The 57671-nt window shown below is 27.6% G+C and carries 46 protein-coding genes and 1 pseudogene (1 of these 47 running past the window's edge); 35 read left to right on the forward strand and 12 right to left on the reverse strand.

The annotated features are described in order from the left end of the window. The 6 genes from NSA50_RS07640 to NSA50_RS07665 all read left to right on the forward strand — a co-directional run. The coding region (locus NSA50_RS07640; protein WP_257444213.1) for a hypothetical protein at positions 1 to 489 on the forward strand (489 nt) is incomplete at its 5' end. 314 nt (positions 490 to 803) lie between these two features. Then, the gene (locus NSA50_RS07645; RefSeq protein ID WP_257444215.1) at positions 804 to 4061 is read left to right on the forward strand and encodes an AAA domain-containing protein; all 3258 of its coding nucleotides are present in this window, start codon (positions 804 to 806) and stop codon (positions 4059 to 4061) included. Then, on the forward strand, positions 4058 to 5335 hold the full coding sequence (locus NSA50_RS07650; RefSeq protein WP_257444217.1) for a hypothetical protein: 1278 nt from the start codon (positions 4058 to 4060) through the stop codon (positions 5333 to 5335). The genes NSA50_RS07645 and NSA50_RS07650 overlap by 4 nt, the downstream gene beginning before the upstream one ends. Positions 5336 to 6051: 716 nt before the next feature. After that, entirely contained in the window at positions 6052 to 7467 is a 1416-nt protein-coding gene (locus NSA50_RS07655; RefSeq protein WP_257444219.1) for an NAD(P)/FAD-dependent oxidoreductase, read from the forward strand. A 136-nt stretch (positions 7468 to 7603) separates the two neighbouring features. After that, positions 7604 to 8746, forward strand: a complete 1143-nt coding sequence (locus tag NSA50_RS07660; RefSeq protein ID WP_195429670.1) for a Card1-like endonuclease domain-containing protein — start codon at positions 7604 to 7606, stop codon at positions 8744 to 8746. A gap of 100 nt (positions 8747 to 8846) precedes the next feature. Beyond that, positions 8847 to 10211 carry a 6-phospho-beta-glucosidase gene (locus tag NSA50_RS07665; protein WP_195263942.1) on the forward strand — a complete coding sequence of 455 codons (1365 nt, stop codon included), beginning with the start codon at positions 8847 to 8849 and terminating at the stop codon, positions 10209 to 10211. Between the two features lie 165 nt (positions 10212 to 10376). Here the strand turns inward: NSA50_RS07665 and NSA50_RS07670 are convergent, their stop codons facing one another. Both NSA50_RS07670 and NSA50_RS07675 read right to left on the reverse strand, forming a co-directional pair. Continuing rightward, positions 10377 to 11180, reverse strand: a complete 804-nt coding sequence (locus NSA50_RS07670) for a MurR/RpiR family transcriptional regulator (protein ID WP_195263941.1) — start codon at positions 11178 to 11180, stop codon at positions 10377 to 10379. A gap of 121 nt (positions 11181 to 11301) precedes the next feature. Next, positions 11302 to 12189, reverse strand: a complete 888-nt coding sequence (locus NSA50_RS07675) for a phosphatidylserine decarboxylase (protein ID WP_257444222.1) — start codon at positions 12187 to 12189, stop codon at positions 11302 to 11304. 142 nt (positions 12190 to 12331) lie between these two features. Here NSA50_RS07675 and NSA50_RS07680 point away from each other — a divergent pair, with 142 nt between their 5' ends. The 5 genes from NSA50_RS07680 to NSA50_RS07700 all read left to right on the forward strand — a co-directional run bounded on the left by NSA50_RS07680 (position 12332) and on the right by NSA50_RS07700 (position 17716). Next, positions 12332 to 12655 (forward strand): DUF1622 domain-containing protein, encoded by a 324-nt coding sequence (locus tag NSA50_RS07680; protein WP_195263939.1) that lies wholly within the window; start codon positions 12332 to 12334, stop codon positions 12653 to 12655. 263 nt (positions 12656 to 12918) lie between these two features. Further along, on the forward strand, positions 12919 to 14646 hold the full coding sequence (locus NSA50_RS07685) for a ferredoxin hydrogenase (RefSeq protein ID WP_195263938.1): 1728 nt from the start codon (positions 12919 to 12921) through the stop codon (positions 14644 to 14646). A 245-nt stretch (positions 14647 to 14891) separates the two neighbouring features. Continuing rightward, positions 14892 to 15680 carry an HAD family hydrolase gene (locus NSA50_RS07690; protein ID WP_257444225.1) on the forward strand — a complete coding sequence of 263 codons (789 nt, stop codon included), beginning with the start codon at positions 14892 to 14894 and terminating at the stop codon, positions 15678 to 15680. 219 nt (positions 15681 to 15899) lie between these two features. Beyond that, positions 15900 to 17231 (forward strand): MATE family efflux transporter, encoded by a 1332-nt coding sequence (locus NSA50_RS07695; RefSeq protein ID WP_257444227.1) that lies wholly within the window; start codon positions 15900 to 15902, stop codon positions 17229 to 17231. 26 nt (positions 17232 to 17257) lie between these two features. Continuing rightward, positions 17258 to 17716: a GNAT family N-acetyltransferase gene (locus NSA50_RS07700; RefSeq protein ID WP_257444229.1), complete on the forward strand. Its 459-nt coding sequence runs from the start codon at positions 17258 to 17260 to the stop codon at positions 17714 to 17716. A 46-nt stretch (positions 17717 to 17762) separates the two neighbouring features. On the opposite strand, the gene NSA50_RS07705 is transcribed toward NSA50_RS07700, so the two are convergent. Next, positions 17763 to 19373: an ABC-F family ATP-binding cassette domain-containing protein gene (locus tag NSA50_RS07705; protein ID WP_195263934.1), complete on the reverse strand. Its 1611-nt coding sequence runs from the start codon at positions 19371 to 19373 to the stop codon at positions 17763 to 17765. Positions 19374 to 19852: 479 nt separating this feature from the next. On the opposite strand from NSA50_RS07705, the gene NSA50_RS07710 reads away from it, so the two are divergent. From NSA50_RS07710 to NSA50_RS07725, 4 genes are all read left to right on the forward strand, one after another. Then, positions 19853 to 21163, forward strand: a complete 1311-nt coding sequence (locus tag NSA50_RS07710; RefSeq protein ID WP_257444232.1) for a sodium-dependent transporter — start codon at positions 19853 to 19855, stop codon at positions 21161 to 21163. 217 nt (positions 21164 to 21380) lie between these two features. Continuing rightward, positions 21381 to 21743 carry a GntR family transcriptional regulator gene (locus NSA50_RS07715; RefSeq protein ID WP_257444234.1) on the forward strand — a complete coding sequence of 121 codons (363 nt, stop codon included), beginning with the start codon at positions 21381 to 21383 and terminating at the stop codon, positions 21741 to 21743. Positions 21744 to 21746: 3 nt separating this feature from the next. After that, positions 21747 to 22622, forward strand: coding sequence for an ATP-binding cassette domain-containing protein (locus NSA50_RS07720; protein ID WP_257444236.1), 876 nt, complete (start codon positions 21747 to 21749; stop codon positions 22620 to 22622). Then, complete coding sequence (locus tag NSA50_RS07725; RefSeq protein ID WP_257444238.1) at positions 22622 to 23386, forward strand: hypothetical protein; 765 nt, start codon at positions 22622 to 22624, stop codon at positions 23384 to 23386. Before NSA50_RS07720 ends, NSA50_RS07725 begins: the two co-directional genes overlap by 1 nt. A gap of 48 nt (positions 23387 to 23434) precedes the next feature. Here NSA50_RS07725 and trhA read toward each other — a convergent pair whose 3' ends face one another. Beyond that, positions 23435 to 24082, reverse strand: a complete 648-nt coding sequence (gene trhA, locus NSA50_RS07730; RefSeq protein WP_257444240.1) for a PAQR family membrane homeostasis protein TrhA — start codon at positions 24080 to 24082, stop codon at positions 23435 to 23437. Between the two features lie 210 nt (positions 24083 to 24292). On the opposite strand from trhA, the gene NSA50_RS07735 reads away from it, so the two are divergent. The 5 genes from NSA50_RS07735 to NSA50_RS07755 all read left to right on the forward strand — a co-directional run bounded on the left by NSA50_RS07735 (position 24293) and on the right by NSA50_RS07755 (position 29521). Next, positions 24293 to 24877 (forward strand): DUF1836 domain-containing protein, encoded by a 585-nt coding sequence (locus tag NSA50_RS07735; protein WP_257444242.1) that lies wholly within the window; start codon positions 24293 to 24295, stop codon positions 24875 to 24877. 10 nt (positions 24878 to 24887) lie between these two features. After that, positions 24888 to 26588, forward strand: coding sequence for an ABC-ATPase domain-containing protein (locus tag NSA50_RS07740; protein WP_257444244.1), 1701 nt, complete (start codon positions 24888 to 24890; stop codon positions 26586 to 26588). Between the two features lie 310 nt (positions 26589 to 26898). After that, positions 26899 to 27663 carry a hypothetical protein gene (locus NSA50_RS07745; protein WP_257444246.1) on the forward strand — a complete coding sequence of 255 codons (765 nt, stop codon included), beginning with the start codon at positions 26899 to 26901 and terminating at the stop codon, positions 27661 to 27663. Between the two features lie 22 nt (positions 27664 to 27685). After that, the gene (locus NSA50_RS07750; RefSeq protein ID WP_195263925.1) at positions 27686 to 28228 is read left to right on the forward strand and encodes a sigma-70 family RNA polymerase sigma factor; all 543 of its coding nucleotides are present in this window, start codon (positions 27686 to 27688) and stop codon (positions 28226 to 28228) included. Positions 28229 to 28348: 120 nt separating this feature from the next. Then, entirely contained in the window at positions 28349 to 29521 is a 1173-nt protein-coding gene (locus NSA50_RS07755) for a serine hydrolase domain-containing protein (protein WP_257444249.1), read from the forward strand. A 62-nt stretch (positions 29522 to 29583) separates the two neighbouring features. Here the strand turns inward: NSA50_RS07755 and NSA50_RS07760 are convergent, their stop codons facing one another. Both NSA50_RS07760 and NSA50_RS07765 read right to left on the reverse strand, forming a co-directional pair. Then, a complete protein-coding gene (locus NSA50_RS07760) occupies positions 29584 to 30234 on the reverse strand; it encodes a DUF305 domain-containing protein (protein ID WP_257444251.1) in 651 nt (216 codons plus the stop codon). A gap of 139 nt (positions 30235 to 30373) precedes the next feature. Next, positions 30374 to 31063 carry a YjjG family noncanonical pyrimidine nucleotidase gene (locus tag NSA50_RS07765; protein WP_257444253.1) on the reverse strand — a complete coding sequence of 230 codons (690 nt, stop codon included), beginning with the start codon at positions 31061 to 31063 and terminating at the stop codon, positions 30374 to 30376. Positions 31064 to 31291: 228 nt separating this feature from the next. Between NSA50_RS07765 and NSA50_RS07770 the strand changes: the two genes are divergently transcribed. From NSA50_RS07770 to NSA50_RS07815, 10 genes are all read left to right on the forward strand, one after another. Next, the gene (locus NSA50_RS07770; RefSeq protein WP_257444255.1) at positions 31292 to 31981 is read left to right on the forward strand and encodes a helix-turn-helix domain-containing protein; all 690 of its coding nucleotides are present in this window, start codon (positions 31292 to 31294) and stop codon (positions 31979 to 31981) included. 367 nt (positions 31982 to 32348) lie between these two features. Beyond that, on the forward strand, positions 32349 to 32936 hold the full coding sequence (locus NSA50_RS07775; protein ID WP_257444257.1) for a TetR/AcrR family transcriptional regulator: 588 nt from the start codon (positions 32349 to 32351) through the stop codon (positions 32934 to 32936). A 156-nt stretch (positions 32937 to 33092) separates the two neighbouring features. Continuing rightward, complete coding sequence (gene baiCD, locus NSA50_RS07780) at positions 33093 to 35033, forward strand: bile acid Fe-S flavoenzyme BaiCD (RefSeq protein ID WP_257444259.1); 1941 nt, start codon at positions 33093 to 33095, stop codon at positions 35031 to 35033. Between the two features lie 150 nt (positions 35034 to 35183). Further along, positions 35184 to 36638 carry a PAS domain-containing sensor histidine kinase gene (locus tag NSA50_RS07785; RefSeq protein WP_257444261.1) on the forward strand — a complete coding sequence of 485 codons (1455 nt, stop codon included), beginning with the start codon at positions 35184 to 35186 and terminating at the stop codon, positions 36636 to 36638. Between the two features lie 123 nt (positions 36639 to 36761). Next, positions 36762 to 37307: a sigma-70 family RNA polymerase sigma factor gene (locus NSA50_RS07790; protein WP_195263917.1), complete on the forward strand. Its 546-nt coding sequence runs from the start codon at positions 36762 to 36764 to the stop codon at positions 37305 to 37307. After that, positions 37300 to 38727: a DUF4179 domain-containing protein gene (locus NSA50_RS07795; protein ID WP_257444424.1), complete on the forward strand. Its 1428-nt coding sequence runs from the start codon at positions 37300 to 37302 to the stop codon at positions 38725 to 38727. The genes NSA50_RS07790 and NSA50_RS07795 overlap by 8 nt, the downstream gene beginning before the upstream one ends. Positions 38728 to 39063: 336 nt before the next feature. Further along, positions 39064 to 39267 carry a hypothetical protein gene (locus NSA50_RS07800; RefSeq protein ID WP_257444263.1) on the forward strand — a complete coding sequence of 68 codons (204 nt, stop codon included), beginning with the start codon at positions 39064 to 39066 and terminating at the stop codon, positions 39265 to 39267. A 134-nt stretch (positions 39268 to 39401) separates the two neighbouring features. Beyond that, positions 39402 to 40274 carry an ABC transporter ATP-binding protein gene (locus tag NSA50_RS07805; protein ID WP_257444265.1) on the forward strand — a complete coding sequence of 291 codons (873 nt, stop codon included), beginning with the start codon at positions 39402 to 39404 and terminating at the stop codon, positions 40272 to 40274. Then, a complete protein-coding gene (locus tag NSA50_RS07810; RefSeq protein WP_257444267.1) occupies positions 40274 to 41452 on the forward strand; it encodes an ABC transporter permease in 1179 nt (392 codons plus the stop codon). The genes NSA50_RS07805 and NSA50_RS07810 overlap by 1 nt, the downstream gene beginning before the upstream one ends. Before the next feature lie 140 nt (positions 41453 to 41592). Beyond that, entirely contained in the window at positions 41593 to 42234 is a 642-nt protein-coding gene (locus tag NSA50_RS07815; protein WP_195263912.1) for a pentapeptide repeat-containing protein, read from the forward strand. A 116-nt stretch (positions 42235 to 42350) separates the two neighbouring features. Here NSA50_RS07815 and NSA50_RS07820 read toward each other — a convergent pair whose 3' ends face one another. The 4 genes from NSA50_RS07820 to NSA50_RS07835 form a co-directional block, all read right to left on the reverse strand. Next, a complete protein-coding gene (locus NSA50_RS07820; RefSeq protein ID WP_257444270.1) occupies positions 42351 to 45002 on the reverse strand; it encodes a glycosyl hydrolase family 18 protein in 2652 nt (883 codons plus the stop codon). Positions 45003 to 45093: 91 nt separating this feature from the next. Further along, the gene (locus NSA50_RS07825) at positions 45094 to 47613 is read right to left on the reverse strand and encodes a glycosyl hydrolase family 18 protein (RefSeq protein ID WP_257444272.1); all 2520 of its coding nucleotides are present in this window, start codon (positions 47611 to 47613) and stop codon (positions 45094 to 45096) included. Positions 47614 to 47652: 39 nt separating this feature from the next. Beyond that, on the reverse strand, positions 47653 to 49146 hold the full coding sequence (locus NSA50_RS07830) for an immunoglobulin-like domain-containing protein (RefSeq protein ID WP_257444274.1): 1494 nt from the start codon (positions 49144 to 49146) through the stop codon (positions 47653 to 47655). Between the two features lie 767 nt (positions 49147 to 49913). Then, entirely contained in the window at positions 49914 to 51275 is a 1362-nt protein-coding gene (locus NSA50_RS07835) for a YjiH family protein (protein ID WP_195263908.1), read from the reverse strand. Between the two features lie 313 nt (positions 51276 to 51588). Here NSA50_RS07835 and NSA50_RS07840 point away from each other — a divergent pair. The 3 genes and pseudogenes from NSA50_RS07840 to NSA50_RS07850 all read left to right on the forward strand — a co-directional run bounded on the left by NSA50_RS07840 (position 51589) and on the right by NSA50_RS07850 (position 54898). Next, positions 51589 to 52656: pseudogene (locus NSA50_RS07840) on the forward strand (AI-2E family transporter). Positions 52657 to 52728: 72 nt separating this feature from the next. Beyond that, a complete protein-coding gene (gene proB, locus NSA50_RS07845; RefSeq protein WP_195263906.1) occupies positions 52729 to 53535 on the forward strand; it encodes a glutamate 5-kinase in 807 nt (268 codons plus the stop codon). Positions 53536 to 53653: 118 nt separating this feature from the next. Continuing rightward, positions 53654 to 54898: a glutamate-5-semialdehyde dehydrogenase gene (locus tag NSA50_RS07850; RefSeq protein WP_257444278.1), complete on the forward strand. Its 1245-nt coding sequence runs from the start codon at positions 53654 to 53656 to the stop codon at positions 54896 to 54898. Between the two features lie 170 nt (positions 54899 to 55068). Here the strand turns inward: NSA50_RS07850 and NSA50_RS07855 are convergent, their stop codons facing one another. Both NSA50_RS07855 and NSA50_RS07860 read right to left on the reverse strand, forming a co-directional pair. Beyond that, positions 55069 to 56091: a DUF4179 domain-containing protein gene (locus NSA50_RS07855; protein ID WP_257444280.1), complete on the reverse strand. Its 1023-nt coding sequence runs from the start codon at positions 56089 to 56091 to the stop codon at positions 55069 to 55071. Between the two features lie 2 nt (positions 56092 to 56093). Beyond that, positions 56094 to 56609: a sigma-70 family RNA polymerase sigma factor gene (locus NSA50_RS07860; protein WP_257444282.1), complete on the reverse strand. Its 516-nt coding sequence runs from the start codon at positions 56607 to 56609 to the stop codon at positions 56094 to 56096. Positions 56610 to 56818: 209 nt separating this feature from the next. Between NSA50_RS07860 and NSA50_RS07865 the strand changes: the two genes are divergently transcribed. Further along, complete coding sequence (locus tag NSA50_RS07865) at positions 56819 to 57289, forward strand: GNAT family N-acetyltransferase (protein WP_195263902.1); 471 nt, start codon at positions 56819 to 56821, stop codon at positions 57287 to 57289. A 54-nt stretch (positions 57290 to 57343) separates the two neighbouring features. Next, positions 57344 to 57671: the 5' portion of a SanA/YdcF family protein gene (locus tag NSA50_RS07870; protein WP_257444285.1), read on the forward strand. 326 nt of this gene lie beyond the right edge of the window; 328 of the gene's 654 nt are visible here — the first part of the coding sequence; its start codon is at positions 57344 to 57346; its stop codon lies off the right edge, out of view.

Here is a 57671-nt window from a genome sequence, read left to right on the forward strand (position 1 = left end):
AAATTAAAGTCAATGGATACTAAATATAATAAATTAGTTATTGAAAATAATAAAAATATTGAATTAGTAAAAGAGCTTACAGAAGAAAATAGAGAGTTGATTTTAAAAGTTTCAAGTAATAAAGAGAGTGAAAATATTAAATTAGCAGCTGAAAACTTTTTAAAAGGTATGTTTGAATATGATGATAAAACAGATAGAAGGGAAAGTATAAGAGCATATGCAACTAATGAATTTTATAATAAATACAATTTAAGTTCTACAGAAGCAAAAGTAAAGTATAAATCTACTTATGATAAAGCAGAGATATATGTAACTGATGTAGTAGAAGGAAAAGTATTAGCTAGGGTTTGGCATAGCTTTGAAATTAATAATACGAAAACAACAACACAAATATTATTGACCTTAGATTTAGTATGTGAAGGAGATAAATATTTAGTTGCTAACATGGAGATTCAAGGAACTATGAACGAAAAGGGTTTTTTTAATTAGTAAGTAGTTTATTGAATTTTATTAAATAAATTTTGGGCGTGAAAGGATTATTGATTGAAGAAAAGAGAGAAATAGGGTTTGTTAGTAAGGGAATATAATGATAGATAATAATTTTAAGTATATAGTAATAAAATAATATTTAATGTTAAAAAGACAGGAATAAAAGGTATTCTTTAATATATATAGGATACCTTTCTTTTTATATAAGAGTCTGTATTAATATTGCAAATAATTTTTAGTTTTTCTATAATGTAGATATATAAATTTCGTATTATTTAGAAATTTATTTAAGTTATGGTAATTGAGGTGATTAAATGATTAAAGAAAGAGAGTTTGAAGTAATTAGAAGATTAGATAGTAAAAAAAATGATATCAAAAGCTCAAGTGTTAACTTGATTAAGTATAGGGGAAATACTGAAATGATTGTAGTTAAATCGATTTCTAGAATTGATAAAAAAATTTATAATGACATATATATGAGAGAGTTAAATGCATTATATGGATTAAATAAGTGTGATAAAATTGTTAAAATTTTAGAGCATAAAACATATAAAAATAATGAAAATGGAGAAAGAGCAGGAGCTATATTTTTAGAGTATATAGAGGGGAAGAATTTATCTGAAATAAATCTTGAAGAGTTATCAATTAGAGATAAGTTTTCTATCATAAGTGAAATAATAGAAGCAATATCATTTTCTCATTCAAGAGGAATTATTCATAGAGATATTAATCCAAATCATATTATGATATATGATGAAAATAAAGTGAAATTATTAGATTTCGGATTATGTAAGATTAAAGAGCTTTTAAGTAAAGAAGAATTTAAAATCGAAAATAGAAGTATTTATTCTGCTCCTGAGGTAAAATTACATTTAGAAAATGCTACAGAACAAAGTGATTTATATTCATTAGGATGTATAATTTATTATTTGTTTACTGGAGAAAAACCAGTTAAGGCTAGTATTTTTTCAGATATAATAGATAAAACTTCAGGTATAGATAACACATTGAAGCCTATAATAAAAAAATTGACTTTTGAAAATATAGATAGTAGATATAAGACTATTTATGAAGTTGAAGATGATATTAGAAATTTACTTAATAAATTTTTGAAGAGATATAGACAAATCAATATAGAAATATCAAATGAAAATATTAAATATTTGAAAAGAAATAATTTATTAAATAAAAATATAAATAATAGAGAAATTAAATTTAAAATAGAACAAAATTTTGTGGATATATATGGGTTTAGAAATGGGGAGGAATACGAGTTTTTAGGAAATAATTATATCTTTATATGTATATTTGATGAATTATTGAATATTTTTAAAGTTAAAACTATAAAAAAAATAATGCCTATAGAAAGAGAGAAAAAGAAAAAGATATATAAGCTATTAAATGCTAATATTAAAATTGTAGATGGAAGAATTGCTCATCATGAAAGTAGAAATAATAGTTTGGAGATAAGAAATCAGATTGATGATTTTTATTTTTATTATATATCTAATAAAAATATTGATAAAGAATATAAAAAGAAATATGGAATTTGGAAAGATTTATTGGAATTAACTCGAAAGAATATAAAAAATAAGTATATAAGGTATGAATATGAAGATGTGATTTTAGAAAATGGAATATATACTTTTATTTTAAAAGCGGGTGTTATTCCTTTAGAAAAGTTTAATGAAGAACAATATTTTATATATGAAAAAATTGATAATAGAAAGAGTAACGTTAATAAGATAAGACAAAGAAATCTAGGGTATTATGAAACAGATTATATGGAAAATAATAGAGTTGTTTTAAAAATAAGAGCAACGGAAAGTTGGATTATTCCTAAGAAAGGAAAAATATGTTTAGATTATAGAAAAGAGTTAGCTAATGTTGAGAGGCAGCTAGATGCTATAGCCAATATAGAAAGAGAAAGATATTCATGTCATTTTAATTTGAAAGGTGTAATTTCAGGGGTTGAGAAAACAAAATCTAGAGAGTTTAGTAAAAATATAAAGTATGTAAATAAGTTTTTAGATTTCTCTCAAAGAACAGCAGTTAATAAAGCTTTAAATACATCAGATATAATGATGATACAAGGTCCACCAGGGACTGGCAAAAGTAATGTAATAGTTGAAATTATTTTACAAATATTAAAGAAAAATAAATTGAATTCTAATTTACCTAAAAAGAAAATATTATTAGTATCTCAATCTCATAAAGCTGTTGATAAAGTCTTGAAAGATTTTGTTTTAGATGAGTCAATAAGAAAATTTGTTGAAAGATTAGGATTGAAATATGAAATAATAAGATTAGGGAAAAATACAGATGATTTTGATCCGTTGATAAAAGATAAGTTTGGGTTAAAAGAGCTTAGAGAAAATTTATATAAAGATATTATAAAAACATGTAATGAAAAATTTATAGAATTGAGTTTAATGCTTAATATATCTGCTAATGAGATTAATGAATATTTTAATGAGTTAGAAAAAAATAAAATTTATGGAGTAAAGAAAAATGAAATAAATAATAATTTAATTTATAAGATAGGAAATTTAAATTTAAATGATAATCAAAAAAAAGCAATGAATATATTAAGAATACAGAAAAAGTGGATAGATAATTTAAAAAATAGTAGATTGTTAGAGATGTATTTAATTAAAAATGCATCTATAATATCGGGGACTTGTGTAGGCTTTTTATCAAAAGATATAAAAGAAATGGATTTTGATTATTTAATTATTGATGAAGTAGCAAAGTCTACTTTTCCAGAACTTGCTGTTTCTCTGACAAAAGGAGAAAAAATAATAATGGTTGGAGATCATAAACAATTGCCAGCTGTATTAGATAAAGATTTTATTGAAAAAAGTCAGTTTAATTATGAAAATTTTAAAATTAGTTTGTTTGAGGAATTACATGAAATGGTAGAAAAAGGGAATAAAGAGATTTTAACATGTCAATATAGAATGCATTCAACTATAGGAAATTTAATAAGTAAATTGTTTTATAACAATGATATAATTAATGGCTGTAATGATTTCGAAAGAGTTATTGATATTGAAGAATATAAAGATATATCAATAGAATGGATAGATACTTCTAAGTATTCGATAGATGAAAGAAAAGAAAAAGAAATTATTTATAATACTAAGACATATTTTAATAAACTTGAAGCTGATTTGATAAAGGATAAATTGAGATGGTTTGATAGTAAAAGTAATAGAAAGATAGAAATTGGTGTAATTACATCTTATAGAGGGCAAAAATATGAATTGCAAAATATTATTAAGCAACAAAAATATAAAAACATAGATGTTGAAATAGATACGGTAGATGCTTTTCAAGGAAGTCAAAAAGAGATTATTATTTACTCTACTGTAAAATCAAATAAAAAAAGAAAAAAGAGTATAGGATTTTTAGATGAAGAAGCTAGAATTAATGTTGCTTTTTCAAGGGCAAAATCATTATTAATGATAGTTGGAGATAAAGAATTTTTGAATGATGAAAAAATTCCTAAAAATAAATTTCCAGAGATTGTAAAATATATAGAAACAAATAGTAGGTGTAGAATAGTATGATAAAGATAATTAAAGATATAAAAAAAAATATTTCATTAAATACTGATAGACTTAATTTAAGGAAAAAAATTAAACTTTTTATACCTTATGAGGAAATATATATTGAATGTAGAGTTAAAAACAGTAGTGAGTTAAATTTGTTTTTTGAAGTAGTATTGGAATTAATAGAGAATGATGTATGTGTAATAGGAGAAATTAAAGAAATATTAGGTATAAGTATAGATTTAATGAATGAAATTATTATAGATATGTATAGAAATGAATTTATAGTTATAGTTGCAGGAGAGAAGTTAGAATTAACAGATAAAGGGATAAATGCATTAAGGAAGAAAGAAGTAATTGAATATGAAATTAAGATTTTAAATATATATATAAATTTAATAACAGGTGAAATAGTAAATAGAGAAAATATAGTGGAAGAAAATATATCTAAATATGATATATATTTAGCCGAGGAAATAAGGGTAGATAAAGAATTTTTAGAAATGAGACTGTTAGAGATTAATGATATTTACGAAAAGGATCAAAGAGATAATAAGGATAAAAATACACTTGAAGAAATAAAAGAAATTGATAAAATTATAGATATAAAAAATAGAAAAATATTATATGAGATAAAGGATTTAAACATTTATAGCAAAGATACTTATAATGATTTAGAGATAAAATTAAAAGACGATAAAAATGATAAGTTAATTAATAGCTTTTTAAAGCAAATTAAACTTGAGGTTCATCCGACTTTAGATAAATTTTTTGAATTAGATAGAGAGTTTATAAGATTAAATTCGGAGAAGGAATATGCAGATGATAAAGTATTGTTAGAAAATACAGAAAAACTAAAAAATTTTTTGAAGGGAGTTCCCAATATAATTAATAGCGATATAGATAAATTTTGTGTTAATAGATATCTTATTACAAATGATGAGTATATAAAGTATTTTCAATATTATAAGGATTTTGAGTTTGATGAAATATTGATAGAAACTAATAGAGTAGGAAGTTTTTTAACTCCTAATATATTAGAAAATATAAAAAAAATATCTAGGATAAAAAAAATAACTATAATTTATGATGAAGATGAATTTAATTCAAAGAATATGATAGAAAGATTTTTGGGAAAAGAAGTGAAAAATATAACACTTATTCATAGTAAAGATATAAAGAAAACTAAAATAAAGTTTTTGCCTAGTATAGAAATGGATATGGAGGAAATAATCGTGAAGATTTTTGGAGGCTATATTTCTTATAAAATAGGTAAAATAAAATATTATTAATAATGAGAAAAGGTGAAAGTAAAATTAACGATTTAAATAAAATAGAGTTATTTTGATTTTATTTAAAAATAAGAGTTTTATATGTTGGCAGATTTGTTGGCAAAAATAAAAAACTTAATTAAATTTAAGCAAACTTATTTAATTTATGAATATAGTAAAATAAATATGCAGAAGCTTGTTTGATTATTAAGAATTTTAAAAAAGCAATCAATGAAATAGCTACGAACCAGTTGGTCGGGGGTTCGAATCCTCTCCGCCGTACCAGAAAAGCCTTGTAAATAGCATATTTACAGGGTTTTTATTTTGCTTAAAATAAATTAAAATATGAATTTTGCCAAATGTTTTTGTCATTTAGAGCTTTTTATAAGCAAAAAAGAAGTGAGTTATTTAATATCCGCTTTATTATATAAATCATTTTTCTTTAGCATTTAGATAAATGTTATATGATTATATAGAGTAAAGAGTAGAATGAATTAGTTAAATAAGATTAATGTAGTTATTATAAAATTTAAAAAGTAACTACATTTTGTATAGTCAAGATTGTAGTTATCAGAAAAATAAGTGTAGTAACTACAATTTTTTATTTTTTTAAGAAAATTCTACTAAAAATATGAAAATTAAATATTAAAATTATAAAAAAACATTGATATTCCTATAAAATGACGTATAATTGTTTATGGATTTACAATAACGTTCGTAATATAAGGGGCTATCAAATGAATTTTATTAAAAATAAATATGATGTTGTAATTGTGGGTGCAGGACCTAGTGGTATATTTACTGCCTATGAGCTTTCAAAAATTAATCCAGAAAAGAAAATTTTAATTATTGAAAAGGGAAAATCTGTTTATAAAAGATATTGTCCAATACCAAAATTAAATAAATGTGTTAAGTGTAAGCCATATTGTAATATAACTACTGGATTTGCAGGAGCAGGAGCATTTTCTGATGCAAAGCTATCTTTATATGATAAAGATTCAGAAGAAGTTTTAGTTGGAGGAAATCTACCAGAAATAATTGGACATCAAAGTACAAAGGATTTAATTGATTATTGTGATGAGATATATTTAGAATTTGGGGGAGAAAAGAATATAGCGGGAATAGAGCATAAAGATGAAATAAAGAAGATAAAGGATAAAGCAAAAAAAGAAAATATAAATTTGGTGGATATTCCTATTAGACATTTAGGAACGGAAAAATCGAGAGAGCTTTATGGAAAATTAGAAGATTATTTATTGGAAAACGGTGTGCAAATAATATTTGGAACTATAGTTAAGGATATTATAATCGAAAATGGTGAGGCTAAAGGCGTGGTAACTGAAAATGGAGATTACTATGCTGATAAAGTAGTTATATCAGTTGGAAGAAATGGTGCTGATTTCTTATCTGCCTTATGCGATAAGCATAAGATAGATAAGGAAGTTGGAGTAGTAGACATTGGTGTAAGATTTGAAATGAAATCAGAAGGAGATATACAAAAGGTAAATGAACTCATGTATGAAGGTAAATTTATTGGAAATGTAGCTCCATTTAGAGATAAGGTTAGAACTTTCTGTCAAAATCCTGATGGATTTGTAGCAGCAGAAGTTTATGATAATGGTGTTTCATTAGCAAATGGGCACGCTTATAAGGAAAAGAAAAGTATAAATACAAACTTTGCAATACTTTCTTCACATAAATTTACTGAACCATTTAAAAAACCAATAGAATATGCAAATAAAGTTGCTGAGCTTACAAATCTACTATCCAATGGAGAAGTTGTTGTTCAAAGATTTGGAGATATATTAAATGGTAAGAGAACTTGGAAGGAAGAACTTGAAAATAATTCAGTAGAGGCAACATTAAAAACTGCAATGCCTGGAGACATAACATTGGGAATTCCATATAGAACAATGACTAATATAGTTAATTTTATATTAGAGATGGATAAAGTAGTAAAGGGATTTGCGAATCCTGATAATTTACTATATGGACCTGAAATAAAGTTTTACTCAAATTCTGTTAAACTTAATGAGAATTTAGAAACAAATATTAAAAATTTATATGCTATTGGAGATGGAGCTGGATTAACGAGAGGATTAATGATGGCATCATGTTCAGGAGTGCATTTAGCTAGACATTTATTTAGCTAACACAAAAGGAGAGGTTTCTTGATGAGCTCTCTCTTTTTGTATTGTAGGAATATAATATATATATGTTTATTTAGGATAAAATTATCCTCTTTGGATAAATTAGAAATATATAAATTAAAAAAGAAGGATTAGAGATATGAATGTAGATATATTAATAAACCAATTAGATGAGCATAATCAAGCAAATATATTAGCAACTAAAAAATTTAATCCAAAGGAAGTATTGTTTATATATGATAAAAATAACGAAATTCTAATGGATTCTGTAAAAAGGTATTATGAAAACTATATTCCAAATGTGAAATTTAATAAGGCAATTATCAATGAAGGCGAAATTGATAAATTAATTAAAATAATAAATGAAAATAAAAATAGAAATATATTAGTTAATTTAACCGGCGGTAGCAGAGTAAACTCTTTGGCATTATTGAATATAAGTAAAGATAATTTATTGAATTCAATATATGTAGATATAAAAAATAAATTTTTATATACATTTGGTAAGAGTATTGAAGTTATTAAGGAAGAATATGAAGATATGCAATTAGATAATCTTATCAAGGCATCTGGAGGAGAACTTTTAAATGATGCAAGTAGTCTTTGTGATAAAGAGGATTTAATTTATTTAACTAAAAAGATATATGAAAATTTAGGGCTATGGCATAAATATAAGCAAAAGTTATATGATTCAAATATTTTCATACATGATTATCAGGATGCTAAAAAGGTTACTATAAAAGCTGAATTTTTAGAACAAGAGGAAAAAAGCATATTAAATAAAATATTAAACAAGTTAGAGGAAATTAATGGAATAGATTATATTAAGGATTCTAATAATGAGATTCATGTTAATTTTAAAAATGAATATTTAAAATCATTTATATTTAAAAGTGGAACTTGGCTTGAGATGGCAACTAATATTATGATTAGTGAAATTAAAGAAATAGATGAAGTGAAAAGTGGAGTTATGTTCTTATGGAATGATAAGAGTAAAATTGTTAGAAATGAAGTAGATGTAGTTGCAGTAAAGGATTCAGTTCCTATTTGTATATCATGTAAGGATAGTGATAAATATAATGAAGATGCTCTAAATGAGCTAGATGTTTATAGTAAGCAAATTGGTGGAGAAAAGGTATATAAGATTTTAGTTGCAACAAAAGAACCTGTGAAAGCTGCAGTTAAAGAAAGAGCTAAAGAAATGGGGATAAATCTTATTATTTTCAATGGTAACGAAGAAAAGTTTAAAACTGAAATAAAAAATATAGTTATAAAAAATTAAAATTAAATTAGATTTTCAAATTTTGAAATTGTTTTCTGAAATGTGCAGATATAATTAAGATATAGAAAAAAGAATATTAAATGTTATGGGGGTTGGGCACATGGATAGAAAAGGCTTAAAGATAGTTACAATAGGTGGAGGATCAAGTTATACACCTGAATTAGTAGAGGGATTAATTAAGAGATATGACGAAATGCCTGTAAGTGATTATTGGCTAGTAGATATTGAAGAAGGTAAAGAAAAGTTAGAAATAGTTGGTGCACTAGCAAAGAGAATGGTAGAAAAAGCAGGAGTGCCAATGAATATTCATTTAACTTTAGATAGAAGAGAAGCTTTAAAAGATGCAGATTTTGTAACAACACAACTAAGAGTAGGGTTACTACCTGCAAGAGTTAAAGATGAAAGAATTCCACTAAGTCATGGATTTTTAGGACAAGAAACTAATGGGGCTGGTGGATTATTTAAAGCATTAAGAACGGTACCAGTAATATTAGATATAGCTAAGGATATAAGTGAATTATGTCCAGATGCATGGTTAATAAACTTTACAAATCCAGCTGGAATAGTTACTGAAGCTTTATTAAGATATGGAGTTCATAAAAAGGTAGTAGGAGTTTGTAATGTTCCTATTGGGTTACAATATTCATTTGCTGATATATTAGGTGTAAATAGTGATAGAGTAACAGTAGATTTTGCTGGATTAAACCATATGGTTTATGCAGAAAAAGTTTATTTAGATGGTAATGATGTTACAGCAGAAGTTATAAAAGAATTAACAGCACCTGATTCAAAGACACAAACAATGGCAAATATAAAGGGATTCGATTGGGATGTTGCAACAATGAAGGCATTTGGAGTAATTCCTTGTCCTTATCACAGATATTATTACAAAACAAGAGATATGATAAATAGTGAATTAGAAGAATTTAAAAAGGGAAAGACTAGAGCAGAAGTAGTAATGGAAGTAGAAAAGAAATTATTTGAAATGTATAAAGATGTTAATCTACAAGAAAAGCCAGAAGAATTAGCTAAACGTGGTGGAGCCCATTATTCAGATGTTGCATGTAACGTTATAAATGGAATATATAATGATAAAAATACTATAATTGCTGTTAATACTAGAAATAATGGAACTTTAAAGCAATTCGAAGATGAGTCAGCTGTAGAAGTAAGTTGTTATGTAGGAAAGAATGGTCCAGTCCCAGTAGAAACAGTTACTGACTTACCAATATTTGCACAAGGCTTAGTTGCACAAATAAAATCATTTGAAAGATTAGCAGCAGAAGCAGCTTATACAGGAGATTACAATACCGCATTATTAGCAATGGTAACTAATCCTTTAGTAGCTGATGATGTTAGAGGAAGAAAGTTATTAAATGAAATGTTATTAGCTCATAAAGATTATTTACCACAATTTAAAGATGTTATAGAAAAAATTGAAAAGGTAGAAAGAGCAGAGTTTTAATGCAATTTATAATGGACAATGCATAATGAATAATTAAGGAAATAACTCATCTTGATGAGTTATGTAATGAAAAAGGAACTCAATTTAAAAATTGAGTTCCTTTTTAGTTACTGAAGCTAGCCTGAAATAGATTTCCTTAAGCTTTTTACCTTTACTTTTTTACTATTAAATGTTTTTATACATGCTTCCGTATCTAACATAAATATATTCAATTAGATAGCTTAAGTCATATCTGTGACTTTGAACATATTCATTTGAATCATTTCTAGGTGGCAGATAAATTATATAATCACTTCTTTTTATATATTCAGGTTTATGTTGCTCGGTAATAACAACTACTGTAGTGGGACTTTTCTCTATCTTTTCCCAAAGTCTTTCATGATATAGAGTAAATCTACCAGTAGGAGAAATTAGAATTGCTAAGGAACTTTCATCCAAATCATCAGCTAATCTTTCCTGCTCTTGAACATCATTAGCATGATATATAAGTTTAGACAAATTAGCTAATTTACGCTGTAGGTCCTGAGCCATTAATTGTGAAAATTGTGTTCCGAATATACAAACATTATTACTATTAAAAATAAGTTCAACTACTCTATCAACAACCTTTAAATCTATAAATGATTTAAAGGTTTCTATTTCATTTATGATTTCTAAAGACATATTATTTAATATATCTTCTCTTGAAAGATCATAATACAATGCTTTAGGCTTCATAAGACCTTCATTATAATGACCTATATTTATTTTTATATTTTCTTTAAATTCTATCAAATTAGAATACCCTAATTTGTGACAAAACCTTGTAATAGCAGCTGGAGATGTAAAACAAAGATCAGCTAGCTTATTTATGGACATATCAGGAATAGAACGTATATTTCTAAGCATCGTTATTGCAATATTATAATTAATATCATTTTCTTTACTGCTATTTAAAAATAATAATAATCTATATATTAAATCCCCCATAAATACTTACTCCTATAATATATTTTATTTTATAAGAAATTTTACTTTAGTTACCTATTATAATTTATACCCTAATATTTACTTCGATAGTTCATAAGAAACTATTAAAAATACGAATATATTAGTTTCTTTTTCCTATTACTTCTCCCATTAATACTTTACATTCAAATCCAAGCTCTGTTTGATTTAGTATATCTTCATCAATTTTAACTGTATCCTTTTTAAATAGAAGAATTGTAGTTGAGCCACCAAATTTAAAATAGCCTTTTTCTTCACCTTTTAAAACCCTATTACCAGGAGTATATGTTTGGATTATTGTTCCAACACAAGTAGCGCCAACTTCAATATGAATAATATCGTTGAAGTTATCAGATTTAAATATGCTCCACTCCCTTTTGTTTTGACAATAAAGTTTAGGAATTCTTTCGAGAGCAACTGGATTAACAGAATAATAGTTACCATTTATGAAATTGCTTTGCATAGGGATTCCATTATCAATAAAATGGAATCTATGATAGTCTGTTGGACAAAGTCTTAAAACTAGACATACTCCGCCTTCATATTCTTTAGCAATATCATTATCTCCAATTAACTCAGATAAACTATAGTGAATTCCTTTAACTTGAACTAATTTATCAATAGAAATATTTTCATATGCAAATAATCTTCCATCTCCAGGAGAAATAAGAAGGTTATTATCAGATGCAATAGGTCTTGCATCTTTTTTTAATGATCTCACAAAGAAATCATTGAAATTATTAAAATCATCAATCGTACTTGAACTTATATTCATATCTATATCAAAATCTTTTATAAAATTAGATATTTTCTTCTTGCTTAATGAAGTATCGCAATAAGCTCCGTAAAGCTTTGAAAATAACTTTTTCTTAACTAAAAGCTCTGTTATGCTTTTTCCAACAGGGGAATCATAAGACCATTTTATATAATTTCCTCCTGCGACCTTTTCTACTTCATAATTGTTTGTTTTTCTATTATACACTTGTATCATATGGTACCTCAAATAAATATATTTTATAGTATTATATTAACATAAAAATGCAATAAAAATTCTAAATTTGTTTAAATTCACTTTACTTATTTTTTATTATAAAAGATAATTGGTAATAAAGACAAGTTTGGAGGGGATAGGTTTGATAGAGCATTTTGTTGAGTTGGTAACTCCATTTGCCATACATCTTTTAGAATCAATGGGAATATTGATAATAATAGTTGGTGCGGTTAAGGCTTTTTATAAATTTATACTAAATATAATCACTAGAAATAATTATCCTATAAAAGTAGAATTTGCGCAGTCATTAACACTTGCACTTGAATTTAAATTAGGGGCAGAAATATTAAAAACAGTAATTGTAAGGTCTTTAGATGAGATGTATATATTAGCGGCAATAATAATTTTAAGAGCTATACTAGCTTTTGTTATACATTGGGAAATGAAAGCAGATACGCATAGTTAAAAGTAGATACTAAACATTAATATCAAATAATATAAATTTAAGTATTTAATTTGTATTTTAATAAAAAGAACTAAAAGAATACACCTTTGGTTATAATTTTACATTGTCCATGTGCAATTTTTAGCGTAAAATCATAAGTGGGAAAGTTGAAGAAAACAATAATAATTAAAGGATAGTAATTATTGTAAATATGGTGTAAAATGAAATTGTTAATATTGTAACAAAAGAAATTTACTTACCATTCAATTATAGGGGGAATTATAATGAAAAACATAACTATTAATGGAAATAAAATTCTAGTGAGTGATGATAAAAACTTAATGAAAATAGCTAAAGAGAACGGAATAGATATTCCAGCTTTATGTTTTTTAGAGGATTGTAGCAATGTTGGACAATGTGGAGTATGTTTAGTTGAAGTTGAAGGACAAGAAGATTTAGTTAAAGCGTGTTGCCTTGTTCCAGAAGATGGAATGGTTATTAACACTAATACAGAAAGAGTTCAAGAAGAAGTTAAAAGTACAGTTTCATCATTATTAGATAAGCATGAATTCAAATGTGGACCATGCAAAAGAAGAGAAAACTGTGAATTTTTAAAATTAGTAATAAAAACTAAAGCAAGGGCTTCTAAGCCTTTTGTTGTTGCGGATAAATCTGAATATGTAGATGATAGAAGTAAATCAATAGTTTTAGATAGAACAAAGTGTGTTACATGTGGAAGATGTGTAGCTGCATGTAGAACAAAGACAGGAACTGAATCAATAAAGTTCATAGAAGTAGATGGACAAAAAATAGTTGGACCAGAAAATTTAAAGTGCTTTGATGATACTAATTGTTTATTATGTGGACAATGTGTAGCAGCATGTCCTGTAGATGCTTTATCAGAAAAATCTCATATGGATAGAGTAAAAGATGCATTAGCAGATGAGGAAAAGCATGTTATAGTAGCAATGGCACCATCAGTTAGAACTGCTATGGGAGAACTATTTAAGATGGGTTATGGGATAGATGTTACAGGTAAGGTATATACAGCTTTAAGACAGCTTGGATTTGATAAGATATTTGATATAAACTTTGGAGCAGATATGACAATAATGGAAGAAGCTACAGAGTTAATTCAAAGAATTAAAACTGGTGGGCCATTCCCTATGTTTACATCTTGTTGTCCTGCATGGGTTAGACAAGTTGAAAATTATTATCCAAACTTTATAGATCATTTATCTAGTGCTAAGTCACCACAACAAATATTTGGAACAGCTAGTAAAACTTATTACCCACAAGTTGTTGATATAGATCCAAAGAGAATATTTACAGTAACAATAATGCCTTGTACTGCTAAGAAATATGAAGCTGATAGACCTGAAATGGAAAATGACGGTATAAGAAATATAGATGCTGTAATAACAACAAGAGAATTAGCAAAGATGATTAAAGATGCAAAAATAGATTTTGCTAAACTTGAGGATAGTGAAGCAGATCCAGCAATGGGTGAATACACTGGAGCAGGTGCTATATTTGGAGCAACAGGTGGTGTTATGGAAGCTGCACTAAGAACAGCGAAAGACTTTGTTGAAGGTAAAGATTTAGAAAATATAGAATATGAGCAAGTAAGAGGCTTAGCTGGAATAAAAGAATCTACAGTTGAAATTGGTGGAGAAAATTATAATGTTGCAGTTATAAATGGAGCTTCAAGTCTATTTGATTTTATGAAGAGTGGAAAAATTAATGAGAAAAACTATCACTTTATAGAAGTAATGGCATGCCCAGGTGGATGTGTAAATGGTGGTGGACAACCTCATGTAAATGCTTCAGATAGATTAACTATGGATATCAGAAGCGTAAGAGCATCAGTATTATATAACCAAGATAAAAATGTATTAAAGAAGAGAAAATCACATGAAAATGGTGCTTTAAATAAAATGTATGAAACATTTATGGGGGAACCAGGACATGGAAAGGCTCACGAATTACTTCATATAAAATATAACAAATAAAATAAGTTAAAATAAAAAAGCAAAATAACATGATATCAGTGTTATTTTGCTTTTTATTTTAGATTTTCTTATATATAATTTGAAAATAATTATTTATATTTCACAAAGAATGGTGTAGTGAAAATAATTAATGTTAAGCATAATAAGAAAAATATAATTAAGTGCAAAATTTCATATCTTAAAAATTAAAATTAGTACTATATGTTATAATTTGAAAGTAGAAAATATTAGGGGAGTGTATATAGATGAAATACTTAGCTTGTGATTTAGATGGAACTTTAGTACAACATGATAATACTATTAAGGAAGAAGATATAAATGCTATATTAAAACTTAAAGAAGAGGGACATAAGTTCATAATATCAACTGGAAGAAGCCTAGAAGGAATACATAAAATATTTAATGAATATCCTGAAATAAAATATGATTATATAGTTGCATGCAATGGATCTATAATAATAGATAGTAATGATAATGTAATTTATGATAATTATATCGGTAATGAAGTTGCAGAAGAGGTATTTAGGGATTTTATAGGTGAGGAAGATATTTATGTTCATTTTGAACATGAAGGAAGTAATTATCTTATAGAACCAGAAGACTTTAGTGGAATAGAACATTTAATGGATTACTTCAAAGGTGTAATATCAAAGGAAGATGTATTTTCGGAAAAAAGAAATTACTCAATTATAAGCTTATTTGCAAAAAATATGAATATAAATAAAGCTGAAGAAGCAAAAGAATTATTAATAAAGAAATACGGACATGATTTAGAAGCTTTTAGAAATCAATACTTTGTTGATATAGCTCCTAAGGATTGTTCAAAAGGAAATGGACTAAAAAAATTATTAGAACTTAATAAATTAGATATAGAAAAGCTTTATGCAATTGGAGATTCATATAATGATTTATCTATGTTTAAATTAACTAAGAATAGCTTCACTTTTCATCACGTAGAAGAAGAATTAAAAGGTTATGCAAATAATCATGTTTCGAGCGTTAGTGAATGTATAGAAATGATGATTGAGAAATAGAATATTAGATAATACAAGGTATAATATTATAATTAAACTATTTTAGAATTTTTAAATATTGACAATAACAGTAAATTGTAATAATATTGTTTCAATTAAATAGTCTTGAGTAGTTATGTCGCTGGACATAATATTCGCATAGCAAGCATTAGGGATTCATGCCATTAGGCCTTTGGGTATGAACCACCTAATGCTTTTTTATTTATAGGGGGAAGAGTTATGAGAAAAGAATTAAGTAATGATATTTTAAAGGATTTTATAAAATATGTATCTTTCAATGTTATTAGTATGATAGGACTTTCATGTTATATATTAGCAGATACATTTTTTGTAGCAAATGGAGTAGGAAGCATTGGATTAACTGCATTAAACTTAGTTTTACCTGTATATAGTTTAGTTAGTGGAATTGGATTAATGATTGGAATGGGGGCAGCAACAAAATATTCTATTTATAGAGGTAGGAATAATGAGAAAAAAGCAAATAAAATTTTTACTCATGCAATTATTTTAGGCGTGTTGGTCGGATTAATTTTAACAGTTGTTGGGATACTCTTTTCATATGATATTGCTAGTATACTTGGAGCAGATGAGCTTGTTAATCCTTTAGCTGGAATGTATTTAAAAACAATCTTAATGTTTTCATGCGCGTTTATAATAAATAATATAGTAATATGCTTTGTAAGAAACGACGATAATCCAAATCTATCTATGATAGCAATGCTTCTAGGAAGTTTTAGTAATATAATTTTAGATTATATATTTATATTTCCTTTTAAACTTGGGATGTTTGGAGCTGCATTTGCAACAGGACTTGCTCCATTAATCAGTTTAATAGTGTTATCAATGCATTTTATTAAAAGGGCAAATAATTTTAAGTTTGTAAAATGCAAAATTAATATGGGTTATATAAAAAATATAGTTTCATTAGGAATTCCATCATTTATAACAGAGTTTTCGTCAGGAGTAATAATGCTAGTATTTAATTTTACAATTTTAAATATTGCTAATAATATAGGGGTAGCCGCTTATGGAATAATAGCGAATCTTGCTTTGATAGTAGTTGCAATATTTACTGGAATAGCACAAGGAATGCAACCTATAATAAGCAAGAATTATGGAGAAGGTAAAACTAAGAACATTAAAATTATATATAAGTATGCTTTAATTACAGCTACAGGTATTGGACTTCTTTGTTATCTATCAGGGATAGTATTTTCTGAGGAGATAATTAATATTTTTAACAAAGAGAGAAATCAAGAGTTGTTATCTATAGCAAATGAAGGTATTAAAATTTATTTTACTGCTTTCTTTATAATGGGATTAAATATTGTAACTACATCATTTTTTGCATCAATTAATGAAGCAAAAGAATCCTTTATAATTTCTATTATGAGAGGCTTAATTATAGTTACTCCATTGATATTATTATTACCGAGATTATTTGGAATAATAGGAGTTTGGATTACTATTCCCTTAGCAGAAGTTAGTACTTTATTAATTGGTATTGTGTTATATTTAAAATACGCACGAGGGTTTAAGGAAGAAAAATAAATATAGTATTAAGGGAGAGATTAGAGATGAATATAGAATTTAGAGAAATTGATAGAAGTAATTATAATGAATGTATAGAATTAAAAATTAGTGAAGAACAGAAAAGATTTGTTGCTTCCAATATGTATTCTTTAGTGCAAGCAGCATATGAGCCTAATTTATATCCATTAGGTATTTATAAAGATAATAATATTGTAGGCTTTATTTTATATGATTTTGATGATGAACTTAATGGATGGTCAATGAGCAGATTTATGATAGATATTAAGTATCAAAATAATGGAATAGGAAAAGTAGCAGTACAGAAATTTTTAGAGTTCTTTGTAGATAAATATGGACATCAGAATCTTTACACAAGTGCTGAGGTTGATAATGTTATCGCAATAGATTTATATGAAAAAAATGGATTTGAGAAGAAAGAAGTATTTGAATATGAATCTTCAGGAGTAAAATACAGAGAAATTAGAATGATAAATAATCTATAAAAAATAAGGAGCTGTTTTCAACAGCCCCTTATTTTTATATAAATCTTTATTTAGTCTTACCTGAGAACTCTAAGTATTCATCATATGTCATAGCTCTATCTACTATTGATCCATCTTCTTTAATATCTATTATTCTATTAGCAATAGTTTGAATAAATTGATGGTCATGAGAAGCAAACATTATAACACTCTTATAATCTTTAAGTCCGTTATTAACAGCAGTTATTGATTCAAGGTCTAAGTGGTTTGTAGGTTGATCTAGCATTAATACATTAGCATTTGTAAGCATCATTCTAGATAACATACATCTAACCTTTTCTCCCCCTGATAATACGCTAGCCTTCTTTAATGCTTCTTCGCCAGAGAATAACATTCTACCTAAGAATCCTCTTAAGTAAGATTCTGATTGTTCTTCAACAGTGTTACCTGAGTATTGTCTTAACCAATCTACAAGGCTTAAGTCACAGTTATCGAAGAATTCGTTGTTATCTTTAGGGAAGTAAGATTTTGTTATAGTAATTCCCCATTTAAATTCTCCACTATCTGGTTCCATTTCGCCATTTATTATTTTAAATAAAGTTGTTATAGCAATATCATTGTCTCCAATGAATGCTATTTTATCATCTTTATTAACTCTAAAGCTAACATTGTCTAAAACTTTAACTCCGTCAATAGTCTTAGTTAAGCCTTCAACTGTTAAAATTTCATTACCAACTTCTCTTTCAGGCTTAAATCCAACGAAAGGATATCTTCTGCTTGAAGGTTGAATATCATCTAAAGTTATTTTATCTAATAACTTCTTACGTGAAGTTGCTTGCTTAGACTTAGAAGCATTAGCACTAAATCTTGCAATAAAGTCTTGTAATTCTTTAATTTTTTCTTCCTTCTTCTTGTTTTGATCCTTAGCCATTTGTAATGCTAATTGGCTTGATTCATACCAGAAGTCATAGTTACCAACATATAATTTAATTTTGCCAAAATCAACATCTGCCATTACAGTACATACTGTATTTAAGAAGTGTCTATCGTGGGATACAACGATAACAGTTCCTTCGAATCTTAAAAGGAAGTCTTCTAACCAGTTAATTGATTGTATATCTAAGTGGTTTGTAGGCTCATCCAGAATTAGAATTCCAGGATTACCGAATAAGGCTTGAGCTAAAAGAACTTTAACTTTTTCTCCACCTACTAGCTCTGACATCTTTTTGTAGTGCATGTCAGTTCCGATTCCTAAGCCTTGAAGTAATGAAGAAGCATCTGATTCAGCTTCCCAACCGTTCATATCAGCAAATTCACCTTCTAATTCAGAAGCTCTTATACCATCTTCATCAGAAAAATCAGGTTTTGCATATAAAGCATCTTTTTCTTCCATTATTTCATATAATCTTTTATTTCCCATTATTACTGTTTGTAAAACTTCGAACTCATCATATGCATAATGATCTTGTTTTAAAACAGACATTCTTGTATTTGGAGCGATAGAAACATCACCAGTGTTTGGTTCAATTTCTCCAGAAAGTATTTTTAAGAATGTACTTTTACCAGCACCATTGGCACCGATAACACCATAACAGTTACCAGGAGTAAATTTTATATTTACATCTTCAAAAAGCTTACGTCCACCAAATCTTAAGCTTACGTTTGATACAGTTATCACTAAAAACCGACCTCATTTCTAATATTATTCATTTCGTTATTATATCATAAACTCAACATATTTTCATTTAATGCTCAAATAATATTTAGAAAATTTAATGGAAACATAGTAAATTATTTAAATATTGTACTTTATAGGGGTTGATACTTATATAATAGGGTGCTAATATTTACTAAAATGTAGTTTGGGAGAATAAGAATGAGCAAAAGAATTAACTTTAAAGAAATAAAAGTTAATATGAATTATTATTATAGCTATTATAGATAGGACTTGTATTTATAAAGTAATTATAGATGCAAGCCGTAAGCAAGATTTAAGGTTTGTGTCTATGATGGTTATAAATATTAATTATGCTCAGATTTATAGAGATAATTTAACCACATAGATAAATGCTATGTGGTATTTTTTATTCCTGTTTATTTACCACATAGTAGAGACTATGTGGTTTTTTTATATATAAATAAGGAGGAATGTAGGTTATGGAGAAAAGAGAACATTTTACAAGTAGGGCAGGATTTATAATATCTTGCATTGGAGCAGCTGTAGGGCTAGGTAACATTTGGATGTTTCCATATAGGCTAGGACAAAATGGAGGAGCAGTATTTTTAATACCATACTTTATATTTGTATTATTACTTGGTTCTATAGGTCTTATTACAGAATTTACTTTTGGAAGATCAGCTCATGGAGGATCATTAACAGGAATAAAATATGCATTTGAAAAAAAGGGCAAAAAAGGTGGAATATTAATAGGAGCAATACCAGCAGTAGGATTGGCAGGAGTTTTTATGTTTTATAACGTAGTTGTAGGCTGGATTATTAAATATTTTACTTTAAGTACAACAGGAGAAATAAATAAGATACAGATAGATAGCTTCTTTAATAATTTTGCAGGAAGTAAGGAAACTATATTATGGAATGCAATTGCTATATTTATAGCTCTTATTATAGTAATTATAGGGATCACAAAAGGAATAGAAAAGGCAAATAAGATAATAATGCCATTACTTTTTATAATTTTTATATTATTAGCTTTTAGATCATTAACTTTACCAGGAGCTATGAAAGGAGTTAAATACTTATTAACACCTAAGTGGGAATACTTATTTAAAGTTAATACGTGGGTAATGGCTCTTGGGCAAGCATTTTTTACAGTATCACTAAATGGATGTGGTATGGTTGTATATGGTAGTTATGTAGAAAAGGATATGGATATACCAAAATCAGCAATTAGTACAGCAATATTAGATACTATATCTGCATTATTAGCTTCATTTGTTATAATGCCAGCAGTATTTGCATTTGGCTTAGATCCTATGTCAGGACCACCATTGTTATTTATAACACTACCAACTATATTTAAATCAATGCCAGCAGGTCAAATACTATCAATGTTATTTTTCTTAAGTGTAATATTTGCAGCTGTAAGCTCATCCATAAATATGTTGGAAGGACCAGTAGAAGCTTTAATGTCCCAAACAAAATTAAGTAGAAAAAAGGCTACAATTTTAATATCAATTATATTATTTATACTATCAATACCATTAAATTTAAATATGAATTTATTTAATAATTTTGCAGATTTTATAACAATAGTTATATCTCCACTTGGAGCTTTGATAGTACTTATAGTCTTCTATTTTATGAGAGATAAAGGAGAAGTTTTAGAAGAAATAAACATGGGGGCAAGTAAGAAGGTTAGAAATAAATTTTTATTATTTGCTAAGTATGGTTTTACGACTATAACAGCATTAGTTATAATACTTGGAATAATGTATGGTGGTATATAGTAGATTATTAAATTTTAAATCCAATAAAGAAGATGATGTTTATTAAAATGGACCCTATATAAATAGACACTGATAAAAGAGAGTCTATATATAGGGTCTTTTTTTAGTTTCCAAGTATTGACAACAGGTCTCGAAAGATATGTAGTTAATTACATGAGTAATGAACCAAATAACATAATTCACATATATTATATTAGAAAGTTAAAAGGAGGTAGCTATGAATTTAGATTTTTCTAGTGAAATACCTATATATATTCAAATAGCGCAATCAATAGAAGATGGAATTTTAAATGGAGTTTTTAATGAAGATGAAGTAATACCATCAACAACAGAAATATCTGTAAAATTCAAAATTAATCCAGCAACTGTAGCGAAAGGCTTTAATTTATTAGTAGATGAAGGAATTATTTATAAAAGAAGAGGTGTTGGAATGTTTGTTTCAAGTGGAAGCAAAGAAAAGTTAATACAAAAGAGAAAAGATAAGTTTTATTCTAATTATATAGTTTCATTAATTGAAGAAGCAAAGAAGCTTAATATTTCTACTACAGATATTATAGAAATGATAAAGAGGGGGGAGTAGTTAATGGCACTAATAAAAATATCTAATTTAAACAAGTTATATGGAAAGAATAAAGTTCTAGATAATGTTTCATTAACAATAGAGGAAAATAAGATATATGGATTATTAGGAAGAAATGGTGCAGGAAAAACAACTTTACTAAATCTTATAACTAATAGAATATTTCCGACTGAAGGTAAAATTACAATAGATGGTGAGGATGTTATAGAAAATGATAAGTTGAATGATAAGATTTATTTTATGACAGAGCAAGATTTATACCCGCCAAGTTTAAAAATTAAGTATTTATTTAAATGGACAAAAGAGTTTTATAATAATTTTGATATGGACTATGCATTAAATTTAAGCAAAAAGTTTGGACTTAATGTTGATAAAAAATTTAAAGATTTATCTACTGGATATTCTTCAATATGCAAAATAATAATAACTTTATCATCAGGAGCTGAAATATTACTTTTTGATGAGCCAGTCTTAGGATTGGATGCAAATCATAGAGATATGTTTTATAAAGAACTAGTTGCAAATTATATAGATAAGCCAAAGACTATAGTGCTTTCGACTCATATTATAGAAGAAGTTTCAGAGATTTTGGAAAAAGTAATAATAATTAAAGATGGGAAAGTTTTAGGTGATAGAGAAGTAGAAGGCTTACTAGGAGAAGCTTACTTAGTATCGGGTGCCGCTGATAAAGTTGATAAATATTTAGCAGGCAAGAATTGTATTAATATAGAAACTATAGCTGGATTTAAGGAAGCTACAATCCTTGGAGGATTAACTAAAGAAAGTAAAAAGGAAATAGTAGAATTGGGATTAGAAATTTCAAAAGTTGAACTTCAAAAATTGTTTATTCATTTAACAGGAGAGGAGGAAGTTAAATAATGAAGGTGAAATCAGTAGTTAAATATAATTTAAGCTCTTTAAAAAATTCAATATTAATGTTTTATTTTGTATTCATTTCGATATGCGTTCTCCTTACAATACTTTCTTATAATAGTGATGGAGCGGTATCATCATCAGGAATAGAGCTTTCTTCTGCAATATTTATATTTGTTGTGGGATTAAATATGTTTAAGGAAAATTTTTATTTTATAAAGGGAAATAACTTATCTAGAAAGAGTTACTTTTATGGAACAGTATTATCAATGGTTCCAATATCTATAGGGATGTCATTTATAGATGTAATTCTAAATAGAATATATAACATTTTTGTTAATTGTCCAACTAATTATGACATGATATACACTGATTATATTAATATTTCTAATTATGCTAATAATGGTTGGATTCAAAGTAATAGTATAGAAACGCTTTTTAATACGTTTTTATTTCAAGCATCCTTATATTTAATGGCATTTATTTTAGGGTTTGTAATAACTATGCTTTATTATAAATGCAATAAATTAATGAAGACTGTAATATCTATTATTCCAATATTATTAATCATAACGGTTAATATGGGATTTTATATAATAGCCTTAAACTTTCCATATTTAACAGGTAAAATTGGAGAATGGGTATTTTATATTTTAGGGATTTTACCTAGAAATGTATATATGACTATCTCAACTTTTAGCATTATATCTGTAGTATTAGCTACAGTGGCATATTTATTAATAAGAAAAATGAGAATAAAAGAAAAATAGTATAAATAAAAAAATGAAATCCTAATTAATAGGATTTCATTTTTTTATTTATATGAGATATGTGAAAACACATATGAAGTGACTTAAGCTTCCTAAGATAATAAATATATGGAATATTTCATGAAAACCAAACTTACCTAATTGAAGTTTTTTAGGCTTTATTCCATATATAACACCACCAACAGTGTAAAGAACGCCTCCAAGTACTAATAAAAATAAGCTTATTGGACTAAGTACTTGTGATAATGGTTTAATCATAAATATAGCGGCCCATCCTAGGCCAATATAAAGAGCTGTTTGTAACCATCTTGGACAATTAAACCATAACATTCTAAATAATATGCCAGCTAAAGCTATAGACGCTATAGTTGTAAAAAATACAGTTCCTTTTGAACCACCAAGAGCAATTAAGCAAAATGGTGCATAAGAGCCAGCTATTAAAATAAATATCATAGAATGATCTAATTTTCTAAGTCTAAATATTACTTTTTCACTTGTTATTACGCCATGATAAGTTGCTGAAACACTATATAGTAAAATTAAGCTTATACCAAATATAACTACAGAAACAATTGCTACATTAGATGCATTATTAATTAATCCTTTTGTTAACATTGCAATTAATGCAAATAGTGATAAAATTGCGCCAACCCAATGAGTTAAGCTATTTATAGGTTCTCTTAAATGCCTTTCCAAAACAAACACCCCTTTATACGTAGTTTTAAAAACTACGTATTGTTATTATTATATTAATAATATAGATTAAAAAAGTCAAAGTCTATAATACCTTAAATTTTTAGAAAAATTTATATATTTTATTAAATTCCTTGAAATATCTAGCTGATACTAGTATATTTAAATATAGATATATTAATAGGTAGTTTATAAAACTACATGGAGGTACATATGGATATTAATGAATTAAAAGAAAAGTTTACTGAACTAAATTTGCAAAATCAATTAACATTAGATGAGATGCCTGAGATAGATTTATATATGGATCAAGTAACGCAGCTTTTTGATAGTAAGTTTAATGAAACTAAAAGAAATGAAGATGATAAGGCGTTAACTAAAACTATGGTTAACAATTATGCTAAGGGTAAACTTTTGATGTCTGTAAAAAATAAAAAATATAGTAAAGAACATTTAGTTTTAATGAGTCTTATTTATAATTTAAAAGGAGCATTATCAATAAGTGATATAAAGAGTTCATTAAATAAGATAGTTACATCATTAGAAAATGAAGAAGATTATCCAATAAGAGATTTATATAAGGTATATTTAAAGCAATATGGTGAGGATTTAAAGGACGTAGAAAATTCCATTGAAATAAAATATAATAGCATTGAAAATATGATAGAAAAAGAAGGAAAGTTAAATTCTGATGAATTTGAAAAAAACTTTTTACTGCTTAGTTCATTTATTAATATGAGCAATATGTATAGAAGAATGGGTGAAAAGTTAATAGATGATTATTTTAATAAGTTATAAGAGGTAGTTTATGAGAGATTATAGTATTTTAAAAGAAGAATTAAGAAAAATAGATGGCAAAGGATATAAAGCATATAAGGATTTACAAGGAGAATATGATTTTAAAAATTATATTTTATGTATTGACCATGTTCAAGGAGATCCATTTGCATCTCCATCAAGAGTTAGGGTTATCATTGATAAAAAAACAGCTAATTTCCCAGAAAATTTATTAGATAAAAAATATAAGAGAATTGCAGTTTCGGATTTTATAACTAGATTATTTTATTCAAACATAAACAAGTATAGTGAAAAGATATTTGGATCAGGAAAAAGTGGGTTAATTACAATAAGCAAGTGTCCTCAAGAGATATTAGAAAGAACTTCAATAATAATAAATAAAGATAATATAGAAGCAAGATTTTATGTTGGATTCCCAGCTAGAGGAAGAAGTGTATTGGCTAAGGAATTAGAAAAGATATTATACAATATTGTTCCTAGTATAGTAGAAAGCACATTAATATACACAAATATTAATAAAAATAAGCTTATGGATAGAGTTAAATTAATAGAAGATCAAGAATACATTAGAGCTAACCTTAAGAAAAATAAATTAATTGCTTTTGTAGCAAATGGCTCTATACTTCCAAGAGAAAGTGGAGTTTCTTCAAAGCCATTAAAAAATGCTAAAAAATTTGAATCCCCTAAAAGCCTAGAGGTAGAATTTAATTTACCAAATAGAGGCTCAATAAAGGGGATGGGAATAAAAGAAGGAATAACACTAATAGTGGGTGGAGGATATCATGGGAAATCTACCATTTTAAATTCATTAGAACTTGGAGTATATAATCATATCGAGGGTGACGGAAGAGAATTTGTTATAACTGATAATACATCTGTTAAAGTTAGAGCAGAAGATGGAAGAAGTATTAAAAATACAGATATATCATTGTTTATAGATAATCTGCCAAATGGAAAAGACACAATAAAGTTTACAACTGAAAATGCTAGTGGAAGCACATCACAGGCAGCAAATATAATAGAAGCAATTGAAAGTGGTTCAAATACATTATTAATTGATGAAGATACATCTGCAACTAATTTTATGATTAGAGATGACTTAATGCAAAGATTAGTTTCAAAAGAAAAGGAGCCTATAACTCCATTTATAGAAATAGTTAAGCCATTATATAAACAAAAAGATATTTCTACGGTTTTAGTAATAGGAAGTTCTGGAGATTATTTTGATGTAGCAGATTGTGTTATTCAAATGGATAATTATGAAGCAAAAGATGTAACTAAAGAAGCAAAGTCATTAATGAGAGGCGAAATAAATAAAAGAATAGAAGAAAAAGATATAAAAATAAATATAAGTTTTGATAGGAAAGTACAAAGAGGAACTATAGAAAGTACTTATAAAGGTGTAAAAATCAAAACTATGGGACTAAGCTCAATTATTATAAATAAGGAAAATATAGATTTAAGATCTGTTGAGCAAATAGTAGATAATGAGCAACTAAATTCAATTGGTGCTATTATGAAGTGGGCAGAAGATAATATGATGAAGAAATCATTACCTTTTGAAGAAATGATTGATTATATATATGAAGAGATAAATAAAAAAGGATTAATTTCTATAGATAAGATATATGGGGGATCTGGTAGCTTATCAATGCCAAGAAAACAAGAAGTTATGGCTACGTATAATAGATATAGAAAGCTTATATTATAAGAGGAATCATTAGTATATAAATGCTATTTATATACTAATATAGGAATAAGCTGTATCAAAATAGATTTTGATATTAGCCGATGAAAAGTGAAGTTTTAATTAAAACTTCACTTTTGGCATATATATAATAGATAAAAATTTCCATTTAATTTTGGAAATTTATTTAAGTAAGTAAAATCAATGGTTTGATAGGGTATCACGTTTCGTGATACCCTTTAGAAAATTTAATAGAGGAGTTTTTGTAAATTTTGTCCAAAATGAACACTTAAATTGCGTATATAGTATAAATAAAAAAATAGGAGTGTTTCTTATGAGGGAAAAGGAGATATTTAGGGAGTTTAATGGAATTAACTATAAAGAAGAAGAAATTAATGAGTATATGAATTTTGCAGATATAGCGAATGGAAAATTAAGTAAAATAACGAGTGATATTAGAACAAAACTTGCTAAGAACAAGCTTAGAGAAGTTGGGATTTATGTTGAGGAAAATATTTTAGAGAAAGATGAAGTTGTAGAAAAAGTGATAAAGGGAACGGATATTGATATGCTTATGGCAGCAACAGCGGTTAATGTTGTTATGCCAATTCCATTTATGACTGGTGATGGCTACTCTTTTAATAGATTAATTTTTTGTACAAACAAAAGAATTATAATAGTGAATGCAAATTATCATAATAGTATGCAAGGAGTTAAGATATATAATAGAGAAGATATTAAACAGATAGATATGGGAAAAGAGATAAAGAAAAAATATAGATTTAAAATACTTTTAGACTTAAAGAGATATAAATCAAAGCGATTTAAAGTTGTTCTAAAATTTCTATTCCAAGTATTTTGTGTATATTTAATATCAAATGTATTTTCCAAATTTGCTTATATACTTTCAGATAAATCTAACTTTATAAGGATAACTATATTCATGATTTCTATTATAGCTTTTTTATATTTCTTTACTACAAGGCGAAGTCTTAACACAGAATTATTAATCGAATTAAGTGATGGAAAATTTTATGATTTATTAATTAGAAATACGGATTATAAAGAAATACACGAATATCTTTCGAGTATAAATTAATTTTTGGTAGGAGGACATTAGTTTGAATGATACAGATATTGTTTTAGGTATAATAAACAAAGATGAAAAAGCCTTAACTGAGCTAATAAACACTTATGGAAAATTAATTTATGGAGTAATAAATAAGATATTAAATAGTTATGTAGAAATGAATGAAATAGATGAATGCTTTAATGATATTTTAATAAGTCTTTGGAGAAATTTAGATTGCTATGATAGTGAAAAGGGAAGTTTAAGAAATTTTTTAATATCAGTAGCTAAATATAAGGCTATTGATTATAAAAGAATAATTAAGAAAAGCAATATATCATTAGAAATTAAAGAAGAGTTAGTAGAGGGTTCTTTTGAAGATAGCTTAGAACTAGATAATGATGGATTTTTTCATTTATTAAAGAGCTTAAAAGAAGAAGATAAAAATATCTTTATAAAAAGATATTTACTTGATGAGACAGTGGAAAAAATATCAGGAGATTTGGGGTTAAGTAAAGATTTAATTTATAAAAGAATAGCTAGAGGAAGAGAAAAAATTAGAAATAATATTGATAAAGAGTATAAAAATTTATGATAAAGTAGTTAAATATTTTAGGTTAATAACTTATCCTATAGATTATAAAATGGTCTATAGGATATTTATTTTTAACTTAATAAAAGATAGATTAATAAATGCTATAAAGGGAGAGATTTTATGTTTTCATATAAAGATACCATGGATAAGTTAATCAAAGATGAAGTAGATAGTGGAAATGTTGTTGGAGCAAATGTATTGGTTATACATAATGGCAATGAGATGTATCATAACACATTTGGATATGCTGATAAGGAAAATAAAATTCAAATGAAGAGAGATACAATTTTTAGAATGTATTCTATGACTAAGCCAATTACTGCAGTAGCTACAATGATTTTAGTAGAACGAGGAGAAATTGATTTGTGGGACCCTGTAAGCAAGTACATACCTGAGTTTTTAAATCAAGTGGTATATACTTCAGATGGGAAATTAGTTCCTGTAAAAAGAGAGGTTAACATTCAAGACTTACTTAATATGACTTCTGGAATTCCATATCCAGATGAAAATCATGAACCAGGAAGGCAAATAAAAAAATTATTTACTGGTTTCATAGAAAGAAGAAAAAGAGGAGATTCTCCTGATACTATGGAATATATAAAAGCTATTGCAAAGGTTCCTTTATTATTTCATCCAGGAGAAAAGTGGATGTATGGATTATCTGCGGATATATTAGGAGGAATAATAGAAGTAGTATCAGGTAAGAAATACGGACAGTTTTTGAAGGAAGAATTATTTAATCCATTAGATATGATGGAAACAGGTTTCTTTGTACCAAAAGATAAGCTAAATCGTTTTGCAAAAAATTATAAATGGGATGAAGAAGTAGAAGAACTTTCCGTATTTAATATTAGTCATTTAGGTGAGTATTATGGAGAAGATGTAGAATTTGAATCTGGTGGAGCAGGACTTGTATCAACTATTGATGATTACAGCCATTTTGCTATGATGATGGTTAATAAAGGTGTATATAACGGAAAACGTATATTAGGACGTAAAACAATAGAGTTTATGGCACAAGATAAATTGACTTCAGAGCAAAAGGTTAATTATCAAGGTGATGGGGTAAGGGGATATGGTTATGGTTCCTTAATGCGTATTTTAATAGATAAAGAGGAAGCGGCTACTAATGCAAGTCTTGGTGAATTTGGATGGGATGGATGGACAGGTAACTATGTTATTATGGACCAAAAGGAAAATATAGTGTTTATGTATTTTATTCAAAGATGTGATTCAGGAGTTACCCCAGTTGTTAGAAAGCTTAGAATGGCTACTTATGCAACTTTAGAATAACAAAATAGTAGATAAAATTGTGTTTAAACAATTTTATCTACTATTTCTTAAAACAAATATTTCTAAAACTTTTTTAATAGTGCTGTCATTTCTTCAACACCTTTACTTTGTGTAGTTACAATATTTTCAGCTAGTTTTCTAAGTTCAGGATCTTTTGTATATTTTAAAACATCTTTTGCCATGCCAATAGCCCCTTCATGGTGATATATCATTTCTTGAAGAAAGTTAGCATTAATATCGTTGGTTATTTCAACATCTTGCATTTCCTTAAACATCTTATCCTTCACTTTATTATATTCTTCTAGATATTTCTCAGAGTCCGCTTTGCTTGAAGGTTTCTCTTTTTCAAATTTAGCTTTTAGCTCTTGCATAATTGGAATTTGAGCTTCTTGAGAAGTAATGATATTTTCAGCAATTTTCTTAACTTCTGGGTTAGAACTAAATTTAACGATTGCTTTTGCCATATTTATGCCACCCTCATGATGAGGTATCATTTCTAAGACAAAGTCTAAATTAACATTCCCAGTATTAGGAGCAGCATTCATAGCATTCATCATATTTTTAAATATAGTTTGATATTCTTCATTATATCCTTGTTTTACTTCAATAGTGTTGGAACTATTAATAGCACTAGAAACATATTGAATTGGTGAAACTAAGCTAGCGTTTGTAAGTGATGTTGATATTAATAGTGATAAAAGTAAAATTTTCATAAATATCCTCCTAAGATTTATTCCTAGTTATTATTTCATAAAAAAATAAATATATACTAAGAGTAACATTAGTCATCATAGTACACTAACTTAAATGAGATTTGATATATACATAAAAATATAAGACTTTTATATGTTTTTATTTTCCTAAAACTTCATAAAGGTCTAATAACTCAGAGATTTCATAAGTAGGTTTAAGTGTAGTTTTGTTTAAAATTTTATTGGGGTTGTACCAACATGTATCTATTCCAAAGTTCACTCCACCTTGAATATCTGATGTTAGACTATCACCTACCATTAAGACTTTACTTTTATCATTATAATTTAAATTATTCAAAGTAATTTCAAATATTTTAGGAGTTGGTTTTGATATACCTACTTCTTCTGATATTACAATGTCATCAAAGTATTTAGCTATACTAGATTTTCTTATTCTATTACTTTGAACATCAGAAAGACCATTAGTGATAATGGCTAGTTTATAATTTTTGCTTAATGTTTCTATAATGTTGGCACTTTCACCATATAGGAATGATGAATGAGATAAATGTTTTAAATACGATTTAGAAAATGAAATTTCATCAAATTTTATTTTTAGTTTGTTAGATAATCTTCTAAATCTCTCAACCTTTAACTTTTCTTGGGTAATAAGACCACACTCAAATTCCTTCCAAATAGCAGTGTTGATATCAGAATAAATTTTTAGGTGATAATCTTCTCTATAATCTATATTAAATTCTAAAATTGCTTGTTCAAAAGCATATTTTTCAGACTTTTTAAAATCAAATAATGTTTCATCTGCATCGAATAATATAACTTCATATTTCATAAAAATCCTCCAAGTATTCATTTACATAATTAAAATATAGCATATAATTTTATAATTACGCCATTAAATTTAAATAAAGATAATATTTAATAATATACCACTAATACTAATTATTTTGGTTATTAATTAAAGTATATATAATATAATTTTAAAATTTACAATCTTTTATAATTAAACTACAATATTTATATTGGTTACGACATGACATATGTCATTATAGGAGAAATTATGAGAAAAATATCAGATAAAAATCTTTTGAAATATTATATAAACAAACATAGTATAAAAGATATATTAGATGAAGAAATTATAGAATACGTTCAGCTTCATCTTTTTGAGAATGAAGAATATATATTGCGAGCAGAAGATGATCTTGAATATTATTATTTACTTGTAGATGGTAAGATAAAGGTATCTTATCTTTTTGAAAATGGTAAATCAATGTTTTTAAAATTTTATAGTAGCTTTAATTCAATAGGAGACATAGAATTGTTAAAAAATACTAAGATACTTTGTAATATTAATGCTATAGATCATGCATATTTAATAGCAGTACCAGCAGATATACTTAGAAAGAAGTTTATGGGAAATATTAAATTTGTAAGGCATATAGCAGATTCTTTAAGTGACAAACTTTATGCAACTATCAATAATAGTTCATATAATTTTGTATATCCACTTATAAATAGACTGGCAACATATTTAGTTGAGCATATTAAAGATAAAGATTATATAATTTTAAATTCATCTTTTCTAGAAATTTCACAGTTCTTGGGTACAACTTATAGACATTTAAATAGGACTTTTAAAGAGTTAGAATTAAAATCGATTATAAGATGCGATAATAAAAAAATATACATTTTAGATGAAAAAAGGCTTAGAGAATTATCAAAGAGTATGTTTATAAAATCATTATAATACTTTATAAAGTAAGTTTAATTGTATTTAGGTTATAAGCTTAAATATATAAACAAGAAAAGCTTAGTAATAAGAATATCAAGTTTTTCTTGTGCTATATTATTTAATTTAGAATTGTAAAAGTACCGTAGTAATTTTAAATTGAAGCATAGTTTTCAGTTGCGATACAAATGAAATAACTTAATCTATTTGGCTTGCTTTCAAGTAAGAGATGAATAATTTATAAAAATTATTCATCGAGAAAGCACTTAAAAATTTTGATATATAAATAGTTAATTGATATAATATTTTTAATTTGATTTATATAATATAAGAATTTTATATTTTAAATAAAAGTATAAAATTAAAATGGAGTGGGAGTGAAGATATGAAGGAACTAAAGGGGATAGAAGAAAAAATTCTTGATAAGGCATTATATCTTTTTGGAAAAAATGGATCAACAAATGTTTCAATTAGAACAATAGTGAAGGAAGCTGAAGTAAATGTAAGTGCAATAAATTATTATTTTGGTAGTAAGGATAATATGCTGAAATATGTTAAACAATTTTATATAGATAATATTACTCAGGCATATTCACCCTTAGATGATGAAGAGTTAAGTAATGAAGAGAGAATTATTAGATGTGCTAATGAAATTATAGAATATTCATTAAGATACCCAGGTGTGCTTGTTATGAATAAAGAGGCAACTGATTCAAAAGAAAAAGATGAGATGGATATAAAAATAATTGAAAATACAAGAGAAGCAAATAAAAAATTAGATAGTATATTGATAGAAGTTTTAAATTGCAAGGGTGAGGAAGTTAAATATAAAAGGGCTATATTTATTTCGTCTATTATATATCCATTTATGAGTGAAAGCCATGAACTTTTTGATAAAGAAATATCAGATAATATAGAATCAAGGTTTAAATATATAAAGTACATAATTAGAATGTTAAAAGAACATAAGTAAACTATAGACATAGGGGAAATTATCTCATTGATGAAATGAGATAATTTTTTTTGTTAAATTTAAAACAAAATGTTTGAAACATATTGATTTAAATTTAACAAAGTCATATAATGAAGGTGGGAGAAATATTGAAATTTAAATTTTGGAGGTAGTGAAATGGCATTTAATAATCTTTTTAGTCCAATAAAAATCAGAGGAATGGAAATAAAAAATAGAATTGAATTTCCTGCAATGGGAACAAAGATGGTAAAGGATGAGAAGGAAGTTACTGATCAGCTTATAAATTATCATGTTGCAAGAGCTATAGGAGGAAATGGATTAAACTTCACAGAAGTATGTTCTGTATATGATAAAGCTGCACCAAAGAACTTTTTATCAATATCAGATGATAAATATATTCCAGGTTTGAAAAAGCTTGCTGATGCAATACATGAAGGTGGAGCAATGGCTGGGGTTCAATTATGGCTTGGCGGTTCAGCTGTATTATTTGGGGATCAAACTGCAATGGTAGTTGTACCAAGTGATTTTAAAGTAGATGGAACAGATTATGTTATTAAGGCTGCAAGTAAAGAAATAATAAATGAAGCTGTCAAGGCATTTGGAGAAGGTGCTAGACGTGCTGTTGAAGCAGGGTATGATACAGTGGAATTTCATGCTGGGCATAATTATACACCACACTCATTCTTAAGTAAGGCTTTTAATAAAAGAACTGATGAATATGGTGGAAGCTTAGAAAATCGTGCTAGATTTTTATTAGAATGCATAAAATCCATTAGAGAAAACATACCAGAAGATATGCCTTTATTTATGAGAATAGATGCTCATGATGATTGCGTAGAAGATGGACTTACTATAGAAGAAGTTATTCAATTTTGTAAATGGGCTAAAGAGGCTGGAGTAGATGTACTTGATGTATCTCGTGGAAACTTTTCAAGCGCAGCTGTAAAATACGAAGTGCCACCAGTTGACCTACCAAGAGGATTTAATGTTGAAAATGCAGCAAGAATTAAGAAAGAAACTGGAATGATTACTGTTGCTGTTGGAAGAATTAATGATCCTGAGCAAGCAGATGAAATAATTAGAAGTGGAAAAGCAGATATGGTTGTTATGGGACGAGCTCAATTAGCTGATCCAGAATTCTGTAATAAAGCTAAAAATGGAAATATTGATGATATAATACGTTGTGTAGGGTGTAACCAAGGTTGTTATGATGGATTTACAGATCCAAATGTACCATTTATAACTTGTATGAGAAACCCAGCTTTAGGCAGAGAAGCTGAATTCGTTATTAAAAAAGCAGAAAACCCTAAAAACGTATTAATAGTTGGTGGAGGAGTAGCTGGACTAGAAGCAGCTATAGAGTTAAAAGATAGAGGACATAATCCAATTTTATGTGAAGCATCTAATTCATTAGGTGGACAATTTGTTCTTGCTGGCGCAGCACCAAGGAAAGAAGAAATGAAGGAAGCTGCTATTGCAATGGGAGAAATGGCTAAGAGAAAGGGTGTTGAAATAAGATTATCCACACCTGTAACTACTGAGGTAATTAAGGAAATAAATCCAGACGAAGTTATAATAGCAGCTGGTGCAGAACCAATAAAATTAAATGTACCAGGAGCAGATTTACCTCATGTAACTAATTCACATGATATACTTGCAGGTAAATCAAAAGTAAATGGAGATGCAGTTGTTATTGGGGGAGGGCTTGTTGGCTTAGAGGTTGCTGAATACTTATCAGGAAATGTTGATAACATAACCGTAGTAGAAATGCTTAATGAAGTAGCAAAAGATTTAGGGCAATTAAGAAAGATTTGTGTTATAGAAAATCTATATCATGAAGGAATTAAAACTATAACAGAAGCAAAATGTATTGAAATAAAGGAAAAATCAATAGTTATAGATAAAAATGGAGAGATTAAAGATGTCCCATGTGATTCAGTTATAGTTGCAATAGGAGCAAGATCTCGTAACTTTGAAGAAATATCTGACTACTGTAAGGAAAATAATATACCATATCATGTAATTGGTGATGCAGTAAGAGCTCGTAGAGCACTTAATTGTATAGAAGAGGCATCTGAAGTAGCAAGAAAAATTTAATATATTAAATATGTAGTGGTATCTAACTTAGGTGCCACTTTTTTTGTGCAAATAATTAGATTATTATTAAACAGCATTAATAGGTTGAATTGAAAAATTTAAAATGATAATATTTTATTGGTTGAAATATGTATGAAAGGGGTACTATTTATGGAGGAATTTCTAAATATATTGCAAGATTACATCTTGGTTATAGAAGATAGTAAAATAAAATTCCATAATAAGGCGCTAAAAGATTTGTTAGGACATAATTTAGAGATGTTAGAATTGATTAAGGAGCAGGCTAAATCAAATAGATACATAACTATAAATGATAAATATAATAATAAAATTACAGTTGAACCTATTATTAAAGACATTACTATAGATGGAACAGAATTAAGATTGATAACTTTAAAGGAGTTAAAAAACAAATCATATAATATATTTGATTTAGAGTTGATATTAGACAACATACCTGTATCTGCATGGGCCAAAGATATAGATGGTAAGTATGTATATACTAACAGAAGGTATGCAGACCTCTTGAAGCTAGATAAATCTCAGATAATAGGAAAAGATGATACTCATTTTTGGAATATGTATCAATCTAATATCTGTAGAAATGAAGATTTAAGGATAATTGAAAACAAGGGGTATTTTGTTGATAAGCAAAAGGTTAGTATAAGAAATGAAGATGTGTGGTTTAATATAATAAAGTTTGCAATTTTAGATGAATGTGAAAAAGTAAAGATCATTATAGGACTTGCAGACAACATAACTGATGAAGTTACTTTAAGTGAAAAGAAAAAGCTTTTAGAACATGAAATTCAAATGGAAACTTTAAAAAATGAGTTTTTTACGAATATATCACATGAGTTTAAAACTCCATTGAATGTAATAATTACTGCAAATAAATTAATTAAAACATACTTGGAAAATGAATTTAAAGAAAACTTAAATGATATAATTCTTAAAAAATATGTTACTTCAATAGAAAAAAATTCTTTTAGATTAGAACGATTAGTAAATAATTTAATAGATATAACGAAAATTGATTCTGGAGATTATAAAATATCTATGCACAATTATAATATTATATCAGTAATAGAAAATGTAGTCTTAGCAGTAGTAGATTATATTAGCTCTGAAGACATATCAATAATATTTGATACGAGTGAGGAAGAAAAATTTGTAAAGTGCAATAAGGATAGTATTGAAAGGATAGTATTGAATTTATTATCTAACTCAATAAAGAATATTAATGGAAAGGGAAATATATTAGTTAATATTAATGTATATGAAGATTGTGTAGATATAACTGTAAAGGACAATGGGCAAGGAATTCCACAAGAATACATAGAAAATATTTTTAACAAATTTGGACAAGCTGATAAAGGCTTGTCAAGAAAACATGAGGGTAGTGGATTAGGCTTATTTATAGTTAAATCATTAGTAGAAATGCATGGTGGAGCTATTAGCATAGAGAGTGAAGTTGGATTGGGCACTGAAGTGACAATAAGACTGTATTCAAATGAAATTGAAAATGGTGAAGAAATTAATGAAGAATTAGGGGATCTTATTAATAAATGCGATAAGGAGTTCTCGGATATTTATAATATTTAAATTAGCTTTATTGATGTGTATACATATTTAGATTTATAAAATGACGAAATATATGAACATTATAGTATTGATATCCATCTAATAAGTGAAATACTTAGCTAAGTAAAAATTAGGAGGAGGAAGATGGAACTTATTTCAATATTAAATTTTAAAAAGAAAGCTAGTGTAGAAAGGGCTAAAAAAGGAAATAAGGATGAGTTTTTAGCACTAATAAATGAAAATAAATTGAGTATTTATAAAGTTGCAAAAGGCATTCTTAACAATAAATACGATATAGAGGATGCAATACAAAATACTATTATAAGAGCTTATGAAAAAATAAATACTCTAAAAAATAATGATTTATTTAAAACTTGGATAATTAGAATTTTAATAAACGAATGCAATGAAATAATAAGAAAAAATAAAAGAGTAATATCATTAGATGAAGGTATAAATCAAGCAACATATAACGATGTATATGAAGATATAGATTTAACGAGAGCTATAAGTATGCTATGTGAGGAGTTAAGAACAGTGACAGTGCTATTTTATTTTGAGGACATGTCAAGTAAAGATATAGCAATAATTTTAGATATACCAGAGGGTACTGTTAGATCAAGACTTTCAAGAGCTAGGCAACAATTAAGGAAAGTTGTTGAGGAGGTAGATTTAAGTGAAAATGTCTGATGATATTTTAGATAAAAAAATTAGAGATAAAATAAGTTCTGAGAATTTATATCTTCCACAAAATATCAATGAGGTTTTTGATAAAGCAATAAATAAGGCAAAAAATAAAAGAAAAAATAAATTTAGAAATGTTGTAGGTATATGTGCAGCATTACTTATAATAACTATGTTTTTTGGAGAAACCATAACTACTTATGCAAATAAGATGCCTATTATATCAAATGTATTAGAATTGTTTAAGACAAGTAGATATGAGGATTATGATAAATACTCATCTGAGTTAAATATAACTAAGGAGAGTAATGGTCTAAAGGTAACTATAAATAATGTTATTTATGATGGATCAGAGTTATCTATTTTTTATACAATAGAAAGCGAAACATCAATGAAATATGTGCCTATTTTATTAGTGAATGAAGTTAAAATAGATGATAAAGTTACTTCATTTGGATATGGAGAAAGTGGAAAGTTTTTAGATGATAATAAAGTATATGCAGGAATTAGAAGTTATCATGTAGGCATAAGGTCTATGATTTCTAAGGAAGAGCAAGAAAAGTATTTTTATGGAGGAGATATAGAGATACCAGATGAATTTATGCTTTCTATAAATATTAACAAAGTAGGAGATATTAAAGAAACTGAAATTACTAATGGGGAGTGGACTTTTGATATACCAGTTAGTAATGAAAAGTTAAAAGGAATGGTTAAAGAATATGATTTGAATATTGATTTAAGTAATATTTATCAAAATTCTGCAATTAGTAAACTTATATTAACTCCTATAAATACAACAATTCAAGGATATATAGGCTTAGAAGATATGGATTTATATTTCATGGTTATTGACGATAAGGGTAGGTATATAAGCCAGAAAGATGGAAGTGGATTTGGTAGTACTGATGATGATAGTAATTATAAGTTTTATTTTAACACTAGCTTTGAGCAGGCAGTTGAAGATACTAAATGGTTAACATTTATACCTTATGAGAGAAATTATGCAAGAATTAAAAAGGAAAATATAGGAGAAGATAACGGTATAATAGAGGATTTTAGCTTGAGTGAAGAATTAAATATTAATGGAGAAACAAATCTGAAAAATAAGGCGGGAAATGATTACGCAACAATTACAAGAATAGAAGTTAATAATGGGAAAACTAAGTTATATTATAAATCTGATTATGGGTTATTAGCAGCACCAAAAGAAATTGTGGATAAAGATACTGATGAAGTAATAAAAGCTGTGGATAATTTGGAGTCTAAGGAGTATAATACTACAAGATATTTAGCTGAAACAGGAGAGGTTATAGTAGTATTTAATGGTGAATTAACTGGAGAAAATTACGAGATAAAATATTACGATATATCAGAAAAGGTAACTGTATATAACAATAGTACATTTACTGTTGATTTGAATAGATAGTTTTATAAAAGTACAATTAGTTTGAAATGGTTGTACTTTTATTTTTATTAATTATATAGGGATATATTTATAAGTTTTTTATGTTTCTGGATATAATGTAAATACATTAAGATAAAATTACCCCATGATAAAATATTGTAAGTTTAATAAAATATATATAATATAAATATAAAATGTTGTTAAGTTGATGATAAAAATACATAAAGATTTCTATTCTACTATATATTTTTAAGGTATTTACAAAAAAAGTAAATATAATATACAATTTATATATAGGGGTTATAAAATAAAATTTTTTTAACGGTATTACTATGTGCTGTAGTTTTATTAATTGGGGTGAGTAGGATTGAAAGTTCAGCTGCAACCAATGAAGTTCAACCTAGAGCTTTAATATGTGATTATGGAGGAACTTTTTCTGGTCAGACAACAAGTTACACACCTTGGGCTTATATAGGACAAGCAACATATCAAGATAATTCATATTATATTTTTAAAAAATATTCAATAACAAAGATAACAACTTATAGATGCAATAGGTGAGGAGCAGCATATAATCAAAGTTCTACAGAATATAAATGGGAACATGCTCATTAATTAAAGGAATAAATATAAAAGAAACATAGTTTTTACTATGTTTCTTTTATATAATCGAAAATAATTGGGGGAGTAGCTTGATGCTTGAAATCAAAGATTTATTTAAGGTTTATAATAATTCAAAAGGATTAAAAGGGATATCTTTTAAATTAAATAATGGAGAAATACTAGGGCTAGTTGGGAATAATGGAGCAGGAAAATCTACTTTAATGAAAGCCTTAATGACATTTTTAAAGGTTGATAGTGGAGAAATTTTGTTGGATGGAGTAAATGTATTTAAAAATCGTGAGATTTTATTGGATAAATCTGCAGCGGTAATTGAGAATATGGGATTTTATAAGGAGTTAACAGGATATGAGCATTTAAAAATGATTAAGAGTATTAGAGGAATATCTGATGAGGATTTTAATGAAATCCTGGAGTTTGTTGATATAGGAAAAGCGTTTAAAAGGCGTACCTCAACTTATTCTTTAGGCATGAAGCAAAGACTTGCAGTAGCAATAGCATTTTTATCAGCTAAGGAAATCCTAGTTTTAGATGAACCAACTAATGGATTAGACCAAAAAAGTATTATTCGTTTAATTAAGCTTTTAAAGAAGTATAAAGAAAAAGGATATTCAATATTAATATCATCACATACTTTAGCAGATTTAGAAGAACTTTGTGATAGATTTATATTTTTAGATAATGGGAATATAATTAATGAATTAAATAGAGATGAAATTAATATAGATACTTATAATTTCAATATTAGAGAATCTTTAAATGAATCCCATTTAAAATTATTTGAAGGAAATTATGATGAAGAAAATAATCTTATAGTATCAACTGAAGAAACCTTAAGTAATACAATCAACAAGTTAATTACAAATAATATAAAGATTAATTCAGTTGAAAGAACAAATAATAATTTGAAAAAAATATATTTGGATTATTTTGAAGGAGATAAATAATGGGGAAGATAATATATTGGGATTTAAGAAGGGCTTTTAAAAATAAATTAACCTATGGTGTATTAATTTTACTAGTTGCTGTTAATATAGCATTTGCTATGAAATATAATGATTTATATAAGGATGTGAAAAGTAACGTATTATGGCCAGTTAATAATAATATAGAGGCTTTCCAAGGACAAATAAATTACTTTAAGGAAATAGAAACTATAAGACCGTTAGATGAAAATGAGAAAAATTTAGTTAATATGTATGAGAAGAGGATGGAAAGTCAAATAGAAAAGAAGGAAGCCCTAATAAAGGGTGATAATAAAAGAATATTAGCAAGTGAAATAGATGCCTTAAAGGAATCTACCAAAAATAAAGGCTTTGGATCGGATGAGGGATCAAAGTATACGTATGATAGGGAAAGAATATCCCTTCTAAAGTACGAGTATATGTATGAAAATAATATAAAATTAATTCAAGGAGATGAATTTTATCCAAGTGGATTAAATTTATTTATGCAGATATCTAATAAAATATATATTATTTTGTTACCACTAGTTTTTGTTTTATTTTCAAGTATGAGTATTTCAGGAGAGTTTGAAGAGAAGACTTATAAGATATTATTTTCTTATCCAATAAAAAAGACGAAAATATTATTATCAAAGTTTTTAAGCAGTTTTATTATATCAGCTTTCATAGTTATTTTATCATTTATAATTCCATTAATAGTTGGAACCAAAATTACTAAACTTGGTGATATAAATTATCCAGTAGCTATATTTAATAATAATACACTTCTTCCAGCACAAGAAACCTTTATAATAGATTACACTAGTATAGAACCAATGCTACGGATAGTAATAAAAATGTTCTTATATAATTTTATTGTAGCTTTATTTTTTACAGCTATTGGTATACTTATTTCATCATTATTTAAAAATAAAATTGCACCATTAGCAATACTAGGACTTGGAATTACATCATTATATGTTTTTCCAGATATGATTGGAGTTAGTGATTTATTAAATCCAATAGTGTATGCTAATTCTTATGAATTTGTTACAGGAATAAAAACATTATATAACCCAAGCTTAAAAATTTATTTGGTTGTACTTTTAATGCTGGCATTTTCAATTACATTTATAGCATTAAGTGTTTTAAGGGTTAATAAAATGAATTTAGTTGACTAAGTCTAATTAAGAGCTATAAGGGATAAACTTGCACATGACACTTTTTAGATTAACATTACAAATTTACTCTAGGTATATATAGGTTAATAATATATAATATCTATATATAAAATTAATAAAGGTGTGGTGAGTAAATTTTTATGAAAGGTAATAAGATTCAAAAGCCAAAATTTCTAGATGATTTTGAAGAAGTAGAAGATATCATAGAAGAAATAATTGAAGCTGATAAAATTCAAAATAAGATAGTAGAAAATATAGAAATAAATAATATGAATAATAAAGGAGTTACAATAGATTCTTGTATATTTAAGAATGTTGTATTTGAAAATTCATCCCTTAGAAATGTAGATTTATTAGACACAAGATTTGAAAACTGTGATTTATCTAATGTCGATTTAGGAGATGGAAGCATACATAGAGTAGAATTTATTAACTGTAAACTACTTGGAGCAAAATTAGATGAATGTAATATAAAGGACGTCGCGTTTCGCGACGCCCTTGGCAAATATATAAATTTATCTTATTCAAAGTTAAAAAATGTATGTATAGAAGATTGTAATTTTAAAGAAAGCATGTTTCAGCAAGTTAAACTTGATAAAGTTAATTTTAATAATGCAGATTTAACTTCTGCATATTTTAATAAAACATCACTAAATAAAATAGATTTGACTACATGTGATATTACTGGAATAGATGTTGAAATAAATGATTTATCAGGTGCAATTGTTACTAGTATGCAGGCATTAGATTTAACTAGATTAATGAACATAGTTATTAAATAATGAAAATATAATTATATTTTCTATAAAGAAGATAGTATAGAGTTTTAATTAATAAAATTCTATACTGTCTTTTTATAGATTAGTTAGTATTTAAAGGAGAGATAAACTATATTAATTTAGCTGATTTTTTCCCAAGCACCAAATTGATTTGAGCCAGGGGTTTCACCTTGAGTCCACCATTTAGCTTTATATTTAACACCGTTATACATAACAATATCACCAGCTACATAAGCTTTAGTAGGACTATAGGCTGGAATCTCTGGTGTTGTATCATTAACAACAGTAATTGTTGCTTTAGCAGTAGTTATTAATCCTTTACTATCAGTAACTGAGTAAGTTAAAATGTAAGCACCAGCTTTAGTTGTATCAACAGTGCCAGTAACAACTATTTTACTAGTTAAATCACCATCTTCTTTATCAGAAGCAGTAACACCGGTTAGAGGGTTAAAGCTTGTACCGATATTAATTTGTTTATTAGCAACTCCATTAATTACAGGAGCTGTATTTTCAGTAGGAGTTGATCCATCAGGAAGTACTCTTATTAATTTCCAATATTTTGTGTTGGCAGGGGAGCCATCATCCGTAGGAGCTATATACCAAGAAATACATTCATATAAAGCATCTTTATAGACAACTTGATCTCCATATTTGTAAGTTTTACTTGGATCATAGAATTGTTGTCCAGGTTCTAATGCTCTGAGAACAGTTATTATTCTTTCTTTAGTTGTAGTTAATCCCTTGCTATCTGCAACTGTATATTTAAGAGTATAATCACCAGCTTTGGATGTGTTAACTGATCCAGAAACAGTTATTTTACTAGTTAAATCACCATCTTCTTTATCAGAAGCAGTAACTCCTGTTAGAGGGTTAAATGAATCACCTAAACTAATTGAAGTATTTGAAATACCTTTTAATGTTGGAGCGTAGTTTCCATTTGCAGGAACATTGGATGGTCTCATTCCATTAAACGTTAAATTCTTAACTCCTCCAAAGCATAGTTTAATTGATCCTGCTAATGAAGCTGTTTCTCCAACTCCGAGGTTTTGCCATCCTGATGATGTTATTGTAACTCTATTAAAATCTCCAATATCTTCAATTGTTGCAGTTCCACCTTGTGGTTGAGCGAATATTGCTGATTTAGGTAAATCAAAACTTACCGTCCAGCCTTTATCTATTGCTTTATCTGTTTTATTTGTAACTTTAATATCATAAGTGTAATTTGGATGATCATATTTTCCTCCAAATACAACCTCTACATCAGTTTGAGATAATCCTGGAATAGAATCATCTGTTACTTTACAATTTCCTATTGCATCTAAGCCAGATTTTAGTCTACTTGTTAGTGTATCTCCAAAAGTATATTTTCCTTCATTTATATTAGTAGAGCCTGGTTTATAATTAGGGTTTGGTCCAAAGTCTCCATTCATTACCCATATTAATGCTCCACCCAAGTTTTTATTTTTAATATATTCTACTCTTTTATCTATGGACTTTTCATTTTCAAAAGATAGGAATACTTTCTTTTCATTTTGCCAAACGTATGGAACTCCACCAACTTCATCAAAATAAACTTTTAGATTTGGATCATTTTCCATTAAGTTTAGTACATGCCATAATGGATTTGCTCCTGCAGGATCTAAGACACCATTATTATCTACGTCATCGCCCCAAACATTATATATTCCTGTGGCAGGAGTTTTACTAGAGCCGTGCAATCCATTAGTCCCACCTTGTACATTTTCCCATCCTCTTGTATAGTAAGGGATTCCCATAATTATTTTTTCAGGAGGCAAGACTCCTCTATAGTATTTATAAGCCCAATCCATATTTAATGTAGGCATAGCCATTTGTATAGTTTCTCTATCAGCTGGATCCGGATAGATATTAGCTAAGTTTTCAACAAACTCATTCCAACCACCGTGAAAATCATAAGACATTACACTAAGAAAATCTAAATATTGAGCATAAGAATTATCAGTCATTCCGCCAAGAACCCATGAAGATGCAGTTACTGCAGCTGTTTCAAGATATTTCTTACCATCTTGTTTTCCAGCAGCATCAAGCTTTTCTCTTAATGTCTTCATTAATAGGTTATATCTTTCATTTAGTTTGCCTCTTCTAGGTTCAGCTAAATCTTGATCATCTGGATTACCAGAAGTTGATGTTGCAGATGGATATTCGAAGTCTATATCTATACCATCAAAATTATATTTCCTTACAAACTCAACACATGAATCAGCAAAAGTATTGATGCCTTGATCAGTATCTAGCATTGTATAAAAACCTCTACTACCAGCCCAGCCTCCAACGGACATCAGTAGCTTTACATTTGGGTATTGCTTTTTCATTGTTTGAAGAACATTGAAATGGCCCTTATAAGGTAGAGTTGGATCTAAGGTAACAGCTTTACCATTATGGCTTAGTGGATGATCTGCAAAGGTTTCTTCAATAGCAGCATGCTTATCTCCAAGTGTTATTTTATTAGTCGTTGGATCAATCATTCCAAAGGAGTATTGAATATGAGTTAGAGATTCCCATTGCAAATCTGCAGCATCAAAGTATCCTTGGACTTCGCTTTTATATGCCCATTCAGGGAAATATCCAATTACTTTTCTGCTTAAATCTGTATCGCTAACACCAGAAGCTGTTGGTGTTATATTTTCATTATTATTTGTGACAGCAGCTTGAGGTTGTATTGATAGATTAAATAGGGTAAACAGTGAAAGTGTTATTCCAGTTACTATTCTTTTAATTTTAATTTTTTTCATATCTTCCCTCCATAAATATTAATCGAAAAAGGTGATAGAAGTGGCTAACAAATAATGTTAGCCATCTTCAAATTATAAATAGTTAGATGAACTAACTAATTTTTTCCCAAGCACCCCATTGATTTGCGCCAGGAGTTTCACCTTGTGTCCACCATTTAGCTCTATATTTAACACCGTTATACATAACAACGTCGCCAGCTACATAAGCTTTGGTTGGGCTATAGGTTGGAATTTCAGGAGTTGTATTATCAACTACTGTGATTGTTGCTTTAGCAGTAGTTACTAACCCCTTACTATCAGTAACTGAATAAGTTAAATTGTAAGTTCCAACTTTAGTTGTATCAACTGTGCCAGAAACAACTATTTTACTAGTTAAGTCACCATCTTCTTTATCGGAAGCAGTAACATCAGTCAATGGATTGAAGTTTGATCCAATCTTAATCTCCTTATTAGCAACACCATTAATTACAGGAGCTGTGTTAGTTGTATTTTTTTCGGAAACAGTTATAGTAACTGCTGCAGTAGCTTTTAAACCTTTACTATCAACAACTGAGTAAGTTAAATTGTAAGTTCCAGCTTTAGTTGTATCAACAGTACCAGAAACTGTTACTTTACTAGTTAAATCACCATCTTCTTTATCAGATGCAGTTATACCAGCTAAGGGATTAAAAGAATCACCAACGTATATTTGTTTATTAGTAGCTCCATTAATTACTGGTGCAGTATTATTATCAGGAGATGTTGCGCTACCATAAATAAATTGTCTTCCCATTTCAGGTGATGTTGAATACATTCTTTGAGATAATTCAACACTTACTAATCCATCTAGATTATCTATAGATTCGGCAATGTTTAAATCAAAAGATACTGTTTGGCCAGGCTTCATAAGTTTTCCATCATATGAGCCAGAAAAATCTATTACGTAATATCCATTTTCTTGCTTAACAGCAGGACTTGGATGTTGAGCACCTGTTATAGTAATACCATTTGTCTTAATATAAAGCTTTACATTTTTTAGAGTTTTAGCTGCGGTTTCAACAGAGCTAAGAACTTCACCAGATTCACTTAATTTTTCGTTGTTTGTAAAGCTTAGATTTATTGTACTACCGCTTCCCCATGCAGGTTTACTTGTAGTTAATTTAGAAGTTACATTAAGCTTATTATAAGTTAATGTATAGTTATCTAGACTAGCGGAGCCAAATAGGGCTTCCTTAGTTACTTTTGTAAGTTCATCACGTTTAGTAGATGTTGTTTTAGCATCTTGTGAAGCCATCCAAGCAATCATTCCACCTAAATTATGCTCTTTAACATATTTAGCTTTTTCTTGGATTGATCTTGCATTATCATAGGTAAAGAATGCACCTGTTGTTTCATTATATAGATAAGGGGCTTTAGCACTATCATCCCAATATTCTTTTAAACCAGTATATTTTGATTTTAATTGGCTAAGAGCATTGTATGACCATACTCCACCAGCACGACCACCTTCACCATTCTTTATTGGAGCTTCATTAAGAGCACCTGGTGTTGGATTAAGGTCTGCATCTTTGTTAACTACTGCAGCTGTTCCAAATAATCCAGGGTTAGCAGCATCTGGTCCATTATTACTTACTTTTTCCCAACCACGTGTATAATAAGCTGCTCCAATGACTATTTTTTCAGGTTTAGCTCCGTTTGCAATATAGTAATTAACGCTTTCATCAACAGAAAGGCATTCTCCTTTAAATGGAGATTTAGGATTAGTGTAAAGTGCTGTTTGATGACCACTAACTGTGCTCCAGGCACCAGCCATATCGTAAGTCATAATATTAGCAAAATCAATTACATTAAATAATTTTGCTACATCTATTCCTTCATCAACTTTAGCTTTTCCAGCTGGGATAGCAACTGAAAGTTCATAAGTTTTTCCAAGTTCAGCACCTTGCTTATTTAAGGCATTTTTTAAATCCTGCAATAAAGTAATAAAGTTTTCTTTGTCGGCAGGAGTTGCTTTAGTAGTTCCTTCATCATTAGTATTATCAACTGTATCTGGATCCCTAAGGCTAGCTGGGTACTCCCAATCTATATCAACAAAATCCATATTGGTATATTTAATAAACGCCATAACATTTTTTACAAAGTTTGCTCTTATTGAAGGATTAGCAGCTATAACTGAGAAGTCACCTGATTTAGACCATCCACCTAAAGATACTCCTATTTTTAGGTTAGGGTTTTCACTTTTTAACACTTGGAATGCATTTAGAATACCTCCATTTACATCTCCATAAGTTACGCCAGCATTTCCTAAAGGATGACCAATAGCAGCATCTTTATCAGTAAATTTTAAAACACCTTGTGCATCAAAATCTACGAATGCAAAATTAAGGTGAGTTAATTGATCAGCAGGAATATCTTTAGGATAAAAATTACCTTGACCTCCCCAGATTGACCAGTCGCCATAATACATTACATTACGATATTTCTGATTAGATTGTTGAATAGCAGTTGGTGTAAAATCGGTAGTAGAATTAACTTCAGCCCTAACTGGTGTAACACCTGTTATTAGCATTGCTGCTATTGCTGTTAATGCAACAATAGGCTTTGATTTTTTATAAAGCTTTTTCCTTATCATAATATTAAATCCCCTTTACAAATTAATTTCTAAATTAATTTAATTCATTTTTTCCCATGGGCCCCATTGAGTTGCTCCAGGGGTTTCTCCTTGAGTCCACCATTTAGCTTTATACATAACTCCGTTGTATAAAACTATATCTCCAGCAACATAAGTCTTAGTTGGACTGTATGTCTGAACTGAAGTATCGATTACTGTTATTGTAGAACTTATTGTTGTTGATAAGCCTTTACTATCAGAAACTGTATAGCTTACATTGTAGATTCCTGCTTTAGATGTATCAACCAATCCATTAACAATAATCTTACTAGTTAAATCACCATCTTCTTTATCAGATGCAGTAACTCCTGCTAGAGGATTAAAGGTATCTCCAATATTAATTTGTTTATCTGTAACACCACTAATCACTGGAGCAGTATTGTCGCTAGGAATTGCTGGTGAACCGAATTTAGCAAATATCTTTGAATGTTCATATTGAGAACTTATTCCTTGATTATTTTCTATTTGAGAATCTCTATTTAGTGACCAATAAGAAGTCATTCCAATATTTTTAGATTTAGCATGGTCAACTACTAATTGAGACCATGCTGGAGTAAATATAGGATCTGAAGAACTTTCATAACCTACAGAGACTGTAGCACCAATTTTTGAATAAGCTTCAGAATCAGATAAAGTAGTATTGGCAAATTTTTGGTAAGCATCTTTTATTTGATTCTTTGTTGAGTCTATTGCTCGTATTGAGGCTGTGCCATAATTTTCTCCAGGAAGCAAAGTACCACTTCCATAGCACATAGCCATTATATTTATATATTTTAGAGTAACATTATTAGATAAATAAGCATCTAATAAATCTATTTGAGTTTGAGTTAAACCAGATGGTAAAACAGGAACAGTTAATGTTACTTCTACTCCTGTAGTGTCTTGTAACATTTTAATAGCCTTTGCATTAGCAATATTGCTTTGTTTATTTTGAGCACCACCTTCAACATCTAAATCTATTCTTGTTAATGCATATCTATTTACTATATCTAGATAGGTATTATAAAGAACATTTACATCTTGAGAAGTTTGCCAAAATGCAGTTCCACTAGCTCCACCAAAAGATATAGTTGCATCACCACCACTTGCTCTTAGGTCCTTTAGAGACTGTTTAATTCCGTTATATTGATTATCATTTTTTCCTTCACTTAAAACAGAATATCCTCCCCAGCCCCAATTGATTTTCCCATTTGTAACACTACCAGTTGATTGTATAAAAGCTAAGTTAAAGTATTTTATACCAGTTTCATCTGATAATTTTTTTAGATTAGCAGGTCCTCCGCCATCATTCCCCATATAGTATCCATTTTTAGTTACCCAGCCCACCATATCAACATAAGGAGCGTTAACTTGTGCAGGCCAATTTTTTGTTCCTAAACCAGCATTATAACTACCGATGTTTGTAGCTGCTTTAGTAATAAATGAAGTGGATGTAAGTGTAACGAAGGTTGTCAAAAGTGTGCAAATAACTTTATTAAGAAAGTTTTTCTTCAATTATATTTACCTCCTAACGATATATTTATTTATTCTCATCTGTATATTGAATGAGGATCTTTTTTGGAGTAGGTAAATATCTAATAATTTGATATTAGATTTAAAGTAAGTTAGATATTTTTAGAAAAAATAAGAGACTCACTTTAAACATTTGTGCATATAAAATAAATTCATTTGTTTATTTAAAATGTAGAGTTTTCTTTATTAGATATATAAAATATGCATTTTATATATTGGAAAATGTTTTCAAAGGGTTTGTCAAATATCCTAATAAGTATTAATATACTAATCAGAAAATGTTAAATGGTAATTTATTAGATTTCTCTGAAGTGTTTATTAGTTCCTATATTTTGTGAAGTGATAATGAATTATTTAGGAACAAAGAAGTTAATAAATAATAAACAGTAAAGCTTATTATTTCATCGAAGGTAAACACATCACCTCCTTTACAATAAGTGGTATATACCACTTATTTACAATATAAACTATTAGTTAAGTAATGGCAATAGGTTTTCAAAAAAAGTCGAACGATTAATATTATTTTGAAAAATTTGTATGTTGTTTATGAAGTATAATTAAAAAGAAAATGATAAATTTGAATTAAAATATAAGTACATTTAATTAAACTAATAAGTGTGTATTTTATAAGAATCATAAAAAGAAAGCACATAGGATATCTTATTAATTTAAGGTAGGAGTGTGGGAGGTAATTATACTATTAGAGTATTTGATAAAAAAGCTGTATCTTAAAAGGATACAGCTTTTTATTAAAATATTATATTAGCAGCAATAACAATTACAGGTAATGTAATTATAGTTCTTTCTATAAAAATTATTAACAGTTGCTTTAGTGATACAGGAATTTTTGATCCAAGTAGAACTCCTCCTACTTCAGACATATATATTAGTTGAGAAACGGAAGTGCAAGCAACTATAAATTTAGTCATATCACTAACTATAGTGTTTGCAGCTAAAACGGATGGTAATAGCATATCAGCAAATCCCACAACTAAAGTTTGTGAAGCCGCAACTGCTTCTGGAACTTGTAATAATTTAAGATATGGTATGAAAGGTAGCCCTAAAACCTGAAATATAGGAGTGTACTCAGCTATTATTAAAGCTATAGTAGCAAGTGCCATAACAACTGGAAGTACTCCAAGCCACATATCTATTACATTTTTAGTTCCCTCTATAAAAAAGTGATTTATGCCAGAATTTTGAGAGGCTTTATCTAAAGCCTTCTTATATCCCCAAGAGAAAGATGAATGTCCATCTGGTATTGATTCATCGTTTTTCTTTTCTTTATTATTATAATATGTATTAGGAATTTTACGTAATGGATAGATTCTTGGCATTATAATAGCAGCGACAATTCCAGAAATACTAACTGTTAAATAAAAAGGGATAAATAAATGAGATAATCCCACTGTATCTATTACAATTAAGCTAAAGGTTATTGAAACAGCAGAAAAGGTTGTACTGATTATAGCTGCTTCTCTTTTAGAATAAAATCCTTCTTCATATTGTTTATTTGTTAATAGTATTCCAAGAGTTCCATCTCCAAGCCAAGAAGTTATACAGTCTATAGATGAACGACCTGGTAATGTAAATATTGGTCTCATAACTTTAGTAAGTACTGTACCAAAGAATTCTAATAAACCAAAATTTAATAATAGTGGTAGTAAAAGTCCTGCAAAAAAGAAAATAGAAAATAATATTGTAAGTAAATCATTTAATACAAATGATCCTGTTGAATTACTAATTATAAGTTCAGGACCAACCTTAAATAAAGATAAAATGCAAAATATAGCTCCAAGTACTCTAGCAGCAAACCAAATATTACCTACATTAAATAAGGTGTTTAGAAATTCATTTTTTATAATGAAGTTTGGTTTAAAAACCTTAGCTATTATACTCATGATAGCTGATATGCAAATTGCTATTGTTATTATTAGCGTTAAGGAATCTCCAAGAGATTTAGTTAAGAATTTTGATAAAATTGCTATTGGTATTGTTATTTCTCCATTAAAACTAATAGGAATCATAAATAAAAACATTCCTATTAGAGATGGAACAATAAAGAACAATGGTGATTTTAATGAAAATTCATCTTTAGTTAAGTTTTTCATTCCGGTCTCCTTATATTCAAAAAATTAATATTTATACATTGAATTTTATTTTAATACATTTTTATACATAAAATCAATAGATTTTTATACAAATTTACCTAAAATTTATGCAATGAATTATATATTTAGGATGATTTCTAAATATATGAATATATCTAATTTGATTTATAAATATGGAAAAAGTAATGTTAAGAAGATATAAAATAGTTAAGATATTCGGTTAGTAAAAATCTGAAAGTTTAAAGCTATATAATAATATTTTCTCCTAAGGATAAACTAAATTTAATTAAATTAAGCAAAGGAGAAATATTTTATGCGTAAGAAGAATTTAATTACATATTTAGTTATTTTTAATTTATTAGCCATATTAATAATATTATTAGGCAAAATTTCAGTATTAAAAAATTTTATAAATGTAATTTTTTCAGTAGTTGTCATACCAATAATATTTGGAATATTTTTATTTTATATACTAAAACCTCTTAATGATATATTTATAAAAAAGAAGATAAAAGGAGGAAGAGCAGCAACTTTAACTTTATTAATTTTCTTTTTTATTGCAGCTGGTGTTATCAAATACTTTGGGGATTATTTCATTGAGCAATTTATGAATTTAAAAACAACATTCTTTAGTATAGTACAAGAGAAAGGTAATCTATATGAAATAGATGAAATTTTTAAAGGGGATATATTTAAATTAGATTATTATGAGAAGTTTTTAGGTGATATACAAAAATATGCTATTTTATTAGCAAGTGGTTTAAGAGGAATATTCGATAAGGGAATGCAATTATTTTCTGATGTTTTACTTGTTATATTAATAGTATTTTATCTTCTTAAGGACGAAGATAAAATTAAAAAGAGTATAATTAATATATTTTCTAAGAAATATAAGTATAAAATTTGTGATATTGTAGAAGAAAGTGATGAAGTATTATCATCGTATATTTTAGGTCAAGCTAAGGTGGCACTTTCATTATCTTTAATGGTTTTTATCGGATATAAAATTATAGGAATGGCAAGTCCACTACTTTTAGCATCAATTACTTTTGTATTAGCATTTATACCATTTGTAGGCTTTTTTATATCAATGATTATTCCATATATAATTGCAATAGCTTCAGGCTAGAATATGATTATAAAATTATCTGTATTAGTAGTAATTGCCCAAACACTTAAGGGAAGAATTATCGTACCACTAATAATGGGAAAAACAATGAATATACATCCAATAACGGATATTTTTCTAGTAGTTGGAGCAGCTAGTCTAATTGGCCCAATAGGAGCTTTTGTAGTAGTACCTGTTTATGCAGTAAGCAAAGTTATCTTTAGGCATTTTAATAAAGAGGTAGAGGAAAAATTGAAAGAGTTCAAAGAGTAAATTATATTATGTAGAAAAAAGATATAAAAAAAATTATAATTAAACAAAGAATAATATCTGGGGGATAGTAGGATGAGAACTAGAAGTAAAGTTAAAAACTCTAATAGAATTGTAGTTAAAGTAGGAACTTCAACATTAACATATGCAAATGGCAAAATTAACTTAACTAGAATAGAAAAGTTGACTAGAATATTATCAGATGTGATGAATTCAGGAAGGGAAGTTATATTAGTTACTTCAGGAGCAATAGGAGTTGGAGTATCTAAGCTTAAGTTAAAGGAAAAGCCTAAGACTATAAGAGAAAAGCAAGCAGTTGCTGCAGTTGGGCAATGTGAGTTAATGCATATTTATAGTAAGTTTTTTGGAGAGTATAGCCATACTGTTGGTCAAGTTCTTTTAACAAGAGATGTAGTTGAAGATAATCATATTAGAGAAAATGTTTGTAATACATTCGAAACTCTAATAGAAAATGGAATAATACCTATAGTTAATGAAAATGACACTGTGGCTATAGATGAAATAGAAAATATAGTTAGATTTGGAGATAATGATAACTTATCAGCTATAGTGGCTAAATTAGTGAATGCAGATCTTTTAATAATATTATCAGATATAGAAGGGTTTTATGATTCAGATCCTAGAAAGAATCCAAATTCAAAATTAATAATGGAAATAGATGAAATTACTCCTGAGCTTGAGGAGTGCTGTGGAGGTGCTGGAAGCAATCTTGGAACAGGTGGAATGATTACAAAGTTAACTGCTGCCAAGACTGCTACTGAATCTGGAGTAGATATGGTACTAGCTAACGGAGAAGATCCTAAAATAATTCTAAATATATTAAATGGCGAGGAAATAGGAACACTATTCAAAAGCTTATAAGAATCTTTTGAAATGTAAAATGTAGAAGGTAGAACTGAAAATGGATGATGTTTTGCTATGTAAAGTTTAAAAATAAATTAGTAATAGATTGAAAAATAAAAGTGAAGGAGAATTATTAATGCTAAGTATTTATGAGTTAGGTAAAAGAGCTAAAGAAGCATCATATGATTTAGGAATAGCATCAACTACTGAAAAAAATAAAGCATTAGAGTCAATGGCAAATGCTTTAATTAACAATACAAATGAAATCATAAAAGCAAATAAAGAAGATTTGGATAGAGCAGTTCAAAAAGGAACATCCAAGGCTATGTTAGATAGATTATCATTAAATGAGTCAAGAATAGAGGACATGGCTAAGGGATTAAGAGAGCTGATAGCTTTAGAAGATCCTATTGGAGAGGTAATAGAAATGTGGAAAAGACCAAATGGTCTTCAAATAGGAAAGCAAAGAGTTGCAATGGGAGTTATAGGAATAATATATGAGGCTAGACCAAATGTAACATGCGATGCAGCAGGACTATGTTTAAAAACAGGAAATACTGTAATACTTAGAGGTGGTAGTGAAGCTATAAATTCTAATAAAGAAATAGTAAAGATACTAGCTAATGCTGTAAAAGAAGCCGGATTGCCAGAGTTTTCAGTTCAATTAGTTGAAGATACTAGTAGGGAAACAGCATTAGAAATGATGAAATTAAATGAGTATATAGATGTTTTAATTCCAAGAGGTGGAGCTGGGCTTATCCAAACTGTTGTGAAAAATGCAACTGTACCTGTAATTGAAACAGGGGTTGGAAATTGTCATATATATGTAGATGAAGATTGTGACTTTGATATGGCAAAGGATATAATAATAAATGCAAAAACATCAAGACCAGCAGTTTGTAATGCAGCAGAAAAGATGATTATAAATGAAAATATAGCAAATGAGTTTCTTCCAATCATAGTAAAAGCATTAAGAGAAAAGAATGTTGAAATAATTGGAGATAAAAAAGTGAAAGCTTTAATAACCGATGTTAAAGAAGCTTGCGAAGATGATTGGAGTAAGGAGTATTTAGATTATATAATAGGTGCAAAAATAGTGAAAAATGTAGATGAAGCAATTGATCATATCAATAAATATGGTTCAGGGCATTCAGAAGCAATAGTAACAAATAGTTATAAGAATTCACAAAAGTTCTTAAATAAAGTTAATGCAGCAGCTGTTTATGTAAATGCTTCTACTAGATTTACAGATGGAAGTGAATTTGGATTTGGGGCAGAAATAGGAATAAGTACTCAAAAGCTTCATGCAAGAGGACCAATGGGATTAAAAGAGCTTACAACTATTAAATATATAATCTATGGTAATGGACAAGTAAGATAGATTAATAAAATATTAGCATCTTATAAAGTTGTATTTCCTTAAGAAGAAAGGCTTAGCTTAGATTTACAAGCTTTTTTATGGATGAGTTTCAAGTTACTTTCTAATATAAAAGATGTAGTTACTTTAATGAAATATAAAGTAACTACATTTTTATATAAGAAAAGTTAAAATTACTTTAATTTTATAGTGAACTCTTCACCAACTTGTTTGTAATCACTACTCATCTTACCGCTTTCTTTTGGAAAGGCTACTGCATATGGTGTTAATGTTAATGCCTTTGCATCTTGAGAAAGTTCAGTTTGATTTTTCATTAAACCAGTAGTCATTTCTTCATGAGAACTGTAAAATTTAACTTCGTTCCCTAAATTATCATAGCCTCTTAATTCTAATGAATAGATGTTATTTCTATCTTTATTTTTAATAGAGTAGTAAATCTTTCCACCCACAGCATTACCTCTATATTCATTAAGTGTTATCTGTTGACCATTATCTAATGTAAATGAATTATTTAAATTTATACTATTTGTATTTTTAGATAATGCATCACCATTAGAAGTAAACTCAAACTTCCATGGGCCTTCTACTTTAGTTTCTATTTCGCCGATGTGTAAAAGAGCTTCATCATATTTTATTTCTATATACAAATCTCCTCTTTCTAATTCTTTATTTAATGTATATGAAAGTACATTTTCTTTAGTATAATTATCAATTTGCTTTCCAGAACCTCCAGATGAACTAGATGCTTTCTTACCATTAATATACACATTTCCAAATACCATTATATTTCCGTTATCATCTAGTTTTTCATCTGATTTTACTGTTGTTGATACAATAATTTCATCTTTGTCTAAAATAACTTCATTTAATTGAACTGTTATTCCATTTTTACTTACAGCCTTATTAACTATAGTGCTATATTCATCTAAGTTATCATTAACTCCTAGATAATTTTTTATATCAAACATGGTTAATTTAACTGCTGCAATTACCTCATTACTAAATATTGAGCCAAATACTGTTACGCCTAGAGCTACCATTATAGTTGCTGCAACTATATTTTTATTAAACCTTTTATATTTTTTATTTGATAGACTTTTATTAAATGTTGTATCATATCCTTCATCTACAGAATTTTTAATGATATCATCCAATTTTGAAGAAACTTGTATATCATCTATGTTTATATCTTTCATTTCTATGCTTCCCCCATATATTCTCTTAATTTTATTAAGGTTCTATTTAGCCTGCTTTTAACTGTTCCTAGTGGTAAATTGGTGTTAGTGACTATATCTTTTAATGATTTATCTTCTAAATATCTCATTACTATTAAGTCTCTTTCTTTTTCAGATAGCTTATTTAGAGCGCTTTTTATATCATCATTAATATCACTTTTATTATCTTCAGATATTAAGTTATTTTCATAATCATTTATATCAACTAAAACAACCTTGCTGTTTTTCTTAATATAATCCTTACAGACGTTAACAATTATTCTTGTTATCCAAGTATTAAAATGTTGAGGTTCTTTTAATGTTTCTAATGATTTTATTGCCTTTATTATTCCATCATGAACACAGTCTAAAGTGTCATCTTCATTTTTTAAGTATACAAATGCTACTCTATATAGTTTTTCTTTAATTGGCTCTATTAATTTTATAAAGCTATCCTTATCGCCTTTTACAGCTTTTTTGAATAATAGTTCATTAACCATTATTAATGCCCCTTTCTGAATCGATTCACATTATAGACGAATAAATATATAAAAAGGTTCCATAAATATTAAAATATAAATAATAAATTATTTAGGTATTATAAAACTATGACAATTATATTACTATTCTTAAAGTAGATATATATATAGAAAAGATAAAATGATAATATTATAATATATTAAAAATTGCAATTTAAAAGGAGTATTATATGGAGAATAAAATTGAGTTTAGAAGTAAGTATTTTAATGAACTTAACATAAGTGAACTTTATGAAATAGCTAAAGTTAGATATGAGGTTTTTGCTTGTGAGCAAAAGATTACTTGTGAAAATGACTTTGATGATAAAGATAAGAAGTGTGTGCACTTATTTGCAATAGATAATAAAGATGGGGAAGAAAGTGTAGTGGGATATTGCAGATTACTACCACCAGGACTATCTTATGAAGAGGCATCTATAGGAAGGGTGTTAGTTTTAAAAGAGTATAGAGGAAAAAAGTTGGCTAAAGAAATGATGATTAAAGCAATTCAAGAGATACATAAGAATTTTAAACAAGAAAAGATAACAATATCAGCGCAAAGTTATATAAAGGAATTATACAATTCTGTAGGGTTTAAGGAAGCATCAGAAGAATATGATGAAGCAGGAATTCCACACATTAAAATGAAGTACGGAATATAATGTATTAAGAGGGTTTTATGAGAAATTTCAAATTTAGAAGTGGGGAAAAGAATTATGAGTATATTTATAATATTACTAATGATATTAATAATATCCATAAGTATAACCATTTCAACAGTCAATAGCTATAAAAAATATATTTATAATATTGAAGATATTCCTAGTGGAAATGATGTGATTATAGTACTAGGGGCTGGAGTTAGAGTAGACGGAACACCATCAGATATACTAGCAGATAGATTAGAAACTTCATTAGAAGTCTTTGAAGCTGGACTAGCAAACGTATTTTTATTAAGTGGAGATCATGGTAGAGAAGAATATAATGAAGTTGGATCTATGAAAAAATATATCTTACAAAATGATATAGATGAAAAATTAATTT

The organism is Clostridium mucosae (assembly GCF_024622765.1).
Taxonomy (GTDB): Bacteria; Bacillota; Clostridia; order Clostridiales; family Clostridiaceae; genus Clostridium.

Bases quoted from the DNA above. Each gene is read 5' to 3' on its own strand.
- NSA50_RS07645 (WP_257444215.1), top strand. From the start codon at position 804: ATGATTAAAGAAAGAGAGTTTGAAGTAATTAGAAGATTAGATAGTAAA.
- NSA50_RS07650 (WP_257444217.1), top strand. From the start codon at position 4,058: ATGATAAAGATAATTAAAGATATAAAAAAAAATATTTCATTAAATACT.
- NSA50_RS07655 (WP_257444219.1), top strand. From the start codon at position 6,052: ATGAATTTTATTAAAAATAAATATGATGTTGTAATTGTGGGTGCAGGA.
- NSA50_RS07660 (WP_195429670.1), top strand. From the start codon at position 7,604: ATGAATGTAGATATATTAATAAACCAATTAGATGAGCATAATCAAGCA.
- NSA50_RS07665 (WP_195263942.1), top strand. From the start codon at position 8,847: ATGGATAGAAAAGGCTTAAAGATAGTTACAATAGGTGGAGGATCAAGT.
- NSA50_RS07670 (WP_195263941.1), bottom strand. From the start codon at position 11,180: ATGGGGGATTTAATATATAGATTATTATTATTTTTAAATAGCAGTAAA.
- NSA50_RS07675 (WP_257444222.1), bottom strand. From the start codon at position 12,189: ATGATACAAGTGTATAATAGAAAAACAAACAATTATGAAGTAGAAAAG.
- NSA50_RS07685 (WP_195263938.1), top strand. From the start codon at position 12,919: ATGAAAAACATAACTATTAATGGAAATAAAATTCTAGTGAGTGATGAT.
- NSA50_RS07690 (WP_257444225.1), top strand. From the start codon at position 14,892: ATGAAATACTTAGCTTGTGATTTAGATGGAACTTTAGTACAACATGAT.
- NSA50_RS07695 (WP_257444227.1), top strand. From the start codon at position 15,900: ATGAGAAAAGAATTAAGTAATGATATTTTAAAGGATTTTATAAAATAT.
- NSA50_RS07700 (WP_257444229.1), top strand. From the start codon at position 17,258: ATGAATATAGAATTTAGAGAAATTGATAGAAGTAATTATAATGAATGT.
- NSA50_RS07710 (WP_257444232.1), top strand. From the start codon at position 19,853: ATGGAGAAAAGAGAACATTTTACAAGTAGGGCAGGATTTATAATATCT.
- NSA50_RS07715 (WP_257444234.1), top strand. From the start codon at position 21,381: ATGAATTTAGATTTTTCTAGTGAAATACCTATATATATTCAAATAGCG.
- NSA50_RS07720 (WP_257444236.1), top strand. From the start codon at position 21,747: ATGGCACTAATAAAAATATCTAATTTAAACAAGTTATATGGAAAGAAT.
- NSA50_RS07725 (WP_257444238.1), top strand. From the start codon at position 22,622: ATGAAGGTGAAATCAGTAGTTAAATATAATTTAAGCTCTTTAAAAAAT.
- NSA50_RS07735 (WP_257444242.1), top strand. From the start codon at position 24,293: ATGGATATTAATGAATTAAAAGAAAAGTTTACTGAACTAAATTTGCAA.
- NSA50_RS07740 (WP_257444244.1), top strand. From the start codon at position 24,888: ATGAGAGATTATAGTATTTTAAAAGAAGAATTAAGAAAAATAGATGGC.
- NSA50_RS07745 (WP_257444246.1), top strand. From the start codon at position 26,899: ATGAGGGAAAAGGAGATATTTAGGGAGTTTAATGGAATTAACTATAAA.
- NSA50_RS07755 (WP_257444249.1), top strand. From the start codon at position 28,349: ATGTTTTCATATAAAGATACCATGGATAAGTTAATCAAAGATGAAGTA.
- NSA50_RS07760 (WP_257444251.1), bottom strand. From the start codon at position 30,234: ATGAAAATTTTACTTTTATCACTATTAATATCAACATCACTTACAAAC.
- NSA50_RS07765 (WP_257444253.1), bottom strand. From the start codon at position 31,063: ATGAAATATGAAGTTATATTATTCGATGCAGATGAAACATTATTTGAT.
- NSA50_RS07770 (WP_257444255.1), top strand. From the start codon at position 31,292: ATGAGAAAAATATCAGATAAAAATCTTTTGAAATATTATATAAACAAA.
- NSA50_RS07775 (WP_257444257.1), top strand. From the start codon at position 32,349: ATGAAGGAACTAAAGGGGATAGAAGAAAAAATTCTTGATAAGGCATTA.
- baiCD (WP_257444259.1), top strand. From the start codon at position 33,093: ATGGCATTTAATAATCTTTTTAGTCCAATAAAAATCAGAGGAATGGAA.
- NSA50_RS07785 (WP_257444261.1), top strand. From the start codon at position 35,184: ATGGAGGAATTTCTAAATATATTGCAAGATTACATCTTGGTTATAGAA.
- NSA50_RS07790 (WP_195263917.1), top strand. From the start codon at position 36,762: ATGGAACTTATTTCAATATTAAATTTTAAAAAGAAAGCTAGTGTAGAA.
- NSA50_RS07795 (WP_257444424.1), top strand. From the start codon at position 37,300: ATGTCTGATGATATTTTAGATAAAAAAATTAGAGATAAAATAAGTTCT.
- NSA50_RS07805 (WP_257444265.1), top strand. From the start codon at position 39,402: ATGCTTGAAATCAAAGATTTATTTAAGGTTTATAATAATTCAAAAGGA.
- NSA50_RS07810 (WP_257444267.1), top strand. From the start codon at position 40,274: ATGGGGAAGATAATATATTGGGATTTAAGAAGGGCTTTTAAAAATAAA.
- NSA50_RS07815 (WP_195263912.1), top strand. From the start codon at position 41,593: ATGAAAGGTAATAAGATTCAAAAGCCAAAATTTCTAGATGATTTTGAA.
- NSA50_RS07820 (WP_257444270.1), bottom strand. From the start codon at position 45,002: ATGAAAAAAATTAAAATTAAAAGAATAGTAACTGGAATAACACTTTCA.
- NSA50_RS07825 (WP_257444272.1), bottom strand. From the start codon at position 47,613: ATGATAAGGAAAAAGCTTTATAAAAAATCAAAGCCTATTGTTGCATTA.
- NSA50_RS07835 (WP_195263908.1), bottom strand. From the start codon at position 51,275: ATGAAAAACTTAACTAAAGATGAATTTTCATTAAAATCACCATTGTTC.
- proB (WP_195263906.1), top strand. From the start codon at position 52,729: ATGAGAACTAGAAGTAAAGTTAAAAACTCTAATAGAATTGTAGTTAAA.
- NSA50_RS07850 (WP_257444278.1), top strand. From the start codon at position 53,654: ATGCTAAGTATTTATGAGTTAGGTAAAAGAGCTAAAGAAGCATCATAT.
- NSA50_RS07855 (WP_257444280.1), bottom strand. From the start codon at position 56,091: ATGAAAGATATAAACATAGATGATATACAAGTTTCTTCAAAATTGGAT.
- NSA50_RS07860 (WP_257444282.1), bottom strand. From the start codon at position 56,609: ATGGTTAATGAACTATTATTCAAAAAAGCTGTAAAAGGCGATAAGGAT.
- NSA50_RS07865 (WP_195263902.1), top strand. From the start codon at position 56,819: ATGGAGAATAAAATTGAGTTTAGAAGTAAGTATTTTAATGAACTTAAC.